47 protein-coding genes, 1 pseudogene and 1 riboswitch are annotated in these 50,924 nt (G+C 38.4%); of the genes and pseudogenes, 40 read left to right on the forward strand and 8 right to left on the reverse strand.

Annotation, left to right across the window (positions count from 1 at the left end; genetic code table 11):
• Positions 1 to 792 precede the first annotated feature (792 nt).
• From C406_RS0116175 to purD, 15 genes and pseudogenes are all read left to right on the forward strand, one after another.
• A complete protein-coding gene (locus C406_RS0116175) occupies positions 793 to 1,200 on the forward strand; it encodes a DUF3221 domain-containing protein (RefSeq protein ID WP_017381700.1) in 408 nt (135 codons plus the stop codon).
• Positions 1,201 to 1,552: 352 nt separating this feature from the next.
• Positions 1,553 to 2,074, forward strand: a pseudogene (locus C406_RS19705) (DUF2179 domain-containing protein).
• Positions 2,071 to 2,259 carry an NETI motif-containing protein gene (locus C406_RS0116185; protein WP_017381701.1) on the forward strand — a complete coding sequence of 63 codons (189 nt, stop codon included), beginning with the start codon at positions 2,071 to 2,073 and terminating at the stop codon, positions 2,257 to 2,259. Before C406_RS19705 ends, C406_RS0116185 begins: the two are co-directional and overlap by 4 nt.
• 95 nt (positions 2,260 to 2,354) lie before the next feature.
• Positions 2,355 to 2,455, forward strand: a riboswitch (purine riboswitch).
• A 217-nt stretch (positions 2,456 to 2,672) separates the two neighbouring features.
• Positions 2,673 to 3,161: a 5-(carboxyamino)imidazole ribonucleotide mutase gene (gene purE / locus C406_RS0116190; RefSeq protein WP_017381702.1), complete on the forward strand. Its 489-nt coding sequence runs from the start codon at positions 2,673 to 2,675 to the stop codon at positions 3,159 to 3,161.
• Entirely contained in the window at positions 3,158 to 4,282 is a 1,125-nt protein-coding gene (gene purK, locus C406_RS0116195; RefSeq protein WP_017381703.1) for a 5-(carboxyamino)imidazole ribonucleotide synthase, read from the forward strand. The genes purE and purK overlap by 4 nt, the downstream gene beginning before the upstream one ends.
• A 12-nt stretch (positions 4,283 to 4,294) precedes the next feature.
• A complete protein-coding gene (gene purB, locus C406_RS0116200) occupies positions 4,295 to 5,590 on the forward strand; it encodes an adenylosuccinate lyase (RefSeq protein WP_017381704.1) in 1,296 nt (431 codons plus the stop codon).
• A 14-nt stretch (positions 5,591 to 5,604) separates the two neighbouring features.
• Complete coding sequence (gene purC, locus C406_RS0116205; RefSeq protein ID WP_017381705.1) at positions 5,605 to 6,321, forward strand: phosphoribosylaminoimidazolesuccinocarboxamide synthase; 717 nt, start codon at positions 5,605 to 5,607, stop codon at positions 6,319 to 6,321.
• Positions 6,318 to 6,572 carry a phosphoribosylformylglycinamidine synthase subunit PurS gene (gene purS / locus C406_RS0116210; protein WP_017381706.1) on the forward strand — a complete coding sequence of 85 codons (255 nt, stop codon included), beginning with the start codon at positions 6,318 to 6,320 and terminating at the stop codon, positions 6,570 to 6,572. The genes purC and purS overlap by 4 nt, the downstream gene beginning before the upstream one ends.
• Positions 6,569 to 7,255 carry a phosphoribosylformylglycinamidine synthase subunit PurQ gene (gene purQ / locus C406_RS0116215; RefSeq protein WP_017381707.1) on the forward strand — a complete coding sequence of 229 codons (687 nt, stop codon included), beginning with the start codon at positions 6,569 to 6,571 and terminating at the stop codon, positions 7,253 to 7,255. The genes purS and purQ overlap by 4 nt, the downstream gene beginning before the upstream one ends.
• Positions 7,239 to 9,470, forward strand: coding sequence for a phosphoribosylformylglycinamidine synthase subunit PurL (gene purL, locus C406_RS0116220; RefSeq protein WP_017381708.1), 2,232 nt, complete (start codon positions 7,239 to 7,241; stop codon positions 9,468 to 9,470). Before purQ ends, purL begins: the two co-directional genes overlap by 17 nt.
• Entirely contained in the window at positions 9,446 to 10,867 is a 1,422-nt protein-coding gene (gene purF / locus C406_RS0116225) for an amidophosphoribosyltransferase (RefSeq protein WP_017381709.1), read from the forward strand. The genes purL and purF overlap by 25 nt, the downstream gene beginning before the upstream one ends.
• Before the next feature lie 13 nt (positions 10,868 to 10,880).
• On the forward strand, positions 10,881 to 11,942 hold the full coding sequence (gene purM, locus C406_RS0116230) for a phosphoribosylformylglycinamidine cyclo-ligase (RefSeq protein ID WP_017381710.1): 1,062 nt from the start codon (positions 10,881 to 10,883) through the stop codon (positions 11,940 to 11,942).
• Positions 11,935 to 12,522, forward strand: coding sequence for a phosphoribosylglycinamide formyltransferase (gene purN / locus C406_RS0116235; protein ID WP_017381711.1), 588 nt, complete (start codon positions 11,935 to 11,937; stop codon positions 12,520 to 12,522). The genes purM and purN overlap by 8 nt, the downstream gene beginning before the upstream one ends.
• Before the next feature lie 258 nt (positions 12,523 to 12,780).
• On the forward strand, positions 12,781 to 14,316 hold the full coding sequence (purH, locus tag C406_RS0116240) for a bifunctional phosphoribosylaminoimidazolecarboxamide formyltransferase/IMP cyclohydrolase (RefSeq protein WP_017381712.1): 1,536 nt from the start codon (positions 12,781 to 12,783) through the stop codon (positions 14,314 to 14,316).
• A 28-nt stretch (positions 14,317 to 14,344) separates the two neighbouring features.
• On the forward strand, positions 14,345 to 15,601 hold the full coding sequence (purD, locus tag C406_RS0116245) for a phosphoribosylamine--glycine ligase (RefSeq protein ID WP_017381713.1): 1,257 nt from the start codon (positions 14,345 to 14,347) through the stop codon (positions 15,599 to 15,601).
• A gap of 175 nt (positions 15,602 to 15,776) precedes the next feature.
• On the opposite strand, the gene C406_RS0116250 is transcribed toward purD, so the two are convergent.
• On the reverse strand, positions 15,777 to 16,061 hold the full coding sequence (locus C406_RS0116250) for a YgaP family membrane protein (RefSeq protein ID WP_017381714.1): 285 nt from the start codon (positions 16,059 to 16,061) through the stop codon (positions 15,777 to 15,779).
• 103 nt (positions 16,062 to 16,164) lie between these two features.
• On the opposite strand from C406_RS0116250, the gene C406_RS0116255 reads away from it, so the two are divergent.
• From C406_RS0116255 to gatB, 10 genes are all read left to right on the forward strand, one after another.
• On the forward strand, positions 16,165 to 17,898 hold the full coding sequence (locus tag C406_RS0116255) for an adenine deaminase C-terminal domain-containing protein (protein WP_017381715.1): 1,734 nt from the start codon (positions 16,165 to 16,167) through the stop codon (positions 17,896 to 17,898).
• A gap of 13 nt (positions 17,899 to 17,911) precedes the next feature.
• Positions 17,912 to 18,964, forward strand: a complete 1,053-nt coding sequence (locus C406_RS0116260) for a DUF3048 domain-containing protein (protein WP_017381716.1) — start codon at positions 17,912 to 17,914, stop codon at positions 18,962 to 18,964.
• A gap of 37 nt (positions 18,965 to 19,001) precedes the next feature.
• Entirely contained in the window at positions 19,002 to 19,322 is a 321-nt protein-coding gene (locus C406_RS0116265; RefSeq protein ID WP_017381717.1) for a YerC/YecD family TrpR-related protein, read from the forward strand.
• Between the two features lie 160 nt (positions 19,323 to 19,482).
• A complete protein-coding gene (locus C406_RS0116270) occupies positions 19,483 to 20,175 on the forward strand; it encodes a heptaprenylglyceryl phosphate synthase (protein WP_017381718.1) in 693 nt (230 codons plus the stop codon).
• Positions 20,176 to 20,234: 59 nt separating this feature from the next.
• A complete protein-coding gene (gene pcrA, locus C406_RS0116275) occupies positions 20,235 to 22,466 on the forward strand; it encodes a DNA helicase PcrA (protein WP_017381719.1) in 2,232 nt (743 codons plus the stop codon).
• 108 nt (positions 22,467 to 22,574) lie between these two features.
• On the forward strand, positions 22,575 to 24,581 hold the full coding sequence (ligA, locus tag C406_RS0116280) for an NAD-dependent DNA ligase LigA (protein ID WP_017381720.1): 2,007 nt from the start codon (positions 22,575 to 22,577) through the stop codon (positions 24,579 to 24,581).
• A 16-nt stretch (positions 24,582 to 24,597) separates the two neighbouring features.
• Entirely contained in the window at positions 24,598 to 25,740 is a 1,143-nt protein-coding gene (locus C406_RS0116285; protein WP_017381721.1) for a CamS family sex pheromone protein, read from the forward strand.
• 88 nt (positions 25,741 to 25,828) lie between these two features.
• Positions 25,829 to 26,119 carry an Asp-tRNA(Asn)/Glu-tRNA(Gln) amidotransferase subunit GatC gene (gatC, locus tag C406_RS0116290; protein ID WP_017381722.1) on the forward strand — a complete coding sequence of 97 codons (291 nt, stop codon included), beginning with the start codon at positions 25,829 to 25,831 and terminating at the stop codon, positions 26,117 to 26,119.
• 25 nt (positions 26,120 to 26,144) lie between these two features.
• Positions 26,145 to 27,614 (forward strand): Asp-tRNA(Asn)/Glu-tRNA(Gln) amidotransferase subunit GatA, encoded by a 1,470-nt coding sequence (gatA, locus tag C406_RS0116295; RefSeq protein ID WP_017381723.1) that lies wholly within the window; start codon positions 26,145 to 26,147, stop codon positions 27,612 to 27,614.
• Positions 27,611 to 29,041, forward strand: coding sequence for an Asp-tRNA(Asn)/Glu-tRNA(Gln) amidotransferase subunit GatB (gatB, locus tag C406_RS0116300; RefSeq protein ID WP_017381724.1), 1,431 nt, complete (start codon positions 27,611 to 27,613; stop codon positions 29,039 to 29,041). The genes gatA and gatB overlap by 4 nt, the downstream gene beginning before the upstream one ends.
• A gap of 917 nt (positions 29,042 to 29,958) precedes the next feature.
• On the opposite strand, the gene C406_RS0116310 is transcribed toward gatB, so the two are convergent.
• Positions 29,959 to 31,287 (reverse strand): TrkH family potassium uptake protein, encoded by a 1,329-nt coding sequence (locus C406_RS0116310; RefSeq protein WP_017381726.1) that lies wholly within the window; start codon positions 31,285 to 31,287, stop codon positions 29,959 to 29,961.
• Positions 31,288 to 31,417: 130 nt separating this feature from the next.
• On the opposite strand from C406_RS0116310, the gene C406_RS0116315 reads away from it, so the two are divergent.
• Together C406_RS0116315 and C406_RS0116320 are read left to right on the forward strand one after the other, a co-directional pair.
• Positions 31,418 to 31,987 carry a thioredoxin family protein gene (locus C406_RS0116315; protein ID WP_017381727.1) on the forward strand — a complete coding sequence of 190 codons (570 nt, stop codon included), beginning with the start codon at positions 31,418 to 31,420 and terminating at the stop codon, positions 31,985 to 31,987.
• A 218-nt stretch (positions 31,988 to 32,205) separates the two neighbouring features.
• A complete protein-coding gene (locus tag C406_RS0116320) occupies positions 32,206 to 33,120 on the forward strand; it encodes a diacylglycerol kinase (RefSeq protein ID WP_017381728.1) in 915 nt (304 codons plus the stop codon).
• Between the two features lie 115 nt (positions 33,121 to 33,235).
• Here C406_RS0116320 and C406_RS0116325 read toward each other — a convergent pair whose 3' ends face one another.
• Positions 33,236 to 33,664 (reverse strand): NUDIX hydrolase, encoded by a 429-nt coding sequence (locus C406_RS0116325; protein WP_017381729.1) that lies wholly within the window; start codon positions 33,662 to 33,664, stop codon positions 33,236 to 33,238.
• 152 nt (positions 33,665 to 33,816) lie between these two features.
• On the opposite strand from C406_RS0116325, the gene C406_RS21295 reads away from it, so the two are divergent.
• The 4 genes from C406_RS21295 to cydS are packed head-to-tail and all read left to right on the forward strand — an operon-like array spanning position 33,817 to position 36,443.
• Positions 33,817 to 33,939, forward strand: a complete 123-nt coding sequence (locus C406_RS21295; protein WP_017381730.1) for a hypothetical protein — start codon at positions 33,817 to 33,819, stop codon at positions 33,937 to 33,939.
• 15 nt (positions 33,940 to 33,954) lie between these two features.
• Complete coding sequence (locus tag C406_RS0116335) at positions 33,955 to 35,301, forward strand: cytochrome ubiquinol oxidase subunit I (RefSeq protein ID WP_017381731.1); 1,347 nt, start codon at positions 33,955 to 33,957, stop codon at positions 35,299 to 35,301.
• A complete protein-coding gene (locus tag C406_RS0116340) occupies positions 35,298 to 36,323 on the forward strand; it encodes a cytochrome d ubiquinol oxidase subunit II (RefSeq protein WP_017381732.1) in 1,026 nt (341 codons plus the stop codon). The genes C406_RS0116335 and C406_RS0116340 overlap by 4 nt, the downstream gene beginning before the upstream one ends.
• Before the next feature lie 12 nt (positions 36,324 to 36,335).
• Positions 36,336 to 36,443: a cytochrome bd oxidase small subunit CydS gene (gene cydS, locus C406_RS21425; protein ID WP_017381733.1), complete on the forward strand. Its 108-nt coding sequence runs from the start codon at positions 36,336 to 36,338 to the stop codon at positions 36,441 to 36,443.
• 132 nt (positions 36,444 to 36,575) lie between these two features.
• On the opposite strand, the gene C406_RS0116350 is transcribed toward cydS, so the two are convergent.
• Positions 36,576 to 37,118, reverse strand: a complete 543-nt coding sequence (locus C406_RS0116350) for a flavoprotein (RefSeq protein ID WP_017381734.1) — start codon at positions 37,116 to 37,118, stop codon at positions 36,576 to 36,578.
• Between the two features lie 322 nt (positions 37,119 to 37,440).
• Here C406_RS0116350 and C406_RS0116355 point away from each other — a divergent pair, with 322 nt between their 5' ends.
• The 7 genes from C406_RS0116355 (at position 37,441) to C406_RS0116385 (ending at position 44,613) form a co-directional block, all read left to right on the forward strand.
• Complete coding sequence (locus tag C406_RS0116355; protein WP_017381735.1) at positions 37,441 to 38,706, forward strand: MFS transporter; 1,266 nt, start codon at positions 37,441 to 37,443, stop codon at positions 38,704 to 38,706.
• 715 nt (positions 38,707 to 39,421) lie between these two features.
• Positions 39,422 to 40,015: a YdeI/OmpD-associated family protein gene (locus C406_RS0116360; RefSeq protein WP_017381736.1), complete on the forward strand. Its 594-nt coding sequence runs from the start codon at positions 39,422 to 39,424 to the stop codon at positions 40,013 to 40,015.
• Positions 40,016 to 40,293: 278 nt separating this feature from the next.
• Positions 40,294 to 40,773, forward strand: coding sequence for a DUF2975 domain-containing protein (locus C406_RS0116365; protein WP_017381737.1), 480 nt, complete (start codon positions 40,294 to 40,296; stop codon positions 40,771 to 40,773).
• Between the two features lie 10 nt (positions 40,774 to 40,783).
• Entirely contained in the window at positions 40,784 to 41,005 is a 222-nt protein-coding gene (locus C406_RS0116370) for a helix-turn-helix domain-containing protein (RefSeq protein ID WP_017381738.1), read from the forward strand.
• 72 nt (positions 41,006 to 41,077) lie between these two features.
• The gene (locus tag C406_RS0116375; protein ID WP_017381739.1) at positions 41,078 to 42,550 is read left to right on the forward strand and encodes a DUF4153 domain-containing protein; all 1,473 of its coding nucleotides are present in this window, start codon (positions 41,078 to 41,080) and stop codon (positions 42,548 to 42,550) included.
• A 389-nt stretch (positions 42,551 to 42,939) separates the two neighbouring features.
• On the forward strand, positions 42,940 to 43,887 hold the full coding sequence (locus tag C406_RS0116380) for an AEC family transporter (protein ID WP_237740585.1): 948 nt from the start codon (positions 42,940 to 42,942) through the stop codon (positions 43,885 to 43,887).
• Positions 43,888 to 43,920: 33 nt separating this feature from the next.
• Entirely contained in the window at positions 43,921 to 44,613 is a 693-nt protein-coding gene (locus C406_RS0116385) for an aspartate/glutamate racemase family protein (protein ID WP_017381741.1), read from the forward strand.
• A gap of 226 nt (positions 44,614 to 44,839) precedes the next feature.
• On the opposite strand, the gene C406_RS0116390 is transcribed toward C406_RS0116385, so the two are convergent.
• From C406_RS0116390 to C406_RS0116400, 3 genes are all read right to left on the reverse strand, one after another.
• A complete protein-coding gene (locus C406_RS0116390) occupies positions 44,840 to 46,189 on the reverse strand; it encodes a TrkH family potassium uptake protein (RefSeq protein ID WP_017381742.1) in 1,350 nt (449 codons plus the stop codon).
• Between the two features lie 270 nt (positions 46,190 to 46,459).
• Positions 46,460 to 47,209 (reverse strand): esterase family protein, encoded by a 750-nt coding sequence (locus tag C406_RS0116395; protein WP_017381743.1) that lies wholly within the window; start codon positions 47,207 to 47,209, stop codon positions 46,460 to 46,462.
• Position 47,210: 1 nt separating this feature from the next.
• Positions 47,211 to 48,383 carry an ATP-grasp domain-containing protein gene (locus C406_RS0116400; protein WP_017381744.1) on the reverse strand — a complete coding sequence of 391 codons (1,173 nt, stop codon included), beginning with the start codon at positions 48,381 to 48,383 and terminating at the stop codon, positions 47,211 to 47,213.
• 531 nt (positions 48,384 to 48,914) lie between these two features.
• Here C406_RS0116400 and C406_RS0116405 point away from each other — a divergent pair.
• A complete protein-coding gene (locus C406_RS0116405; protein ID WP_017381745.1) occupies positions 48,915 to 49,427 on the forward strand; it encodes a hypothetical protein in 513 nt (170 codons plus the stop codon).
• A gap of 348 nt (positions 49,428 to 49,775) precedes the next feature.
• Positions 49,776 to 50,369, forward strand: a complete 594-nt coding sequence (locus tag C406_RS0116410) for a hypothetical protein (protein ID WP_017381746.1) — start codon at positions 49,776 to 49,778, stop codon at positions 50,367 to 50,369.
• A 312-nt stretch (positions 50,370 to 50,681) separates the two neighbouring features.
• Here the strand turns inward: C406_RS0116410 and C406_RS21130 are convergent.
• On the reverse strand, positions 50,682 to 50,924 hold a 243-nt coding region (locus C406_RS21130; RefSeq protein ID WP_237740587.1), incomplete at its 5' end, for a hypothetical protein.

The raw sequence follows: 50,924 nt of genomic DNA on the forward strand, positions 1-50,924 counted from the left end.
AAAAGGGTATCGGTTTTTTTGTGATTTTATTTCGAGTGTTAATAGAAGATGAGCGAGAAATGAGACCTGGAGCCTATAGCTTGCGGAAAGACCTGGTGTGTGACGAAAATCATTAGATTTATACAACAGTTGTCTCACAGGAATAACAACACTTTCCGGTAAGCAGCGAAGCGAAAATCAACCAGTTATTCCTCTTCGATTGATCCAGCGCAAAGGTTTTGTATGGATAAAATTGGGCGAAACGGAATAAAATCCGGTTCTAGCCGATTAAACGAGTCGCGAAGCCGAATAAATCTTAGGTGAAGCCGATTATAACCTTCCCAAAGCCGAATAAACCACTATCCAAGCCGATTAAATCTTTTTCAACTACTTAATAGGTAGGAATATCAATCTTCCACACACTTGAAGTTAAGCTCAGCCCGATATCAATATCTTACTCTACTCTCCCGCAGAAGAGAGTAGGACGTCGCTAGGCAACTGTAAGACAGGTACCTATAAAAGGGCACCGGTTTCTTTATCCAAGCTTTAATAGAAGATGAGCAAGATAGCAAGTCGAGGAAACAAAAGGATGAGACTCGGAGCGTATAGCAATAGTGAAAGACATGAAATTGCCGAAAATCATTAAATTTATATTACCTGGTGTCTCAACTAACAAGTCACCTTAACATTACTTTCTGATATTATCGTTCCCTAATTAGCACCGTAGCTCCTCGATTGATCTATCGAGAATGTTTTATATGTAACTTTCCATTCATTTATCCGACTAATTAAAAAATGAGAGGCGGAATCTAAATGATGAAAAAAGCGATCATTTTATTAATATTATTAGCTCTTGTAGGATGTGGAAATGGTAATAAGATCTCCGAATCAACCAATAATTCGGATCCTTCTGCATCTGAAGATAGTCAGTTTGTTGAATATGGTGTCGCTGGTCATATTGTTAAGATAACAGCTAGTGAAGATGAAGTGATTATGGGAACTATTAAAATTGATGGTCCAGAAAATAATGGTGCTAAGTATAAAGAAGCTGTGGTTACCGTAACACCTGATACTAAAATCTATATTAATGACCTCACTGATTTTGATAATTTAGAAGTTGGAATGTATATCAATGTCTTTTTTGAAGGTCCTGTTAAAGAGTCGCACCCTGTTCAAGCAACTGCTAAACAAATTAACATCATTCCAGATGATCCAAAATGAATGCTAAGTATCTTCCGTTAACACAAATTCATGCTCTGTCATTTCGTCAATTCCATGGAAAAGTCTAAATCGGACACATATGAAAAAGCCACCTCGACTATGTCTTTGAGTTGGCTTTTTCTGTGTGACGACACCCTGCTAGTAAAGTGTTCAATCGTATATAAAATTCGCGAATATCCATAGAATTTCTATGAAACTTAGGGATATTTTCTGTTTTCTAAACAGCAAATCTCATGACGAATATTACATAATTCAATCAAAATCCCTTGTATTCTTGCAGCTTCTCTAATAAGATTAGGACTAAATGTTTTAGAATGAAGGGAAGATTGTGGTGGGAATAGATACACTATTAATGGTTTTAATTATAGTTAGTATAAATATTGTTATGTAACATTCTTTACTGTACGTATGATATTGACGTTAAAAGGGTAACGTTATGTTGCTGCATTTATTAGTATGTTTAAAGTGGTTATTTATGTTGTAAGTCTTGGCTTGGTTCTCGATAACTTAAATGAGATTCAAAATCTAATGCCCTATGCTATCGGTTATGGAACGGGTGTTTTTATTGGTACTAAGATTGAAGAGAAAATGGCACTTAGTTATATTACAGTGAAATGTGATCACAACTAAAGAAAGTAGATCATTGCCTCGCATATTGCGCGATAAAGGATATGGTGTTACAGACTGGGATGCGAATGGTCTCGAGGGCTTGCGAAAAGCAAAGCAAATTTTGATTCCTCGTAAGTATGAGCTGAAGTTATATGCAACAATTAAAGAGTTAGATCCAATGGCTTTCATTATTGCGTATGAGCCGAAGACGATTCATGGCGAATTCTGGGTTAAAACTGTTAGGAAAGGAAAGCTCTTTAAATGAAGAAAAAAACACTGTGGTTTGAAGTTGAAGAGAATGAAACGATTGATGATTGTTTGAAACGCATGAAGACGCAAGGCTATATGCCGACAGGGCGAAGAGAAAAACCAGTTTTTCAAGAAGTGAATGGTGAATATCAACCTATTCGTCAAATCATCCAGTTTAAAGGTACGGACATCTCTGAATAACCAAAAAATGGTCTAAAAACCGAACAATATGGTTTTCTTAAAAATTATTGTTCGCATTTTGCATTGACTCATAGAGATCATCTTGTTAAAATATGAATATAGAAACATCTAATCCCCATATATGCTAAAGAATTGGCTTTAGCGTCTCTACCAGGTCACCGTAAATGACCGGACTATGCGGGAAAGCAACTTTTGGATGAATGAAGGATGTGAATCTGTGCATGTATATGTCAGCGACTCATAGCCCAATTTCTTTAATGTCCTCAAGTAAACTGCTTTTCATGCATAGTGAGCAGTTTATTTGGGGATTTTTATGTTGTAGAGGTAGTTCGAAAAAGTTTCATAAAAAAAGCTGAGTTCCATGGATCTTTTTATGAATCTTTTTGAACACACAATTAAAGGAGAGATTTTCAGTGAATGAAAAAGTAGGCGTCATCATGGGAAGCTCAAGTGATTGGGAAACAATGAAAAATACATGTGACATTTTAGATGAACTGCAAGTCCCTTATGAGAAAAAAGTTGTGTCTGCACATCGAACTCCAGATTTAATGTTTGAATATGCTTCTTCAGCACGTACGCGAGGCATTCAAGTAATAATTGCAGGTGCTGGTGGTGCGGCCCATTTACCAGGAATGGTCGCTTCAAAAACTACTTTGCCAGTTATCGGAGTTCCTATTCAATCAAAAGCTTTAAATGGAATAGATTCATTACTATCTATCGTTCAAATGCCAAGTGGTGTTCCCGTTGCAACAGTGGCAATTGGAAAAGCTGGTGCAACAAATGCAGGATTGCTTGCTGCTCAAATGTTAGCTATGACGGATCAAACCCTTGCGCTCAATTTAGATCAACGCAGACAAGACACAAAAGCAAAAGTACTTGAAAGCAATGGTGATTTACTATGACAAAAACCATTTATCCAGGACAAACAATCGGGATTATTGGTGGTGGTCAATTAGGACGTATGATGGCTTTAGCTGCTAAAGAAGCCGGATTTAAAATAGCTGTACTTGACCCGACAATGGAGTCTCCATGTGGACAAGTAGCAGATATACAAATTATCGCATCTTTTAATGATGACAGTGCTTTAGAAGAACTTGCAGAAGTGAGCGATGTTATTACGTATGAATTTGAAAATATCGACTACAAGGGCTTAAAACGTCTAACTGAATTCGCCTATGTCCCACAAGGTGCTGAACTTGTTCGTATTACACAAAATCGTATTACTGAGAAAGCTGAAATTCGAAAAGCGGGTGTCTTAATTGCGAACTATGTTGTCGCTACAAGTTCTGTAGAACTTAGAGCAACTATTGAGGAAATTGGGTTTCCTTGTATCGTTAAGACGGCATTTGGTGGTTACGATGGCAAAGGACAGGTCAAGTTAAACTCAAAAGAGGAGTTAAAACTAGCCACACCATTATTTGAACACGGTGCGTGTATTGCAGAAGCATTTGTTCCTTTTACAAAAGAAATTTCAGTTATCGTTCAGCGTAACGGAAACGGGGAAACATATTGTTTACCTGTTGGAGAGAATATTCATAAAGACCATATATTACATCAAACAATTGTGCCTGCGAGAGTATCTGAAACGATTATTACACAAGCTACCAAAGCAGCTGAACAAATTGCTGATCATTTACAACTAGTTGGAACTTTGGCAGTTGAAATGTTTGTTTTAGAAAATGACACAATTGTCATTAACGAGTTAGCTCCGCGTCCTCATAATTCAGGACACTATTCAATAGAAGGAACTACAATTTCTCAGTTTCATCAACATGTGAGAGCGATATGTGGATGGCCACTTCGCAAACCAACTCTACACCAACCGACAGTAATGGTGAATGTACTCGGAGAACATGTTGTTCCTTTATCAAATGCTATTTCTAAATACCCGGATTGGTCGATTCACTTATACGGGAAAGAAGAAGCGAAAACGAAACGTAAAATGGGGCATGTCACCATTTTGACGAATGATATAAATAAAACATTACAAGAAATCGAGCATTCTGGCATTTGGTCAGAATAGAAGGAGCAATTTATGATAGAACGTTATACACGCCCAGAAATGGGAGCCATTTGGACAGAACAAAACAAATACCAAGCATGGTTAGAAGTAGAAATTTTAGCATGTGAAGCTTGGGCTGAACTTGGTGATATTCCTAAAGAAGACGTAGCGAAGATTCGCGCGAATGCTTCATTTGATGTCAGTCGTATTTTAGAAATTGAAGAAGAAACACGTCACGATGTTGTAGCATTTACACGTGCTGTATCTGAAACACTTGGCGAAGAACGCAAATGGGTGCATTATGGCCTTACTTCTACTGACGTCGTTGATACGGCTCTTTCATATATCATCAAACAAGCAAATGAAATCCTTCGTAAAGACTTAAATAATTTTATTGAAATTTTAGCGACTAAAGCAAAAGAACATAAATTCACAGTAATGATGGGTCGTACACATGGTGTACACGCTGAGCCAACTACTTTTGGATTAAAGCTAGCATTGTGGCATGAAGAAATGAAGCGCAACTTGGAACGTTTTGAAGCAGCTGCTATGTCAATTGAAACAGGCAAAATGTCTGGTGCAGTTGGAACATATGCAAATATTGATCCTTTTGTAGAAAAATATGTATGTGATAACTTAGGAATTGCTGCATCACCTATTTCAACACAAACACTTCAACGTGACCGTCATGCACAATACATGAGCACGCTTGCGTTAATCGCAACGTCTGTAGAGAAATTCGCGACAGAAGTTCGTGGCTTACAAAAGTCAGAAACACGTGAAGTGGAAGAATCATTTGCTAAAGGTCAAAAAGGATCTTCGGCTATGCCTCATAAACGTAATCCAATTGGTTCGGAAAATATGGTGGGTCTTGCACGATTAATTCGTGGCTACATGTTAACTGCTTATGAAAATGTGCCATTATGGCATGAACGTGATATTTCACATTCATCTGCAGAACGTGTGATTTTACCAGACGCGACGATCGCTTTAAATTATATGTTGAACCGTTTCGGCAATATTATTAAAAACTTAACGGTGTTCCCTGAAAATATGAAACGCAATATGGATAGCACACTTGGCTTGATTTACTCACAACGAGTCCTTCTTGGATTAATTGACAAAGGATTAGCTCGTGAGGAAGCTTACGATACTGTTCAACCTTGCGCAATGGAAGCATGGGAAAACCAAATCGCCTTCCGTGGTGTAGTTGAAAAGAGTGAGAAAATCACATCATACTTATCCAAAGAAGAATTAGATGATTGCTTTGACTATAATTATCATATCCAACATGTAGACATGATTTTTGGACGTCTCGGACTAAACTAATCGGGGGAATACACGTGGAAAAAGGTCAACTTTTGTATGAAGGTAAAGCGAAACGATTATACACAACAAACAAAGAGGATATTCTCTTTGTGGAATATAAAGACAGTGCCACTGCTTTTAACGGCGAAAAGAAAGCCGAGATAGTTGGAAAAGGTACGTTAAATAACCGAATCACTACTTTATTGTTCGAAAAACTTAAAGCGGAGGGAATTGACTCTCATTTCGTTGAACAATTATCTGATCATGAACAGTTGGTGAAAAAAGTCGACATTATTCCGATTGAAGTTGTTGTTCGTCAAATTGCTGCAGGTAGTTTGGCTAAGCGTCTTGGACTTGAAGAAGGTGTAGAACTTGCAAGACCAATCGTTGAATTTTACTACAAAGACGATGAACTTGGAGATCCGCTGATTACTGAAGAACATATTGAACTTTTAAACATTGCTACACCAGTTGAAGTGAAAGCTCTTTATGAAAAAGGCTTACAAGTCAATGAAGTGTTAACTCGATTTTTCAAAGAAGTCGGCGTGATCTTGGTAGACTTTAAATTAGAATTTGGCCGTGATGAAAATGGTAATGTGTTGCTTGCAGATGAAATTTCACCGGATACATGCCGCTTATGGGACGAAAAAACAAAACAAAAGTTAGATAAAGACGTGTTTCGCAGAGATTTAGGACAATTAAAAGACGCATACGAAATCATACTATCCCGTCTAGGAGGACTCACAAAATGAAAAAAGTAAAAATCTATGTAACTCTTCGCGAAAGCGTATTAGACCCACAAGGCTCAGCAGTCATGGGGGCACTTCATACAATGGGTTATGACGAAATAGCAGATGTACGCATCGGAAAATACTTGGAACTTCAAGTGGATGACTCTGAACGACCATTAGACGAGCTTGTAAAAGAAATGTGTGAAAAACTACTTACCAACACAGTAATTGAAGATTATCGATACGATGTTGAGGAGGCTGTCCGAAAATGAAGTTTGCAGTCCTCGTATTCCCAGGATCGAACTGTGATTTAGATATGTATCATGCAATTAAAGACGAGCTTGGTGAAGAAGCTGAGTACGTGTGGCATGATACGAAAGATTTAAGTGGTTATGATGGTATTTTATTGCCAGGTGGATTCTCTTACGGAGATTACTTACGTTGTGGAGCAATTGCTCAATTTTCAAACGTAATGAGCGAAGTGAAAAAAGCTGCAGATGCTGGCAAACCTGTACTAGGAATTTGTAATGGTTTTCAAATTTTAACAGAAGCGGGCCTTCTTCCAGGAGCTCTACTTCGTAATAAAAACTTGAAATTCATGTGTCGCACAGTTAAATTAACAGTTGAAAATAACGACACTATGTTTACAAATGCGTATGCAAATGGTCAAGTGATCGATGTCCCAATCGCACATGGCGAAGGGAACTATACATGTGATGCAGAAACTCTTGCTTCATTAAAAGCGAACAATCAAATTGTGTTTACGTATACAAACGATAATCCAAACGGCAGTGTAGAAGATATTGCAGGGATTGTTAACGAACGAGGCAATGTCTTAGGCATGATGCCTCATCCAGAGCGTGCCGTTCATGAATTGATTGGTGGCACGGATGGTTTAGCACTATTCAAATCTATGGTTAAACAGTGGAGGGAATCTCATGTCAGTCATGCTTGAACCAAATCCTCAGCAGATTAAAGAACAAAAATTATACGCTCAAATGGGCATGTCAGATAGCGAGTTTGAAATGGTTGAAAAGATTTTAGGACGTCAGCCAAACTATACAGAAACAGGTTTATTTTCAGTTATGTGGTCAGAGCATTGTTCATATAAAAACTCGAAACCTGTATTAAGTAAATTTCCAACGACAGGTCCACGTGTTTTACAAGGTCCTGGTGAAGGTGCAGGAATTGTTGATATTGGAGACGGACAAGCTGTTGTTTTCAAAATGGAATCACATAATCACCCATCAGCTATCGAACCTTATCAAGGTGCGGCAACAGGTGTGGGTGGGATTATTCGTGACGTTTTCTCAATGGGAGCACGTCCAATTGCTATGCTAAATTCACTACGTTTTGGTGAATTAACAACTCCCCGCGTGCGTTATTTATTTGAAGAAGTAGTAGCTGGTATCGCAGGATACGGTAACTGTATCGGTATTCCTACTGTAGGTGGAGAAATCCAATTTGATGATTGTTATGCTGGAAATCCATTAGTAAACGCTATGTGTGTTGGCTTAATTAATCATGAAGACATCCAAAAAGGGATCGCTTCTGGTGTGGGCAACACAGTGATGTATGTTGGGGCAAAAACAGGACGTGATGGTATACACGGTGCAACATTTGCTTCTGAAGAATTGAGTGAAGCGTCTGAAGAAAAACGCCCTGCCGTTCAAGTTGGAGATCCATTCATGGAGAAACTGTTACTTGAAGCGTGTTTGGAACTCGTGAAATTAGATTCTTTAGTTGGTATTCAAGATATGGGTGCAGCAGGATTAACTTCTTCTGCAGCGGAAATGGCATCAAAAGCAGGTTTCGGTATTGAAATGAATTTAGATGCAGTTCCTCAACGTGAAACAGGGATGACAGCTTACGAAATGATGTTATCTGAATCTCAAGAACGTATGTTAATTGTCGTGAAAAAAGGGCATGAAGCAGAAATCGAAGTGCTATTTGAGAAGTATGATTTAGACGCAGTTGCTGTTGGTGTTGTAACTGATGATAAAATGCTTCGTTTACTTCATAAAGGTGAAGTTGTAGCTAATGTTCCTGCAGATGCGTTGGCAGAAGAAGCGCCAGTTTATTATAAACCTTCTAGTGTTCCTGCTTATTACACACAATATCAAGCGATGGAAAATGTTGAACCACAAGTCACTAATTATAAAGAAACATTAATTAACTTATTAAAACAACCAACCATTGCTTCAAAAGAATGGGTTTACGATCAATACGATTATCAAGTGCGTACAAGCACAGTCGTTGCACCAGGTTCAGACGCTGCGGTAGTTCGCGTTCGTGGGACGAATAAAGGGTTAGCGATGACGACAGACTGTAATTCTCGCTATATTTATTTGGATCCAGAAACTGGCGGCAAAATTGCGGTAGCAGAGGCTGCACGTAATGTTGTTTGTTCAGGAGCTAAACCACTGGCAATTACCGATTGTTTAAACTTCGGGAATCCGGAAAACCCAGAGATTTTCTGGCAATTAGAAAAGTCAGCTGACGGTATGGCTGCGGCGTGTCTTGCTCTTGAATCACCAGTTATCGGTGGGAATGTTTCTCTTTACAACGAACGCAGCGGAGTCGCTGTCTATCCAACACCGACAATTGGTTTAGTTGGATTAGTTGAAGACTTGTCACATGTTACGACGCAAGATGTGAAAGAAGCAGGTGACTTTGTCTACCTAATCGGAGAAACGATGACTGAATTTGGTGGTAGTGAGTTGCAAAAAATGGTAGAAGGTCGCATTTTTGGTAAAGCACCTACCATTAACTTAGATGTAGAAGTAGCTCGTCAAGACGCACTTTTACTAGCTATTCAATCAGGCAAAGTAGCATCTGCACATGATATTTCTGAAGGTGGATTTGCGGTTGCGTTAGCAGAGAAAACATTTGGTAGTCAAAATCTTGGTGTAGACGTAACGATAACTGGTTCGGCTATTACTGCTTTATTCAGCGAATCACAATCACGTTTCATCGTAACTGTAAAAGAAGCACATGCAGTAGCTTTCGAAGAAATCGTAAAAGACGCTGTGAAAATAGGAACGGTAACATCTGATAAGTCCGTCATTATACGAAATGAGAATGGCGAAGAGTGGGTTTCAGGTTCTGTAGAAGAATTTAAGGCTGCTTGGAAAGGAGCAATTCCATGCTTGCTGAACTCAGAGGGTTAAACGAAGAGTGTGGCGTCTTTGGAATTTGGGGAGACCCGAATGCAGCACAAATCACCTATTATGGACTACATGCTTTGCAACATCGTGGGCAAGAGGGAGCGGGGATCGTCGTTACTGACGGTCAATCGCTTCAAGCAGTAAAAGGTGAAGGTCTTGTGAGTGAAGTATTTAGTACTGGAAAGCTTGACCATTTGAAGGGCAGTGGTGCAATAGGCCATGTCCGTTATGCAACAGCAGGCGGCAGAGGGATTGAAAATGTTCAACCGCTTTTGTTCCGCTCTTCAACGGGTAGTTTAGCAATTGCACACAACGGTAATTTAGTTAATGCAAATTCCTTAAGAAGACATTTAGAGCGTCAAGGTAGTATTTTTCAATCCTCTTCAGATACGGAAGTATTAGCTCATTTAATTAAAAAAAGTGGCTACGCTACATTTGAACAGCGTGCTAAAAATGCACTTTCACTTCTTAAAGGTGCATTTGCAGTCGTCATGATGACTGAAGATGAAATGACCGTTGCACTTGACCCGAATGGATTACGTCCACTGTCACTTGGGAAGTTAGGGGATGCATGGGTTGTAGCATCTGAAACATGTGCGTTTGATCTCATTGGTGCGGAATATATTCGTTCGATTGAGCCTGGTGAATTCCTGATAATAAACGATGAAGGAATGAGAGCAGAGCGTTTTGCTTTTCCACAGAAACGTGCAATTTGTACGATGGAATACGTCTATTTCTCACGTCCCGATTCAGATATTGACGGCATCAATATTCATATGGCACGAAAACGTTTAGGCAAAGAGCTTGCTAAAGAATTGGAAATTGATGCGGATGTTGTGACTGGAGTTCCAGACTCTAGTATTTCTGCTGCCATTGGATTCTCTGAAGCAACAGGTATTCCTTATGAATTAGGATTAATTAAGAACCGTTACGTCGGACGAACGTTTATCCAGCCTTCTCAAGACTTACGTGAACGCGGAGTGAAGATGAAATTGTCTCCCGTACGTCAAGTAGTAAATGGCAAACGAGTTGTGATGGTGGATGATTCAATCGTTCGTGGGACAACGTCTAGACGTATTGTCACTTTGTTAAAAGAAGCAGGAGCGACAGAAGTACATGTTGTCATCAGTTCTCCACCTATTAAAAACCCATGTTTTTACGGTATTGATATTAGTTCGAGCGAAGAACTTATTGCGTCAAACAAAAGCGTAGAAGAGATGCGGGTATTAATTGGAGCAGATTCATTAACTTTCCTATCAGTTGAAGGAATGGTGCGCGCAATTGGTCGTACGGATGAAGGACCTGATGCAGGGCATTGTTTGGCTTGCTTTACAAATAATTATCCAACAGAAATTTATCCAGATACTGTTTTACCTCATAAAAAAGAATTATCACGCTAGGGAGGCGACATGAATGTCAAAGGCATATGAACAAGCTGGTGTAAATATTGAAGCAGGTTACGAAGCTGTAAAGCGAATGAAGTCTCATGTGGATCGCACAGCACGTAAAGGCATAATGGGTGCATTTGGCGGTTTTGGTGGCATGTTTGATTTGTCGTCGCTCAATTATAAAGAACCTGTATTAATTTCTGGTACAGACGGAGTTGGAACAAAATTAAAATTAGCGTTTATGACAGATCAACATGATACGATTGGCATCGATTGTGTTGCAATGTGCGTGAATGACATCGTAGCTCAAGGAGCAGAACCATTATTTTTCCTTGATTACTTAGCAGTTGGACAAGCTCAACCTGAAAAGATTGAGCAAATTGTCAAAGGCGTAGCTGATGGTTGTGTACAAGCAGGTGCTGCACTTATTGGCGGAGAAACAGCTGAAATGCCAGGTCTATATGAAGTAGATGAATATGATGTTGCAGGTTTTGCTGTAGGAGTTGCTGAAAAGTCGAATATTGTAACAGGAGAGCATATTCAAACAGGTGATGTACTTGTTGGACTTGCTTCTAGTGGAATTCATTCAAATGGCTTCTCTCTTGTACGTAAAATCGTGTTTGCCGATCAAGGTTATGAAATTGATTCCTTAGTTGCGGGATACGAACATTTGGGGCATATCGGTAAAGCATTACTAGAACCAACTAAAATTTATGCAAAACCAGTTTTAGCTATTCATGAAAAGCTTACCGTTCATGGCATGGCTCACGTAACAGGCGGAGGTTTTTTCGAAAACTTGCCTCGTATGATGCCAGCTGACTTAGGTGTAGAAATTGATTTGGGCTCTTGGCCTGTCTTACCAGTATTTTCAATGTTGAAAGAAAAAGGGTCTTTAACAGACCGTGATTTATATAGTGTCTTTAATATGGGTATTGGTTTTGTCATTGCACTTCCTGAAGAACAAGCAAAACAAGCCATTCAAGTAGCTGTTGAAAACGGTGAAAATGCTTACGTTATTGGTCGAGTTATTGAGGGTGAAGGTGTTCACTTCAAAGGCTCTCATGACGGGACTTTAGTCAATGAATAATAAGCCAAAGGTGGCGATTTTTGCTTCTGGAAGTGGAAGTAATTTTCAAGTCATCATGGATGCATCAAGAGCAGGAGATTTACATGCCGATATCGTGGCAGTTGTGACGGATAAACCGCATGCATTTGTGGTGGAACGTGCGACTGCAGCAGGTGTTTCTGTAGTAGCATTCAGTCCAAAAGATTTTTCTTCAAAAGTGGATTATGAGACGGCCATTTTGCAAGAGTTACAACAGCTTGAAGTGGAATGGTTAGTGTTAGCTGGATACATGCGCTTAATTGGAGAAACCATACTGGATGCATTTCCACATAAAATCGTTAACATTCATCCTTCGCTTTTACCATCATTTCCTGGTAAAGACGCCATTGGTCAGGCTATAGAACATGGCGTAAAGATAACGGGTGTGACCGTACATTATGTAGATGCTGGCATGGACACAGGGAAAATCTTATCGCAACAAGCCGTTGAAGTTGTTAACGGTGACCCTGAAAAAACAGAACAACGTATTCACGCAGTTGAACATGAACTCTATACAAAAACATTACAGCAATTATGGAGGCCCACAGGAAGTGAGTCATGAAGGCGCCGCGACAAGATTTCTTAGCACTGTATTTTGCGACGAGTAACCGCAGGAGCAGGACATCGCGCTCTTAGCCTTCGCTCCTTACATACCAGCTTTTGACTTCTATCTATAGAAAATAAAAATAATAAGCCAAATCCTCGAACAAGGATTGGTTATGTCTAGCTCCTCAGGCCAAGGCCGCACCTTCGTTTCACAACGTCGGAGTTGGTCCCACTTGGCCTGATCCGCTTTTCTAATTATAAGGAGGACTTTTTCGTGAAAAAACGTGCGCTCATAAGTGTGTCAGACAAATCAGGAATTCTTGAATTCGCAAAAGAGTTAGAGACATTAGGATATGAAATTTTATCAACAGGTGGAACAAAAGCTTATTTATCAGAAAATGGTGTGGCTATTACTCCTGTCGATGAAGTAACAGGTTTTCCTGAAATATTAGGTGGACGTGTCAAAACATTGAACCCTATGATTCATGGTGGACTTCTTGCTAAGCACGATGATGCTAATCATCAAGCACAAATGAACGAACATGGCATAAAGCCAATCGACGTTGTCTGTGTGAATTTGTATCCATTCCGTGAAACTATTTCAAAACCGGATGTTACAGCTGACACTGCGATTGAAAATATCGATATTGGTGGACCTGCTATGTTGCGCGCATCTGCGAAAAATCATGCGTATGTTACAGTCATTATAGATGCAGCAGACTATCCAGCGGTTGTAGAAGAATTAAAAGCGGATGGCAAAACAACTTTAGATACACGAAGACGTTTAGCTGCAAAAGTATTCCGTCATACGGCTTCTTACGATGCTTATATTTCTAATTATTTAACAGAATTAGTTGGAGAAGAATTTCCGGAGCAGGTTACATTTACATATGAATTAAAACAACCACTGCGTTATGGAGAAAATCCACATCAAAAAGCAGCTTTCTATCAACGTTCACTTGGATCGGATTTCTCGATTGCTTCTGCACAGCAACTGCACGGTAAAGAACTTTCTTACAACAACATTCAAGATGCTAATGCTGCCATTCAAATCATCAAAGAATTTGAACTTCCAGCAGCAGTAGCTGTTAAACATATGAACCCATGTGGCGTAGGAATTGGTGAAACGATTGCTGAAGCTTTCGGGAAAGCTTATGAAGCGGATAGCATGTCTATTTTTGGAGGCATCGTTGCCTTAAATCGTGAAGTTGACGCTCAAACAGCGGAACAACTTTCAGGTATTTTCTTAGAAATTATTTTAGCTCCTGCATTTTCAGATGAAGCATTAGCCATATTAACGAAGAAGAAAAATATTCGATTATTGACGATTCCTTTTGAACAAAACAAAAAAGATAAATGGAACACTGTGTCAATTGAAGGTGGCTTGTTGATGCAACAACCAGACGCATATGGATTGGCAGATGCAGAAGTGCGTGTTGTCACAGAGCGTCAACCAACAGATGAAGAATGGGCGGCACTTAAACTCGGATGGAGCGTTGTTAAACACGTGAAATCCAATGCGATTGTTGTCACAGATGCACATATGACTTTAGGCGTTGGTGCTGGTCAAATGAACCGCGTTGGAGCAGCGAAGATTGCTTTAGAGCAAGCAGCAGATAAAGCACAAGGAGCATCTCTTGCATCAGACGCCTTTTTCCCAATGAATGATACAGTTGAAACGGCTGCAAAAGCAGGTATTACGGCAATTATTCAACCAGGTGGATCGGTAAAAGATGAAGATTCTATTCAAAAAGCAAATGAGTATGGTATTGCGATGGTGTTTACAGGAGTTCGTCACTTCAAACACTAAAAGTTACACATTTTGAGGAGGAATTTTGATGAAAGTACTTGTGATTGGTAGTGGTGGTCGTGAACATGCCATTGTACGTCAATTTAAAAACTCTCCATCTGTAACTGAAGTATTTGTTGCTCCTGGAAATGATGGGATGAAGCAAGATGCAACCTGCGTAGCCATCGATTCATTAGAATTTGAAATGTTAACTGCGTTTGTTCATGAAAATGCTATTGATTTAACATTTGTTGGACCTGAACAACCTCTTGCTGAGGGCATTGTAGATTATTTTGAATCCCAAGGTTTACGTATTTTCGGACCTACGAAAGCAGCAGCTCAAATCGAAGGCAGTAAATCGTTTGCTAAAGAATTGATGAAAAAATACAATATCCCAACAGCTGCATATGAAACATTTACAGATGTAAATGAAGCGAAAGACTATGTTCGAAAAATGGGTGCGCCAATTGTGGTTAAAGCAGATGGTCTTGCTGCTGGTAAAGGTGTTGTCGTTGCGATGACTCTTGAGGAAGCTATCTTCACTGTAGAAGACATGATTGGTAACCAAAAGTTTGGTGAGTCTTCTTCACGTGTAGTCATTGAAGCTTTCTTAGATGGAGAAGAATTCTCGTATATGTCCTTCGTGCATAATGGTCAAATTTATCCGATGGTCATTTCTCAAGATCACAAACGTGCATATGATGGTGACAGAGGCCCGAATACGGGTGGTATGGGAGCTTATTCACCCGTTCCTCATTTACCGGAATCAGTTATTCAACAAGCATACGATTCAATTGTCGTGCCAACTGTTGAAGCCATGGCTGCTGAAGGAACCCCTTTTACCGGAATCTTATATGCAGGTGTCATTTTAACTGCTGAAGGTCCAAAAGTAATTGAATTCAATGCGCGATTTGGCGATCCTGAAACGCAAGTTGTATTGCCACGAATGACTTCTGATTTTGGTGAGTTTATGACAGCACTTCTCGATGAAAAGCCTTTTGAATTGAATTGGTCAAATGATGAAATATTAGGCGTCGTGATTGCAGCAGATGGCTACCCTGTGAAAGTAGAAAAGGGTGCAATTTTACCTGATTTATCGAAGCTTAATGGGGATTTGCAAGTGTTCCATGCGGGGACGAAAGAAGTAGATGGTCAATTTGTTGCCAATGGTGGCCGAGTGATTTTGGTAACTGCGAAAGCGACTTCTTTACAACAAGCTCGGCAACAAGTTTACGCAGCATTATCTGACCTTGAGTGGGATGGCTTCTTCTATCGCTGTGATATCGGATGGCGTGCGTTAAAATAACTACAAAAGGACTGTCGCCAAATAATTTGGGACAGTCTTTTTGTGAATATTTGGTTGAAGTCGATTAAATCTCTTGTGAAGCGGAATAAACCGTGGTCGAAGCCGATTAAATGGCAACTGAAGCGGAATAAAACTTTTACAAAGCCGAAACCGCAAATGCCACAACTAATCTTTGTTACGATGTAACCGACATGCCATCACTAGCAAAGGCTTTCATTAACTTCTCTACTTCAGGTCCTGCAGTATGACCCATCATACCTTGTTTCTGCATGATGGCTTTTAAAGGACAAAATTTCACGGTTCCTTCTGCTGCTTTCATAGCACCAAAGGCAATCAACATGCGACCTTTAGGACAATTTGGATTTCGGGAGAGCTTAGCAGTACCATAAGCGAGCATACTAAGACCGAGCGTAAGTCTTGCTAGCGCGTTGCGAGTACTTATATTTTGTGATTGTGTCATTCCAATTTTCCTCCTTTCTACATTTCCAATAGTTTTCTTTAAAGTCTGAAGTTGTTATGCTAGTATAAAAAATAAAACAGTACGTGAAAGGAGAATGGATGACATGCAACACACGTCGTGGAAAATTAGTGAAATTCGTCATCAATTAAGTATGATTGATGGAAAAGCGAGTCCTGACAAAATTATTATAAACGCAAAATACTTACATAGCGTGTTGAAAAAATGGGTTGAAGGAAATATTTGGATTTCTAAAGACCGCATTGTTTATGCAGGTTCAGAAATGCCAGCAATGACGACTGACGCAGAAATAATTGATGCAGGGGGACAGGTTATTGTACCAGGCTACATTGAACCTCATGTTCATCCATTCCAACTTTATCATCCCCAATCATTCGCAGATTATGCAGCTCAATTAGGAACTACTACTTTTCTATCAGACAATCTAATCCTCTTTTTATTTCTTGAAAATGAGAAAGCGTTTCCAATTCTTGATGAACTAAATGAACTGCCATTTTCATTCTATTGGTGGGCAAGATTTGATTCACAAACAGAGCTAGAAAATGAAGATGATTTATTTACGACAAAGTCAATTGGTGAATGGTTAGATAGACCTGAAGTTCTTTTGGGCGGAGAGTTGACTGGTTGGCCACGCTTATTAGCTGGTGACGATCAAATGTTATACTGGTTACAATCGGCTAAAATGAAAGGCAAAAAACTGGAAGGTCATTTTCCGGGTGCATCAGAAAAAACGTTGGCTCGTATGCGTTTGCTTGGAGCTGATGGAGATCATGAAGCGATGACAGTTGAGGAAGTCGAACGTCGTTTGTTGCATGGCTATGCCGTGACGTTAAGGCATTCGTCTATTCGTCCAGATTTACCACATTTATTAAAAGATATTGTGGATAAAGGACTAGATGTATTTGACCATTTAATGATGACTACGGATGGTTCAACACCCTCGTTCCATATTGATGGTGTAATGGATAAATGTATTCAAATAGCATTAGATGCTGGAGTAGAGCCAATAGATGCTTACCATATGGCTTCTTATAATGTGGCACGCTATTACAATATGACAAGCTTACATGGTCTTATTGCCACAGGGAGATTTGCGACGTTAAACTTTTTGGAAAATGAACATAAACCTGTCCCAGTTAGCGTACTATCTAAAGGTGTATGGTTAAAAAAAGACGGGATACAAGTTCACAAGTTACCGAAAATAGATTGGTCTGCTCTTGGTGAATTAGAATTACCTTTCGAATTGCATGATGGCGATTTTGAATTCTCTATGCCATTTGGAATTGAAATGGTAAACGATGTGATTACCAAACCATACAGCGTTTCGATTTATACAGGAGAAACTACATTAAGTACAGAGCATGATGAGAGTTATTTAATGCTCATTGATCGCAAAGGAAAGTGGCGAGTAAACACGATGATCAAAGGCTTTGCGACCTCTGTGATGGGTTTTGCAACTTCTTATTCTAATACAGGGGATATTATCCTTATAGGAAAAAATCGTCAAGATATGCTCATAGCATTCAATGAAATGAAACGCATGAAAGGCGGCATTGTGCTTGTTGAGCAAGGTGAAGTAGTTTCACATATTCCGCTGGCAATAGGCGGAAGCTTGTCTAATGAAACAATAGAAGATTTAATCGTACAAGAATTAGCCTTAAAGAAAGCATTAAAAGAGCGAGGGTATATACACGGAGATGCAATCTATACATTGTTATTTTTGCAGTCTACTCATCTACCGTATGTACGAATTACACAACGTGGCATTTTTGATGTAATGAAAAAGTCCGTTTTGTTCCCTTCATTCATGAGATCTTAGGGGGAGCCTAAAAATGAAAAAGTGGATGTTTATGATTATCTTAGTCCTACTAGTTTCTGGTTGTTCTAAAGATAAAGAAGAAATAGTCGAAGCAGATGAACCAACTTTAGCAGAAAAAGAAGAAAGTTTACTAGAAGAAACAGCTGAAAAGGAAGAGGTTTCCTTGCCTTATGTCTCACCTTTTTCTGGAGAACGTTCTGAAGATGAATTTACAAATCGACCAGTGATTGTAACCATCAACAACCATCCGAAAGCCAGACCTCAATCGGGCATTGCGAGTGCTGATATTGTTTATGAAATGGTAGCTGAAGGAAACATTACAAGATTACTTGCTTTGTACCAAAGTGAACTACCTGAAAATATTGGACCTGTAAGAAGTGCGAGGGATTACTTTATTAATATAGCTTCAGGACTCGACGCATTTTACGTAGCACATGGCTATAGTCCTGAAGCAAAACAGATGTTAAAAAACGGTGTCGTGGATAACATTAATGGCATGCAGTACGATGGAACGCTCTTTAAACGTTCAAGTGAAAAAGTAGCACCACATAATTCATACATTACAGGTGAACATGTAATCGACGGTATTGAAAAAATAGGGGCTCGGACAGAAAATGAAAAACCCCCTGTGCTTTCGTTTTATGAGTCTGTGCAGGACGTACCCGCTGGTGAACTTGCGACAGTGATTGATGTCCGCTATGGTAATAGTGAAGACTTTCACCATGTGTATTCATATGATACAATTACTCAACAATACAATCGTTCATCTGGTGGGACTGTAACAGTTGATCACGAGTCTTTGGAAGACGTTCTCTTAACTAATGTTATGTTCTTTGAAGTTGATCATCAAACGATTGATAAAGCAGGACGTCAACAACTCGATTTAACCTCAGGAGGGAAAGGCTATTTATTCCAAGCTGGTTACATGAGAGAAATTGAATGGCAACAAGTAGATGGAGTTCTCACTCCAATGGAAAACGGTAAACCTGCTAAACTCGTTCCGGGGAAGTCTTGGATTCATTTAGTTAAAACTGGTATAGACCAAACGGTTACTTTCACACCCTAGTCACTATAAAAGCAAGCTGAAAAAGGAGGTCAATACCATGCAGGTAGATAAAATTCGTGGTCACCAAACAGATCAGCTGTTCAAAGCTATTTTAGAATTAAAAGATATGGAAGAGTGCTATAGATTTATTGATGATTTATGTACCATTAGCGAAATTCAATCGCTATCACAGCGTTTTGAAGTTGCACATATGTTACGGATGAAGAAAACGTATGAAGTGATTAAAAATGAAACTGGTGCTAGTACAGCAACTATTTCACGCGTGCGTCGTTGTTTCGATTATGGGAACGATACGTATGATGAAATGCTTGGCAGGTTATATCCAGATGAAAAACCTTTTCAATTTCCGAAGTACTGAACAGAGACCATCTCTGTTCAGTTTTTTTGTTATACTGATAAGTGAATGTACATTTTCGGATATCACAATTAGAAATTACATGATCTTGTACCATTGTGGTTGCAAGATGTGTTTTTCTGCTAATAGATTAGTGTAAAAGAATTACGTTAGGTGGGAGCACATGGAGTATTTAAAGTGGCGTCATGTTTTTAAACTAGATCCTGCAAAGGAAATTTCAGATGTAGCGCTAACGCGTGTGTGTCAATCTGGAACAGACGCCATTCTAGTTGGCGGAACAGATGGCGTGACCCATGACTTAGTGTTGGACTTATTAATAAGAGTCAGAAGATATAAAGTGCCGGTTGCACTGGAAATTTCTACGATAGAATGTATTACACCAGGATTTGATTTTTACTTTATTCCTACTGTGCTAAATAGTAAAAAAACTACTTGGGTTAAAGACATGCAAGTCGAAGCAATCAAAGAATTTGGTGACTTCATGAACTGGGATGAAATTGTACCAGAAGGCTACTGTATTTTAAATCCTGATTGTAAAGTAGCGCAGGTTACCGAGGCACAAACCAATTTATCTAAGGTTGAAGTGATTGCCCATGCAAGATTAGCGGAACACTATTTTAAACTGCCGATTTTTTATGTGGAATATAGCGGTATGTATGGCGATCCCAACATAGTAAGAGCAGCAAAAAATGTGTTAAAGAAGACTCGTTTATTCTATGGTGGAGGTATAACCTCAGTGAAACAAGCGGCTGAAATGGCAAGGATTGCCGACACAGTTGTGGTAGGAAATCATCTCTATGATAATTTAAATGAAGCATTAGAAACAGTGAAAGCTGTGCATGACGTGTCACTTTGACAATTGGCTGAAGCAGTTTATAATAAAAGAACTAGCGTTCGTAAAAAGGATGGTGCACTATGGAAGTTGTTGTAAAGAACTTATTAAAAGGGATGAATCCCGAACAAGAAAGAGCCGTAAAAGCAACTGAAGGACCTCTTCTTATCATGGCTGGAGCGGGTTCAGGTAAAACGCGTGTATTAACGCATAGAATCGCTTATTTAGTCGTAGAAAAAGACGTATATCCTTCTAAAATATTAGCCATTACATTTACTAATAAAGCGGCAAAAGAAATGCGTAATCGTATAGATGGAATACTTGGTAATGGTACAGGAAATAGTATGTGGGTATCGACATTCCACTCGATGTGCGTGCGTATTTTACGCCGTGACATTGATAAACTTGGTTATTCAAAAAGCTTCTCTATTTTAGATACATCGGAGCAGTTAACCGTGATTAAACGTATTTTAAAAGACCAAAATATTGATCCGAAAAAATATGATCCACGTTCGATGTTAAATGTTATTAGCTCTGCAAAAAATGAGTGCATAGACGCCGAAACATTTGCGGGTCAAGCAAATCAATTTAATCCGTTCGAGAAGACAGCATCAGAAGTTTACACAGCGTATAATAAACGTCTTCGTAAAAATCAATCCCTCGACTTTGATGATTTAATCATGACAACTTTAACTCTCTTCAAACGTGTCCCAGAGGTCTTGGAGTTTTATCAAAATAAATTTCACTATATTCATGTCGATGAGTACCAAGATACGAATAAAGCCCAATATGAAGTGGTACAAATGTTAGCGAAGAAATTTAATAACCTATGTGTAGTTGGTGACTCGGATCAATCAATTTATCGCTGGCGTGGAGCAGACATTCAAAATATCATGTCTTTTGAAAAAGATTATCCAAAGGCACAAGTCATTATGCTTGAGCAAAACTATCGCTCAACCAAGCATATTTTAAAGGCAGCCAATGACGTTATTGGAAATAACACGGGGCGTTTTCCAAAAGAATTGCGAACTGATAATGGTCCCGGCGAACAGATAAATCTCTATAAAGCATATGACGAACAGCAGGAATCACAATTTGTTGTCAAAACGATTCAAGAATTGATGCAAAAAGACAATCGTCGTTTCGATGACTTTGCAGTTTTATATCGTACCAACGCACAGTCTCGAGTGATGGAGGAAGTATTGCTTAAATCAAATATGTCCTACACCATTGTTGGCGGTACGAAGTTCTATGACCGCAAAGAGATTAAAGACTTACTATGTTATTTACGATTAATTGCCAACAATGAAGATGACTTAGCGCTCGCACGTGTCATAAACGAACCGAAGCGAAACATTGGGGCCACCTCCTTTGAACGAATGGCAAGATTTGCACTTGAACAAGATCGTTCAATTTTTGATGCACTTCAAGAAGTCGACTTCATGGGCTTGCCTGCTAGAGCTGCAAACGAAGCAGCTAAATTCCACCAAATGATGGATGGATTCAGTAAGATGCAGGAGTTTCTTTCTGTCACAGAGCTCGTTGAACAAGTGTTAGATAAAAGCGGGTATCGTACCATGCTGCGCAACGAAAAGACCATTGAATCAGAAAGTCGTATGGAAAATATTGAAGAGTTTTTATCTGTAACCAAAGCGTTTGAAGAACGCAGCGAAGATAAAACACTCGTTTCATTCTTAACTGATTTAGCGCTAATTTCAGATTTAGATAAGTTAGATAATGATGAAGATGTATCTAAAGGGAAAGTGGTCCTGATGACGATGCACGCTGCCAAAGGACTTGAGTTTCCAGTGGTGTTCATTATTGGTGTAGAGGAGAACGTCTTTCCACACTCACGTTCAATCGGCGACAATGACGAAATGGAAGAAGAGCGTCGTCTTATGTACGTAGGAATTACACGTGCTGAAGAACGTTTATATATAACATGTGCACAAACGCGAACATTGTTTGGTCGTAGTGGCTATAACAACCCTTCCCGATTTATCGCGGAGATTTCAGAAGATATAGTAGAACAAGTCACCTTGAAAAAGTCTGCTGGTACTGGAAAAAGTAAAACTACCCGTCGAGCTGTTACTAGCACAACACGACCAGCTGTTGAACGACCTGAATATAAAACTTCAGGCGGTGACAAGCTTGGATGGACAACCGGTGATAAAGCCGTTCATAAAAAATGGGGCGTAGGTACAGTTGTAAGTGTACGTGGCGAAGGTGAAAACACAGAAATCGATATTGCTTTCCCAAGTCCAATCGGTATTAAACGATTATTAGCTAAGTTTGCACCAGTTGAAAAAGGTTGACGCTAGGTAGTTTAAAAAGTCCGTTCAAAATAGCTGTTGCAGTTGTTGCTTCTTATAATGCCACTTTTAAACCTGTTATTAAAGATGATCGAGTGGAGGAAAGATTCAATGGATAGAGTACAATTAGAACAACGTGTAAAAGAACTCAATCAACTATTACACGATACAGGCTATGCCTATTATGTGCTAGATCAACCGCTCGTACCTGACGCGGTTTACGACCAATATTTACAGGAACTCATGGCAATTGAAAGTGAATTTCCTGATTTAATTTATCCGGATTCTCCAACTCAACGTGTGGGGGGAAAGATTCTTCAAGGATTTCATAAAGTATCACACACATATCCGATGCTTAGTTTATCAAATGCATTTGGTCGAGGCGATTTAGACGATTTTGACAGACGTATTCGAGCAAATATTGGAGATGATTTTTCCTATATTTGTGAATTAAAAATAGATGGTTTGGCCATTTCACTTAGTTATGAAGATGGTGTCTTTGTTCGCGGGGCAACTCGTGGAGATGGTCGTATTGGGGAAGATATTACGGAGAATTTAAAAACGATTCGTTCGATTCCCTTACGTTTAAAAAAACCCATCACGCTTGAAGTTCGTGGAGAAGCCTATATGCCCAAAAAATCATTTAACTCTTTAAATGATTTTCGTGTGGCAAACGAAGAAGAGAAATTTGCCAATCCACGAAATGCAGCAGCTGGATCATTGCGTCAACTTGACCCGAAAATCGCTGCCAGTCGAAACCTTGCCATTTTTGTTTATGGAATTGGTGGAGACGGAGAAGCATATCAACTAGATGGTCACGCACAAGCTCTCGATTATTTAGATGACTTAGGATTTCAAACGAATAAGGAACGACAGTCATGCCACTCCATAGACGAGGTACAAGCGTATATAGAAAAGTGGACAGCCGATCGACCAAATTTACCATATGAAATCGATGGAATTGTCATTAAAATAAATCGTTATGTTCACCAACAAGATCTAGGATTTACAGCGAAAAGTCCAAGATGGGCAACGGCGTATAAATTCCCAGCTGAAGAAGTCGTTACGACACTGCTCAATATTGAATTAACAGTAGGTCGTACAGGTGCTTTAACGCCTACTGCGATACTACAACCGGTGCAAGTGGCAGGAACGACAGTGGGACGTGCTTCCTTACATAATGAAGATGTGATTCGTGAAAAAGACGTTCGCATTGGAGACACGGTCATCATTCGTAAAGCTGGCGACATTATCCCTGAAGTTGTGGCAGTGGTACTTGGAGAACGTAAAGAGGATTCGACTGCGTATAAAATGCCCACTCATTGTCCTGTTTGTGAAAGTGAACTTGTTCGAATCGAAGGGGAAGTGGCTCTTCGTTGTGTGAACCCCCAATGTCCTGCCCAAATTACTGAAGGACTGATACATTTTGTGTCACGCAATGCGATGAATATCGAAGGACTCGGTGAAAAAGTGGTGGAGCAGTTGTTTCGCGAAGGACTTATTCATGACGTCTCAGATATGTTTACGCTAACGAAAGATCAATTGATTCAACTGGATCGTATGGGTGATAAATCAGCCACTAATCTAATCACTGCAATTGAAGCATCAAAACAAAATTCAATGGAACGTGTGTTATTTGGATTAGGAATACGCCATGTTGGGGAGAAAGCGGCTAAAATTTTGGCTGAAGAATTCGAAGATATGAAGACACTTGCGCAAGCAACGCCAGAACAACTCGTTGCGGTTCATGAAATCGGTGACAAAATGGCGGATTCGGTTATTAGCTATTTTGACAATGAAAAAGTGAAAGATTTAATCGAACGACTTGATAATCTTGGAGTGAACTTGTCCTACACAGGAAAAAAAGTGGATCTATCCAACTTAGATCATGTGTTAACTGGTAAAACAGTGGTGTTAACCGGAAAATTGGAACAATTGACACGACAAGAAGCAAAAGAGAAAATAGAACAGGTAGGCGGAACCGTCTCTGGTAGTGTCAGTAAAAAAACAGACATTGTCATCGCTGGTGAAGATGCAGGTTCAAAACTAGATAAAGCCAATACTTTAGGCATTCCAGTATGGGATGAAAATCGCCTGATTGAAGAATTAAACCAGTGAAGGAGCCCTTCCGATAATGAAACGATTTAGCTGGATTCCAGCCATGATTTCTATAGCGTTACTTTCAGGATGTATGCCAAACGCAGATAAAGATACGGAAGTCATCACTGAAACAGAAAAGACCAAAGAGGCGTCTGCAATTATTCCGAGTGTGCAAATATCTGAACAATATTACCGTACGCTTTTACCTTATGAACAAAGTGCCAGTAGAGGTTTAGTCGTCTCCAAAATATTTACAAAATATGATTTAAAAGAAGTTGAAAACGGTTTACTTCGTTTATCTCAACGAACGTTTTCACCAGACGATTACTTTTTTCAAGAAGGTCAAACTCTTGATAGTAATAGACTAAATCAATGGTTAGCAAGAAGTTCACAAACGGAATCCGGCTTAAATCCTCCTCGACCAAAGGAAGGCAATATGACAGCTGAATTAGCCAAAACAGCACCTGTGTATTTGGCACATATTGTGGAACAAAACTATTTAGTTAAAACAAAAGATAATAAAATCCAACTCGCTGGTATTTCCATCGGACTTGCCATGAACTCTAACTACTATTATCAAAAAGAAGATTTTGGTGCAACATACGAAGAGTCAATTCCACAAGCTAAAATCAAAGAAAATGGTAGAAAGATGGCAAATGAAATTGTTAAACGTATGCGTGCAATGGAAGGTCTGGAGAACATCCCTATTACAGTGGGTATATTTAAACAAGAGAGTCGTAACTCGATTGTTCCAGGCAGTTATTTTGAGTACGGAGTCGCAGCTAAAGGAAAAGCAGCTTTAGATGGTTGGACAAGCTTGAATGAAGAATATGTACTATTCCCTCAACCCATAACTGAGGAAAAATATCGTGATGTCGGCCAATCATTTAATAACTTTAAACAAGATATAGAAAAGTATTTTTCGAACTATACAAGTGTTGTTGGAACTGGATTCTATCAAGATGATAGTATAAAAAAAATGACGATTGAAATACCGATTCAATTTTATGGAGCGGCTGAACTAGTAGGTTTCACCCAATATATGACCGGACTAGTGATGGACCATTTCCCAGCTTCCATGCATGTAGAAGTAAATGTCACTTCGATTAACGGAGCGGAAGCATTGGTCATTAAAAAAGCCGATGAAACTGAACCGTATGTTCACATTTACGACTAGTCAAAAGGTAGGAATAGCTTAAATGCTGTTTCTATGCGAAAAAAATGATATGATATTGGGTATGATTGTGAATTCGGAGGTGTGAAAAATGGCGAATATAACAAAAGAAGAAGTAAAACATGTAGCCCATTTAGCTCGTCTTGCCATTACAGATGAAGATGCTGAAATGTTTGCAGGTCAACTTGAGGCAATTACTAATTTTGCTGAGCAATTAAATGAACTAGACACAACAAATGTAGTACCAACAACACATGTCTTACCATTAGTAAATGTCATGCGTGAAGATAAGTCAGTCCCAGGACTAGACCGTGACAAAATGATGAAAAATGTTCGTGAGCAAGAAGCGGGCCAAGTAAAAGTACCATCAATCTTAGACTGAATTTTGAAGTAAGGAGGGACTCCACATGACATTATTTAACCACTCAGCTAGTGAACTTCAAGCAAAGATACATAACAAAGAACTCTCAATTGCTGATTTGACAGCTGAAGCGTATAACCGTATTGAATCTTTAGACGGCGACGTTAAAGCCTTTTTAGCATTAAATAAAGAACAAGCAAGTGCGCAAGCAAAAGAAATGGACCAAGTACCTGTTTCTGAACGTGGACCTTTATTTGGTTTACCGATTGGCGTAAAAGACAATATCGTAACAGAAGGTTTAGAAACAACAAGTGGTTCTAAAATCTTGCAAGGATTCAACCCAATTTATGACGCAACAGTTGTTCGCAAACTACGCGAAGCTGGTATGATCACGATTGGTAAATTAAACATGGATGAATTCGCAATGGGTTCATCTACTGAAAACTCTGCTTACCAAATCACACGCAACCCGTGGGATTTAGAACGAGTTCCAGGTGGTTCATCAGGTGGCTCTGCAGCTTCAGTCGCTGCAGGTGAAGTACCGTTTTCTTTAGGATCAGATACAGGCGGTTCAATTCGTCAGCCTGCCGCATTCTGTGGTGTTGTTGGAATGAAACCAACTTACGGACGTGTATCTCGTTTTGGACTAATAGCTTTCGCATCATCTCTTGACCAAATTGGGCCAATTACGCGTAACGTAAGAGACAATGCTCTATTACTTGAAGCAATTTCAGGTGTCGATGAAAACGATACAACTTCTGCAAATGTAGATGTACCAAGCTTTGTAGAGTCATTAACTGGTGATATTAAAGGACTTCGTATAGGTGTTCCTGCAGAATATTTAGGAGAGGGTGTTAGCGAAGATGTGAAGCAATCTGTGTTAGAAGCGTTAAAAGTGTTAGAATCACTTGGCGCAACATGGGAAGAAGTTTCACTTCCGCACTCTAAATTCGGCTTAGCAACTTATTACTTACTTTCTTCATCTGAAGCATCATCTAACTTGGCTCGTTTTGACGGAATTCGTTATGGTTTCCGCGCAGAAAACGTTGATTCGTTAATTGATTTATATAAAGAAACACGTGCTCAAGGTTTCGGTAACGAAGTAAAACGTCGTATCATGCTTGGAACATTCGCACTTAGCGCAGGTTCTTATGATGCGTATTACAAAAAAGCGCAACAAGTTCGTACATTGATCAAACAAGATTTTGATCAAGTATTCGAAAAATACGATGTCATTATTGGACCAACTACGCCAACACCAGCATTTAAAGTGGGCGAGAAAAACGCTGATCCATTAACAATGTATGCAAATGATATTTTAACAATCCCTGTAAACTTAGCAGGTGTTCCAGGAATTTCGATTCCATGTGGTTTCTCTGAAGGTTTACCACTTGGTCTGCAAATTATCGGGAAACACTTTGACGAAGCAACGATTTATCGTGTTGCACATGCCTACGAGCAAGCAACGAGCTTCCATAAAGAAACTCCTCAAATTTGGGAGGGAGCACAATCATGAACTTTGAAACAGTTATTGGTTTAGAAATTCACGTAGAATTGAAAACAGAATCAAAAATGTTTTCACCATCACCAAACCATTTTGGTGCAGAACCAAATACCAATACACATGTAATCGACCTTGGATATCCAGGTGTATTACCTGTTGTTAATAAACGTGCAATTGATTTCGGTATGAAAGCCGCAATGGCCTTGAACTGTGAAATCTCGACACACTCAAAATTCGATCGCAAAAATTACTTCTATCCAGATAATCCAAAAGCATACCAAATCTCTCAATTCGATCAACCAATCGGTGAAAATGGATGGGTTGAAATTGAAGTTGACGGCTATAAAAAACGCATCGGAATTACTCGTTTGCATTTAGAAGAAGATGCTGGTAAATTGTCGCACACGGATAAAGGATATTCGCTAGTCGACTATAACCGTCAAGGTACGCCATTAATTGAAATCGTGTCGGAACCTGACATTCGCACACCAGCAGAAGCCTATGCGTACTTGGAAAAAGTGAAATCAATTATCCAGTACACAGGCGTTTCTGATTGTAAAATGGAAGAAGGCTCACTTCGCTGTGATGCTAATATTTCACTACGTCCTTACGGTCAAGAACAATTCGGTACAAAAGCAGAATTGAAAAACTTAAATTCATTTAGCTATGTACGTCGTGGCTTAGAACATGAAGAAGTGCGCCAAGCACAAGTCTTACTTTCTGGTGGAGAAATCTTACAAGAAACTCGTCGTTTTGACGATGCGACAGGCAAGACATTGCTCATGCGTGTGAAAGAAGGATCAGATGATTACCGTTACTTCCCAGAACCAGACTTAGTCGACTTAGTTATTGACCAAGAATGGATGGATCGTATCCGTTCAAGTATTCCTGAATTACCAGATGCTCGTAAAATACGCTACGTTGAAGAATTAGGCTTGCCGTCTTATGATGCAATGGTCTTAACGTTGACGAAAGAAATGTCTGATTTCTTCGAAGAAACGATTGCTTTAGGAGCTGATACGAAGCTTGCATCGAACTGGATGATGGGTGAAGTATCTGCATACTTAAATGTCGATCAAAAAGAGTTACATGATACGAAGCTAACGCCTGTAGGATTAGCAGGAATCATCAATTTAATCAGCGATGGTACGATTTCATCTAAAATAGCGAAAAAAGTTTTCAAAGAGCTTGCTGATAATGGTGGAACTGCTGAACAAGTCGTTAAAGATAAAGGCTTAGTTCAAATTTCAGATGAAGGTGCACTTCGTGACATTGTTACTAAAACACTTGATGCGAACGCACAATCAATTGAAGACTATAAAAATGGTAAAGATCGTGCAATTGGCTTCCTAGTCGGTCAAATCATGAAAGCTACAAAAGGACAAGCCAACCCACCGCTTGTTAATAAAATCTTACTTGATGAAATTTCAAAACGATAGATTGAAGCAAGCGACTCCAGATTATTGGGGTCGCTTTTTTTTGCCATTGTGCCCTAATTACGTTTCCGTGTCACTTTGGGGGGAACCCACAGCGCCATTACAACAAGAATTGAAGGGACGAGGGAAGCGATTAATACTGCGTCGACTGATTTTTTCGGGTCGCTTTAAACTGCACCATAACCTAGAAAATAAAAAGCCAAGGATTGTGACAGACAGAGTCACATTCCTTGGCTTTTTCCCATCAGGGAATCTTGGGGAGGGTATGCATCCGTGGCTTCCCTACAAACTTAACGCACACAGGGTTTGAAATTGGATTATTAGAGAATGGTCACTAATTTCATCGAAAACAGGTTGATGAAGACGCAATTTCGTCAACTTTCTGCTTGTTTGCAATCCTGAAAAACTACAAAGATGGATATTGCACACTGTAACGTGCTCGTTTCTTCAAAACGAGATGGCGAGCGACAGCTCAGTTGTAATTTTTGGCTGTCACGTTGTAAATACGGAAGATGACGTTGTAAAAAAAGACACTCACGTTGTAAAAATCACGGTTCACGTTGTAATAGTTAAATTATGGGAGTTTATGAACCCCCGTGATAATGTGAAATTCATTCATATGAAAAATTGCAGGTAGCATAAATAAAACACAAAACTATAATAAGAGGCCGCAACTGTATCTTCGGACGCGTACTTACTAAAAAGAGTCTATTCTCCCAATTACCAAACTCAAAACACTATGTGCATGTAGTTTCCAGGCGAGCGACGGATAAACAACCGCCGCAGGAATGCCTATACGAAAAAATTCGGTTGAAGTGACATGCCACTTCAACCGAATTTTTTGAGGTTATATTGCAGCTGGCTTGTGATCCAAAGCGACCTGGAAACTCTACTCACACAGAATGGTAAATCCATTTCCATCATCCTGTAAATATTTGATCATATGGATAGCGATAATGAACTTTTTTCAGCTTCATGAGTAAGAAGAATAGAGTAAGTGGACCAATTCTTCCTACAAACATGACCATACTAAGCAATACTTCGCCTAAGTCACTTAGTTGATTAGTAATTCCCATAGACAATCCGACAGTTCCAAAGGCGGAAACGACTTCAAAAGCGAGCGGCAAGAATGGGATTTTTTCCGTAACTGTTAGCATAAAGATAAAGGCAATTACAAGCAGTAAACTAATGGTAGTAATTGCGAGTGAGCGAATCACTGTATCAATACGAATGGAGCGACCGAACAAATCTGGTTCACCACGTTGGCGCAAGAATGCAATTGTGGCAAGTATGACAACAATAAACGTAGTTAATTTAATTCCTGATGCAGTAGATGCACTACCTCCACCAATAAACATCAGTAACATGGTAAATAGGAGAGTAGGATCTTCCATTACACCAATATTTAATGTGTTAAATCCAGCTGTACGAGGTGACACTCCCTGAAAATAGGAGGCCATAATTTTTTCATATAAGGGCATATTACCTAGCGTAGCAGGATTTCCGTATTCCAGTAAGAAAATAGTGAGGGCAGCTATAACATTAATCACAATAGTTCCGGTAATCATCATTTTTGTGTGAAGGGACCATTGGCGAAACGTCTTCTTTTGATAAATATCAATGACGACTGTAAATCCAAGTCCACCTAGTATGAACAATGCTGATAATACTATATTTACGATTGGATCGGCAGAGAAGCCGATTAAGTTATCAGGAAATAAGGAGAAGCCTGCGTTATTAAAAGCAGAAACCACATGAAAGACACTTAAATATAATGCATCTGTAAAACCGAATCTTGGCAACCAATGCAGTGTCATGATGACTATCGCAATGGCTTCAACCGTTAAAACAAAGGTTAAAATTAACTTTACTAAATTTACGATGCCACCAACTGAGTTTTGATTGAAAGATTCTTGCAAATAAACACGATGTTGAAGGCCAATTTTCTTTCCAAGCACAATCAGTAGGGCAACTGCAAATGTCATTAACCCGATACCACCACATTGTATGAGAAACAGTAAGACAAGTTGGCCAAATATAGTTAACGTAGTTCCTGGATCAAATACACTTAACCCAGTCACCGTTGTGGCGGAAGTGGCAACGAAAAGGGCATCTGTCCACGAAATAGGAGTTGTCGTTGCAAAAGGAAGCTTTAAACATAGGGTCCCCACAACGATTAAAAATAAAAAACTTCCTGCAATCAATAGAGGAGGTGAAACAGTAAAGCGCTTCTTTTTGATCCTATTCATACATACACTTCCTAGTTCAAAGAATCCAAAATAATAGATAACTCTATGCTTCATTAATTAGCTTGTCAACTAGAAATTTGATTCATCACAATGAACCAAGTAAACTGATAGGCAAGGAGGAGATACTACAATGAAAACTGAACAACAATACTTTGATGAAGCCATTTCTATACAACAGTATATGGAGAAAATGGACGCTCATAAAGACAATAGTTTTAGTATTTATGAACATTTCCAAGTTCCTCAGGACGATGAATTTATTGCTTTATTAAAAGAAAAATCACCAAAAATTTTAGGGATTACAGAAGATTGGTGCGGCGATGCCATGTTGAATAACCCGATTTTGCGACGCATTGCGGAAGCGGCAGAAATCGATGTAAAAGTTGTGTATCGAGACCAAAACTTAGAGTTAATAGACCAATACTTAATAAACGGAGGCCGCTCAATTCCTATCTATTTATTGATAAATGAAGATGGAAAAGTCATATCAAAGTGGGGACCACGTGCACCGAAGTTACAAGAATATGTGATGGGGCTTCGTGAAAATCTCCCTGCAGCTGATGATTCGAATTTTAATGACGAAAAAAAATTATTTATCGAGAAGGTTACAGCTGAGTATATAGCTACCCCAGAATACTGGTTATGGGTGTATGAAGACATTCGCAAAGAGTTTAATGCAGCTCTGCAAAAACAGTCATAATTGTCCAAGTGCATGCATTAATATATAATAGAGTAAATGGAGCCGGCAAACATTGCATGGCTTCTTTTATTGAGTTATAAACTAGTGAGATTTGCAAAGGCACTAATGACGGGGAATTGTGTGAATTGCCCTTTCCGATTTTCTTGTAATCATGGAACTTTATGTTGCGCTTATAGTCCTAGTAATTAATGAATATGTAATGCAGGAAGGAAATGTGTATGAAACGTGCACGTATTATTTATAACCCAACATCTGGTCGGGAATTATTTAGAAAGCATCTACCAGAAGTATTAGAAAGATTAGAGAAAGCAGGCTACGAAACATCTTGTCACGCAACGACCTGTGAAGGAGATGCGGTTGAGGCAGCTAAATATGCAGTGAACCGCGGATTTGATCTTGTCATAGCGGCAGGTGGAGATGGTACGCTAAATGAAGTCGTTGCAGGTATCAGTACATTTGAAAATCGTCCAAAGGTTGGATTAATTCCAATGGGGACCACAAATGATTTTGCTCGTGCACTACGTATCCCGCGGGACATAGAAAAAGCGGTTGATATTATAATAGCTGACGAAACGATTCCGGTAGATGTCGGTCGAGTAAATGATCGATACTTCATTAACATTGCCGGTGGTGGAAAAATGACTGAGCTCACCTATGATGTTCCAAGTAAATTGAAAACGGTGCTCGGTCAACTAGCCTACTATATAAAAGGCATCGAAATGATCCCTTCTATACGGGCTAGTCGTCTTCGCATTGAGTATGACGGAGATGTGTTTGAAGACGATGCCATGATGTTTTTAATCGGACTTACGAATTCTGTAGGAGGATTTGAAAAACTTGCCCCTGATTCGAGTATTAATGATGGGAAATTCACCTTACTCATTTTGAGAAAATGTCATATTGGGGAATTTATTCGATTAGCAACACTTGCGATTGGTGGCAATCATTTAGACGATCCACTGGTAGTTTATAAAAAAGCGAGTCACATTAAAGTGACATCTGAATCACATGTTCAGTTGAATTTGGATGGCGAATATGGAGGCAATGTGCCTGCTGTTTTTGAAAACTTACATCGTCATATCGAAATGTTTGTACCGATGAAAGATATTCGTGAACAAGATCGCCCAAATTAATAGGAAAGAGCGTTTCCCAGAATGACCGGGAAGCGCTCTTTTTGAATTTAACAAATTGTGAAAAAGACAGCAAAATCCCTCCAATACTTAAAATAGTTTAAGTAATTCTAATTTGTCACTGTAGAAATTCAAGTGCTCCATCCTGTGCACCTGCAAGCTTTGGTAATGTATCAATAGGTTCAAAGTGAAACTGGAATGTCATGCCGTTATCTTTTCCATCACTTATGACTTCATGCTCCCAGTTTTCTTGGTTCCCTGCATAGCCCAATTGAAAGAAATTACGTTCATAAACAATATCCTTTCCATATGGATAATAATTGTATTTATGAAGTTTTCCCATAAATGAAAGCTCATCTCGTGCGATGCCAGTTTCTTCGGTAATCTCACGATACAGCGCGTCAATTAATAGTTCGTCTTCTTCAATTGTGCCTCCAGGAACTTGCAATCCAGCTTCGGGTTCATTTTTTTGCTCAAAGACGAGTAATTCTAAATTCGGTTCCTGCCCTTTTGTAATGTACGCTAGTACCTTTTGCTTTTTTTCCATTTTAATCACCTCACTTTTTTTAGTATGAGTTACTTATAATACTAATTATTCGGAAACTTCGCAATATATTTTTTTTAAAGCTTTCACATTTCTATCACAAGTCCGTGACAAAATGGATGCATCCCGTTATTTTGAATGAAGGAAAATGAGGTATGATAACAAGTAAGGATGGTGACGTCATGTATAAGAAACAAGAGAAGAGATTGATGTGGCTTATATTTATCGTAGTAGCTATTCTGATGTTATCAATACTTGTTCGGATTTTCGTAAGTTAATAGGAGGTTAGTCAAGTGGACAATGAACAGGCGGTATTCTATAGTCGTGTATTAACTGAATTGACACTATCGTTTCATATTATTTATGCCACGATTGGCGTAGGTATACCACTGATGATTATGATTGCCCAGTGGGTGGGAATTAAGAAAAATGATGAACACTATATATTACTAGCAAGACGTTGGGCACGTGGATTCGTCATCACGGTAGCTGTAGGGGTAGTAACCGGAACCGCCATTGGTCTTCAATTGGCGTTATTGTGGCCAAACTTTATGGAACTGGCAGGTAATGTGATTGCCTTGCCTTTATTTATGGAAACATTTGCGTTTTTCTTTGAAGCCATTTTCTTAGGTATTTATTTATATACTTGGGATCGCTTTGACAATCAGAAAAAGCATTTATTACTACTTATCCCAGTGGCTGTTGGGGCCTCTTTTTCGGCTGTATTTATTACGATAGTAAATGCCTTTATGAATGCACCACAAGGATTTGATTTGGTAGATGGGGAATTAATCAATATTAACCCACTGCTTGCTATGTTTAACCCAGCAATGCCAACAAAAGTAGCTCATGTCGTGTCAACAGCATACATGACGTCTGCATTCGTGTTAGCGTCAATTGCTGCTTTCCGTTTATTAAAAGGCTCAAATCATGTGTATCATAAAAAAGCATTATTCTTAACGATGAAAGTCGGATTAGTATTCGCCATATCAACAGCAATTATCGGAGACTTCTCAGGGAAGTACTTAGCAGAATACCAACCCGAAAAATTAGCTGCAGCTGAGTGGCATTTTGAAACGGAAGAGAATGCTCCATTGATCATGTACGGTGTTTTAGAAGATGGCGAAGTGAAGTATGCTATTAAAATTCCTTACGCACTTAGCATATTGGCACATGGTAATCCGTTTGCAGAAGTTAAGGGACTCGATCAATTTCCTGAAGATGAAGTGCCACCATTATATATTCATTACTTATTCGATATTATGGTGACCATTGGTATGTGGTTAGCATTTCTATCTGCGTTATTTGTTTTTGCAACATGGCGTAAATGGTCATTTATACAAACTAAATGGTTCCGTTGGTTACTTGTTGCAGGTGGACCTTTGGCGATAATTGCGATTGAAGCGGGATGGTGGTTCGCGGAAGTCGGTCGTCAACCATGGGTATTACGAGGCATCATGCGCACTGAAGATGCGGCAACTACGAGTGGTCAAGTTGATATCATGCTCGCGCTATTCGCTGGACTTTACTTGATTCTTGGAGTCGGCAGTATAGTTGTTCTTAGACGCATGTTCAAAAGGAATCCAGTGGAACAAGAAATTGAAGATCGACGTAAAGAAAAAGGCGGTGACATTCATTGACACTCGAAATTATCGGAATTTCCGTCTTATGGATGTTTTTGTTCGGTTATGTCATCGTAGCATCTATTGACTTTGGTGCTGGATTTTTCAATGCATACAACATATTAACCAGAAGAGAACATATTTTAACCAATGTTATTCAACGCTACTTATCGCCTGTTTGGGAAGTAACTAATGTATTTCTTGTGTTCTTCTTTGTTGGCGTAATCGGGTTCTTCCCGAAAACAGCGTTCTATTATGGGACAACACTATTAGTACCAGTAAGTATCGCGATTATCTTACTGGCAATACGAGGTTCGTATTACGCATTTGCTATGTATGGCTCATACGGGCACAAAGGATACACCTTCATGTATGGGATGGCCGGTTTATTCATCCCAGCATCGCTGTCTATCGTATTGACGATTTCTGAAGGTGGTTTTATATCGATGGTTAATGACTATCCCGTATTAGATTACTGGGAACTATTAACAAGTCCTTTAACCTGGAGTATTTTTGTGCTCAGTATAACCGCGTTGCTGTACATTTCAGCCGTATTTTTAACGTGGTATGCAAATAAAGCAGGAGACACTTCAGCCACTGAATTACTACGTAAATACGCGCTAATCTGGGCGTTACCAACGATGGTTACAGCAGGCGGGATCATTTTCGAATTACGAAGTCATAATCCTGAACACTATGCACGAATTCTCGATTTATGGTGGGTATTCGGACTGTCATTCTTACTGTTTATAGGTACAGTGTGGTTCATCTTGAAACGTGAAAAATATGGTCTTGCATTCGGATTGTTAGTGGGTCAATTTGCTTTAGCCTTTTTCGGTTACGGAGTCTCACATTATCCATACTTGTTGTATCCGTATTTAACGATTTACGATAGTTTCACGAATGAAGCGATGGCGATTGCTTTGATTACGGCGTTTATTGCAGGGCTAGGTCTATTGCTACCATCGTTGTATTTATTGTTAAGACTGTTTCTATTCAATAAAGATTATGTTCGTGGAAATAAGGATCATCATACGTAAGGAGGCATTTACATGACCAGTTTTTTAATATTTTACGCACCATTTATTGTGTTAATTGGTGCACTTATTACGGCATTTTGGTTCGCTTCTAAAGATGGACCTGTCAGGGAAAAAGAATAACAAAAAACGCTTGGATATGATTCATTATCCAAGCGTTTTTTTGATAAGGTAAGAAACTTCTATGTCATGACTATTCCGGTTCGCTATAGACAGCAGACCCCTAAGCTAACCTACCATGGAGCAGTTAAACTATCATACATACTCTGCAATAAAACGGCAAACTTCCCTTGGTGTTGGTATTGAACCTCCTGTGATGATGGAGGTGCCGCTATGATTTGGATTTGGTGAAGGATATACAATAAATCCATCCTCACGTAGAATTTCAACATTACGTTGGACATTATTCTTTTTCCACATGCCTAAGTACATACTAGGGAATAAAATAGTAGGTGTATCAGCAGCAAGTATTGTTGCCGAAACAATATCCTGTGCAAAACCATGGGCTGTTTTAGCAAGTGTATTTGCTGAAGCGGGTAGAATAATGATAACGTCTGACCAGTGTGTTAGCTCAACATGGGGCATTTTAAATTCTCCTTTTTCAGATAAATCCACAAAAACTTTGCCATCTATACTATGAATTAGTGTACTTGCTGGAATAAAGGTTTGTGCAGATGGTGTCATCATAATATGCATTCGACAGTTAAAATGGTTTTGTATCTCTGTTATGTAAGGATAAATATTCAATAAATTAATTGAACCTGTTAAACCTAGTAATATATTTGTGGGACGTGACAAGATTAATTCACCTCAAGTTATTAGTTGATTTCTTAATAAGAATAATGGTTTTGCATGTTCTGTTACATCAATTCTTCTAGCATAGAATGACTAGTCTAAGTATTTATTTTAGCACAAATCTAAGAGTATCTTGAAAAATCAGGAGAAAATTAAAATCATTCGAACAAATGAAGCTCTTGTGTTGCGAGTTAAACACGTGAAGGCTTCTTTTCTTTGGAGAAATTTATGATTCAGTCAATCTACAGTCAATATCTTTCCAACCACAATTGTTTGAAGAATTGCGTATACTATTAAAATCATAGAATTAATGGGAGTAGTGATATTGGATAAGCACGATAGCAAGTATCGATGGGTCGTTTTTGCGACAGTATTGACTGCTTACTTATTAATTGTAAGTCAAAGAACAGCACCAGGATTAATTTCCTATCAGTTAATGAAAGATTTTAGTGTGACGGCTTCAACTATTGGATTACTGACAAGTATTCAATTTTTTGCGTATGCCAGTTTACAAATTCCTATTGGGATATTGTCAGACCGTTTTGGCCCCAATATTTTTCTGATTGGGGGGACATTATTGACAGGGGTGGGCACTTTAATTTACAGTATTGCCCCGAGTGAGTCATTTTTATTTCTTGCCAGATTATTGGTCGGTGTAGGAGACGCTACGATTTGGGTTAATTTAGTTTTGATTTTGAGCATGTGGTTTAAGGTAAATGAATATATAGGTTTGCTTGGTATAGCGGGAATGACAGGGAGTTTTGGGTTCTTGCTGGCTTCTGTTCCTTTTTCGGTTTGGATTTCTTTAACTGGCTGGAGAGTGCCATTTTTTACAATGGGGATAATATTATGTCTTTGGGCAGCTCTTCTATATTTTGTACTAGTTAAAAGGCCGAAACAAATGGATAAAGGTCATCCCATAAATAAACCTATTGAGAAAATAGAACTAAAACGAGAGAACCCAGTCGTAATTCTACGTCGAGTTTTTTCGGATCCACATGCATGGGCCACCTTCTTTTGTCACTTTGGGGTTGTGGGTACGTATATAGGATTTATCGGTTCATGGGCTGTTCCATATGGGATGGATATGTATGACATGACAAGATCACATGCTAGTCAGCTCATTATGATTGGTCTTATTGGGGCAATCATCGGGGCTCCTCTAACCAGTTGGATTTCAATTCGAATAGGCTCAATTAAACGTTCCTATATTATGGTTCATGTGATTGTGTTGGGTAGTTGGGCAGCATTTCTTTTATTTAGTGGGAAGCCGCCTTACTCTGTACTCGTGGTGCTTTTCTTTTTGATTGGTTATGGAAGTGGCGCCAGTGCTTTAACATTTGTGATTGTACGTAAGTCCTTTAATCAAAATGAAGTTGGCGTGGTTTCTGGATTTGCAAATACCGGGGGATTTTTGAGTGCTGTGCTGCTGCCAAGTATTTTCGGGAAAGTATTAGATCATTTTCATATGGTGGATATTAGTGTTGGCTATAATTTTGGTTTCATAATACCTGTTGTATTCTCCATAATTGGCTTAACCGGAGCTCTTTTCTTAATGGAACATCGCCTACCAAAGATTCAGTTGGAGTAAGAATCTCGTCTCGTAAGAAGAGCGTTTGAGTGACTCGAATTGAGCCTTTTTTAGGTCAATTGAATCGTTAGGCTGAAGCATGTTTTTACCGTGCCTAACGCGCTGTGGCTTGATATGGAGTGTGACGCCTTCCACACTCCACATCAAGGCTAATAGTTAATTCGTAGAGTTCCCTTATTAAAGTAAAAAACTTTCCGAGTATCATTGAGTACGTTATAAACTAAATAAATTCACTGTATATTATGTTTCCATAAAGTTAGAAGTATCGTTACATATGTTGAATATAGTAATAAATCATACTGTGTATAAAGGGAGGCTAGTGGACGAGCCTTATAAGTTATCTTAAACTTGGGTAGATGGTCCGATAAACACTACAGTTACATGGACATTGAAGCAAGAGGATGGAATAAGACTTGTTTAGTTAGATTAGCTAACGAATAGGAAACAGTAAGCAGCTTAGTATTGTACTGAGCCGTTTGCTTTGAAAAACTAAATTTTTTGAATTAAGAGGATATTAATATGAAAATATAAATTAACTGTTTAGTTGCCTTCTCACCAGAAAATTATGCAAGCTTGCCAAGTTGATCATGGAAAATGATTCAAGGTTGATGAATAATTTAAGTAAAGCCAAAACACGGCAAAAATAGTTGGGGAAATTGAGAATGATCATTCTTGACTGTCAGCTGATCGAAAAATTTAAGAGGGGTGTTCCTTGATGACAAATAGTAAAATGAATCCTAAGGTTGATGAATATTTAAGTAAATCCAAAAAGTGGAAGGAAGAATATGAGAAGTTGAGAGATATCGCTCTTGACTGTGAGCTGACAGAAGAATTTAAGTGGATGCATCCTTGTTACACATTTGATAAAAAAAACATCGTTTTAATACATGGATTTAAAGAATATTGTGCGCTTCTGTTTCACAAAGGTGCCTTGTTACAGGATGCCCATGGGATTCTAATCCAACAAACGGAGAATGTACAGGCGGCGCGCCAGATTCGGTTTACCAATGTTCAAGAAATAGTTGAAATGGAAACCATCTTGAAAGCCTATATTTATGAAGCCATTGAAGTTGAAAAAGCCGGTTTGGAAGTGAATTTTAAAAAGAATACAGAATTCATAATTCCTGTAGAACTTCATAGTAAATTCGATGAAATCCATGACTTGAAAACAGCTTTTGAAGCATTGACGCCGGGACGGCAAAGAGCATACATTCTATATTTTAATCAACCCAAACAATCCAAAACTCGAGAGTCAAGGATTGAAAAATATGTGCAGCAAATTCTTAATGGTAAGGGATTAAAAGATTAGTAACGATGAGAAAATAAATGAATCAAACTTTAAGATATTACCTCACTTTGCGTTCATTCGAATTCCTTTTTGATCGCAGGTAACACACAATTAAATAATTTAAAATGGAAAAAAACAAGAGCATTTCTTTGTAATGAGGAATGCTTTTTATCTTTGTCAAAAATTAAAAGCATATTTCTATAACAATAAACATACAGTTAATAACAATACTTATTTATCGTAATTCGATAAATTTTGTGTTAAAATCAAATTTAAATTAAATAAGTGAGGTGCTTTATATGAAACGGGAAACACTCTTTTTAAAGGTAGTTATTTTTCTTATGGCAATTCCGGTTCTGGCTGTGTGTATATTTGTTGTGCCTCCGCTTACAACTTTTGCGGGAGAATTAATTCCTAAGATTCCTTATTTGCAGTATGTCTTTTTATTCGCCTTGTATTTAACGGCGATAGCGTATTTTGTGGCATTGTATCAGGCGTTAAGGCTTTTAAGTTATATTGACAGGAACATCGCTTTCTCAGAATTATCGGTTAAGGCTTTGAAGAATATAAAATACTGTGCCCTCATAATCAGTGGATTGTATGTATTATGCATGCCAATCATAATGTTCATGGCGGAAGTAGACGACGCCCCAGGTCTCGGAGCACTTGGATTGATCATTACGTTTGCTTCATTTGTGATGGCAGTCTTTGCTGCTGTTCTTCAAAAGCTACTAAAAAATGCTATCGATATAAAATCAGAAAACGATTTAACGGTCTGAGGTGAAAACAATGGCGATTATAATCAATATTGATGTAATGATAGCTAAAAGAAAAATGAGCGTAACCGAACTTTCAGAGAGGGTTGGAATCACAATGGCTAATCTTTCTATATTGAAAAATGGAAAGGCCAAAGCGATTAGATTATCCACTTTAGAGGCAATTTGCAAAGCTTTAGACTGTCAGCCTGGGGATATTTTAGAATACAAAAGTGACGAAGATACTCAAGGATAAAGAGAGAATAGCTACCCGGTAGTTGAAGAACTACATTGTATATAAATAAACACAGTAAGAGGTGGTTGATAGATGGATACAGAAATTAAGAAAAATGAATGGCTGTTTATGCTCAGTTGTCTTGGGCTTGGGATACTTGCTGAAATCAGCTTTTTTCATGCCTGGATAGGAGTCTCGTATCTGGTTTTTCTCACAGGGTTCTATCTGGTAGTGTTTGTGCGGTTTAGACAGGGATTCAACCATCGGAAGATTGGTCTCTTAGTAATGGGGTGTATATGGCTCCTAGCAGCGAGTTATGTATTGTATGACAATACGCTTTTCTACCTGCTGAATATCGCGGTAATCCCGTTTCTTTTACTGTTCCATGTGGTACTGATTACAAGCCCTGGCAACCTGAAATGGGGCAAGCCCGCATTTGTGGGCCGAATGGCTGCTAAGATTTGGCAGGGTATCGCCTACAGTATGCAATTCAGTGGCAGAGTATTTAAGCTGGTGTTCAGAAATATGGATGAATCCACTACTCAGACAGTGAAACGGGTGCTGATTGGTCTTCTTATCGGTCTCCCACTCCTAGGGATAATTACAGGTCTTTTAATGTCGGCGGATGCCGTCTTTGAAGAGATAGTACTCAGTATGCCACAGTTTATATTTGAGCTAAACTTGGAAATTATATTTCGGACATTAGCTGTTCTGGTATTCACTTCTCTGTTTTTTGGGATTTTGCAGGTGTTGCAGATTAATAGGCGGACACCCATTCAGGAAAAGAATGATGAGGAGAATGGCACGATTAGCTGGAATGGGATAACTGCAGTGACAATCCTAATTCTGCTTAATGCGGTGTACACTCTTTTTACAGCCATCCAGTTCACCTACTTTTTCAGCGATGGGCTCCAGGAAGGCTATACCTACGCTGAATATGCGAGGCGCGGGTTCTTTGAACTGATAATCGTCACACTGATCAACTGGACGATACTGATTTGTTGTCTGAAGCTTGTGCGTGAACAGGGAGCAAAAATGAAGCTGGTGCTTCAGCTGATGTATTCTCTGCTGGTTATCGTCAGCGGAGTGATGCTGGTGTCCGCCTATCAGCGGTTGAGTATGTATGAAGCTGCATATGGATTTACCATGGAACGGATTCTGGCTCATGCATTTATGATTTTCCTAATTGTGATTTTTACCTACACACTCATCCGGGTTTGGTTTGAGCGACTTGTGCTTTTGCATTTCTATATGATCGCAGGGCTGGTGTTCTATACAGCGCTAAATGTCATGCATATTGAACAGATAATTGTGGATGAGAATCTGGAGCGTTACGAGCGAACCGGCAAGATTGATATTCATTACCTCGACGCTCTTTCCTACACGGGTGTTGAGGGATTGATTGAACTGTACAAAATGAATCCGAATTATCCGGAGCTCGAAAATATGTTATATGGTCGCCAGCAGATGATGAGGGATAATCCACTGGACGACTGGCAATCTTTTAATTTTACTAAGAAGGAGGTCCGCGAGCAGTTGATCGGTCTGGACCTAGAACAATACTGAGGTGGGTGAAGTCGGATGTATAAAGGTAGTCCGGACCACGTGGCAATTATCATAGTTAATGGCTAACCCATCTAGTTTGAAAAGTGGGAAGGAGAAAGAGATTCGATTATCAACTTTAGAGGTGATTTGTAAGGATTCATCATAGAAGTTGTTAATGATATCTAGTCATAGAGCCCAAATTCGCATATGAATTTGGGTTCTTTTTATCTGTTTAACTTTGATTTTGTACCACTCAACTGAACGGATGGTTTTGTAGAACCTATCGTTATATCAAAGAATTGGCTCCTTTCTTTTGATTAAAAATAAACAGGACATCCAGATAAAATAGAGAATATAACAATTAGATAGAGAAAATGGTTGTGGGTTTCTTTAATGAAACGTCTATCCATATGAATGGAGTAATGCACTTGTTATTTATAGGTATTGTCTTTTTGAATGTAATTGTACCCATACTGATTCTTTTACTCATTGGCGCAAGTTTACAGAGGAAATTTAACTTTGATTTGAAAGCTATGTCAAATTTAATTACGTATTGTTTCATGCCAGCAGCGGTTTTTATGAATATTTATGAAACAGATATCGATTTTGGAGTACTCCTGGAAATCATCGGGTATTTACTCATTTTCAGTTTTTGTTTAATGATTGTCAGCTCATTCATTAGTAAAATTCTTAAACTCGACAAAGGGGAAGCGGGAATTTTTAATAATAGTGTAGTGTTGATGAACTCAGGAAACTATGGAATTCCAGTAAGCCAATTAATTTTTCAAGCGAATCCTTTAGGGGTATCAATTCAAATTATTATGGTGGTCTTTCAAAATATCATTACGTATACATATGGTTTATATAACTTGATCTCTGCCACAAAATCCGGACTCGATATATTGAGGGCACTCATGTTACTTCCCATCATTCATGCAATGATACTCGGTGGGTTATTAAATGCATTTCATATTAATATTCCTAAATTTATTTGGATTCCGATCAATCAACTTTCCAATGCATTTATCGCCATTGCACTCATTTTATTAGGCGCACAACTCGCGAAAATCCAATTTAGAACGATGTTGAACAAGTTGATTATTGTCAGTAGTATCGGAAGATTATTGATCAGTCCAGGTATCGCGCTAATTCTGATCTATATCATGGGGCTAGATGGAGTAGTTGCTCAGTCTCTATTTATTGCAAGTTCATTTCCCACTTCAAGGAATAGTGCAACCCTGGCCATGGAGTATGATGTGTATCCAGAAGTAGCAGCTCAAACCGTCCTCTTTACAACGGTGTTAAGCAGTTTAACGGTAACAATTGTTGTGTATATATCATCAATTTTATTTGTTTAACTAGAATAAGAGTTTAATAAATGGAGGGTTATTGTGAAAACGATTGGACTAATAGGTGGTATGAGTTTTGAATCTTCAGTGGAATATTATCGGTTAATCAATGAAGAAGTGAAGAACAAATTGGGTGGATTACATTCAGCAAAATGTATTTTATATAGTGTCGACTTTTATGAAATCCAACGTTACCAAGCTGAAGGTGATTGGGAAAGTGCGGGTAATTTGTTAGGAGATGTTGCGCAGACTTTGGAAAAAGCGGGAGCGGAATTTGTCATAATATGCACAAATACAATGCACAAGGTTGTTGAACATATTGAGAGAAAAATCACCATACCTATTTTACATATTGCTGATGCAACAGCAAATCAAATTAAAAAAACAGGGATAAGTAAAGTAGGGTTATTAGGCACTAAATATACGATGGAACAAGATTTTTATAAATCCCGCATAGAGTCTAATGGCATTAAGGTATTGGTGCCAAATACCGAGGAAAGAGTGGGGGTAAATCGAGTCATTTTTGAAGAATTAGTTTTAGGCGAAATTTTGCAATCATCAAGAGATTATTACAAAGAGGTAATCCAACGTTTAATTGATAATGGAGCTGAAGGTATCATATTGGGATGTACAGAGATCGGATTATTAATAAAACAAGAGGATTCACAAGTCCCAATATTTGATACAGCAGTCATCCATGCCGTTACAGCAGTTAATAAGGCATTGGAGAGATAATCTCAACACTAGCATTACACGTGCCTACGCAATAAAATGAAGAGTGAAAATTAACCAAACTCTAATTTTAATAAGTCTCCCATTATTGTATAAACATACAGCGGTCTAAATATAGAAGTTGAACTGGTTTACGAACAGCAAAAACGCTTGGATCTAATAATGATCCAAGCGTTTTCTATAAAAGGACAATGAAAGGGTTGAATCATACAACTGAAGTAAACGGCTATTATCCGACAATGATACGTTCCTTTGGATAATGGTAATTAGCTTGTTGAGTTTTCCGGTTAAACAAGAAAATAAAAGATAAAATTCCTATTCTTCCAATGAACATAAGTGAAATGATGACTATTTTGCCAACCGTCCCAAGTTCGGGAGTAATTCCCATAGATAAACCAGTGGTACCAAATGCAGAGGTTACCTCAAACATTATTTCGAGTAAAGTAAATTGTTCAAATTCTGAGAGGATGACCACAGCTGCAAAACAAAGGCTAACAGCAAGCATGCTTACAATGAAGGATTTCCTAATATCATCTTCATGTATTTCACGTTTAAATACTTTTATACTTTTGTGTCCTCTTGCAAATGAGTATATAAACAGTAAGTTTAAAGCAAACGTGGTTGTTCGAATTCCCCCACCAACAGAACTTGGTGAAGCACCAATAAACATTAATAAACAGATAACCAATAAGGTAGCATCAGAAAACTGACTAATCTCCATGGTTGCCAACCCGCCATTCCTGGTTGTGGTTGATTGAAAGAACGAATAGAAAAGGGACTCATGCCAACTTTTGTCAGCAAAAAAATGATTTGCTTCAAATGCCCAAATGATGACTGTTCCTACTAACATTAAAGAGAAAAAAGTCAGAGTTGTTAGCTTCGTGTACAAGGAAAAGTGAATACTATTTTTCGTATTTCTATTCAGAATAAAATCCTTTACTTCAATAAGGACAGGGAATCCAATGGCCCCCAATGTTAATAATATAATCGTAATGAATTGAACGAAATAGTCATTAGCAAATGGTTCAAGAGAGCTACCTGTAATATCAAATCCTGCATTTGTTGTTGCACTAACAGAGGCAAATAAACCTTGATAGTAGGCTTCTTGCCATGTAGGGAAATAGCTTAGAAAATGTGTGCCTAGAATAATTGTGCCGATGAACTCTATTACAAGGATGATAACTAATATATGTCTCATGAGTTTGACTACACCAGCTAATTGAGATTGGTTTTGGTCTGTCATTATTAATTGGCGCTCTTTTAACCCAATTCTCTTTCCAATTACGACCCATATAAATGTACCCAGGGTCATGATCCCAATTCCACCGAACTGAAGGATAAATAATAGAAAGAATACTCCTGTTGTACTAAATGTATCTACTGTTGATACAACCGTAAGACCTGTTACACTTACAGCACTAACTACAGTGAATACCAAATCCAAAAAAGTCCAACTGACGCCAGGTTTCAGTGCAATAGGTAAGCTAAGTAAAATAGTTGAAAATAATACAGCAAATATATAAAAAGAAACAATAATCTTTGCAGGGTGAAACCTAATTTTTCTTAAAAAATTGGGCACGAGACATGGCTCCTTTTAGCTATCAAGTTATACATATAAATGAGTGTCAAACTTTGGGAAAGTTTAAAAGATCATATTCTTGGAATTATAACGCAGATAGATGAGGAAAGGAATATTACTTGAGTAGGATTATACTAGTAAAACAAGAAAGCTACTCTGTAAAGGGTAGCTTTCTTGTTTTATTATGGAAGCACCAGTTACATCTTCAAACCAAATCCCAATATCCATTGCTTATTTATCGGATGAACAACTACTATTACTGTAAATGACTTACATCCATTCACTTATATAAAAGCGAAATTGTTTTCTCCACCAATCCCAGTCGTGATGTGAATCATGTCCCCAAAAATCGATGCGTGCTGGAATCGATTTTTTTTCCAACAGATTCTTTAATTGATGGGTTTCATTAATCATTTCCTCTTCGTAAGCACCCTGCCCAACACAAATGACCAGTCGACTTTGTCTATAAGATTGCAAATAATTCTCATCATGCAAATCATTCAAATAGGAAAGGGTGGAGTGGAAGTAAACGTCATCATCCATATGATTACCAAAAAAGTAACTCGTCGAAAAGACACCGCTGAGTGCGAGCAATCCATCAAAAGCAAAGGGATGGCGAAAGAAAAAATTCGCACTATGGAATGCGCCCATGGAACAGCCGGTTATCCATATCTTTTGATCGTCTCCATGATTGCTCATCTTACTTTTGTGTAAAATAGATGGCACAAGTTCCTGGGCTATGTATTGATCATATTGCTTATGACGCGTCATGCGAGCATTGACACTCGGATGTTGAGAGAAAAATGTTTCTTCATCAATCCCGTCACAGGCCCAGACTTGAATGCGGCCCTCCTCGATGAAGTCTCTCAACTCTTCAATCATTCCGTTGTCTTCATATTGAAAAAAGCGCCCGCCAGATGACGGGAATGTTAATATCGGTTTTCCTTTATGACCATAAACTTTGTATTCCATGTCTCTATTTAATGAATGACTCCATTCCTTATGATAGGAGATATGCATGTTAATTCCTCATTTCCTCTTGAACATAAGAGACGATTGATTGTACCTTTTCTAACGTATCTGCTCGAAATTGAAAAGCGTAATTGCCCATTGCCTGGCTAAAAACATCTTCAATTCGATTATGGTTAACAAGGTAAGGTGAAAAGATAGACAGTATGTCTTCATGGCTGTGGACATAGTGCTTATGATCTTTCCGGCTTGCATAGGCGGTAAAGTATTTTCCTTCTTTAGGCGTGTCCACATGGTTATGGACAACCATATTGGCCCATTCTTTATAAACATCGCTATCATACGTAAAGTTAATGGCATCTGGCATCCAAGCGCCAGGAGGTCTCATATTTACTTCAAGTGCGTAGAGCTTGCCATTTTTTTGGGACTCAAATAATTCAATGTGAAAAAATCGTTCTTTTATGTCAAAAGCACGCAAAATACTCTGTCCTGCTAGTTTAACTTTTGTAGGTACTTCTTTTAAACAATAGTAGTGCAAATGGTCATTCGTATTAACGACCTTCATAATACTTTGATCAAATAAGTGAGTGGCAGCTAATTGTACAACGCCATCACGGTCAATTAAGCCATCATAAGTTAAAACATTACCTTCAATGAATTCTTCCGCAATAAAATTGACTTCTGCAGGCTTGTGCTCAAAAAATCGGTTTAATTCCTGGTCATTATTTATCTTAGAAGTCATGCTTGCACCTGCACCCAAATCCGGTTTGATCACGATTGGATAACCAACGGTTTTAATAAAATTAACTGATTTTGTATAATTAATATCCTTTACACTGCGAATCATTGAGACATCGCATTTTTCAAAAAACTTTTTCATCTTGGATTTGTGTATGACATCGTATACCAAATCCAATTTTGTACCGTATATATTGAAATCGGTTCGAATTTTTGCTTCCAGTTCTAACCAATGGTCGTTAAGAGACTCAAAACGATCTATTTTTCCAAACTTATGAGTGAAGTAACCAACCGATTTCAGAACTTCATCGTAGTCTTCCAAATTTCTAATTTGAATGTAATCTGTTAAAGCTTCCTTTAGCTTATCGCTTAGCGCCTCATAAGGTGTATCCCCAATTCCCAGGACGTTTGCACCGCTATTTTTTAAATTGATACAAAAATAGGTACTATTTTGAGGAAAGTGTGGTGAGAAAAAAATTATGTTCACTATAGTTCCTCCTAGAAATTGTTTTATATATAAATGTACTGTATGAATATTCAGTAATCAAGTAGTTTTTATTTTTTATGGCTTTATTAAAGTAAGAAGTGTAAATAATGAGTCTGGATATTTATGTTAAAATGAATGTAAGATTGTGAAGATTTCACTAAAACTAACGTGTCATGTTAATTGAATAACTAATTCTTTCAAAATACCATCACATTATCTAACTAAAAATTTTTTTAGGGGATATTTATTCATCAAAATGGAAAAGCGAACTCTCCAAAAACCAGTCAAATCAAACATGTATAATTCGTGAATAAAAGATGAATCGTTGAATAGAAAAAGAAGTGAGAGTCCGTAAAGGTTGGTTCGTAGGGGCGAACTTCCTAGAAGTAGTGTTATGTCAACCTACGGTGCATTCCATATACAAGCACGTGCATCGAGGGAAAGGCTGTTGTATCTTACTTAAAGAAGAATGTTGATTAATTTTTTAACTTCCATGAAAATTACTACTACATTGTTAAGGGGGATTATTTTATGTTTGGAATAAAAAATTACAGTCCGGAAATTTATACTAGCCCATCCAATATCGTAAAAGACCATAGAAACAACCTTGAAGGTCTGATAGGTAAAAATATAAAAGAAATTTGGGTGGCTTGGGAACAAACCAGCAATGAATGGTTTAAAGATTGTCCAGTGATTATATGTTTTGAAGATTGTCAGGTAGAGTTATGTGCTTATAAATCCAATGAATACGCTGTTTCATTTAATCAAATCCGTGTTTCTCAGGGCCTTGATTGGTATGGTACAGATTTAAAACTTAGTTGGGAAAAGAACAAGGTAGAAGAACTTAACTTCGCTATTGGTAAACGGGTGAATGGGATCGAAATTATTGAAAGATGTGAGGAGAACGAAGCGCATTATTTTTATTTAGATGGCATTGGATTTCAATTAAATGACGGCTATTTTGCCATATGCAATGGATTGGATGAGAACTTAATAGTCAAGAAAAGAGAAGAAGGACCAAATTACAAGCAGACAATTATCTGAGATTGTGATTGTCTCTTCAATTCTGGACTAAAGGTGATTACTTCCTAGTCCGGGTGTTATGTCAACCTACTGAGGTTTTACGGACGGAACATCCATTTGTTTGTTCAACTCCCATATACTTTAGTTGAAGAACAGGAGATCGTCAGAGACGGTCTTTTTTGTTTGCCTAAAACCCAAGACAGATTGGTTATTTATTATAGAGAGGAAAAGCGAATCAACCAAAAACCATAGGGAATATTATTGTAATTAAAGGATGTTAAGCTAAAATAAGGTAAAGTAAAATAGAAAGCAGTGCTTAAATGCATTCGCCAAACTTGTTTAATTTTTGGCTTCATTAAAGGGAGTTGGTTGAATAATCGTAATATAACTAAAGGGCAGGATAATTTAATTAGAACTTTGGATATAACAATAAAATTTGGAGTAAGAGAATTTTTTCGAAAGGGTGGTTTTGTGAAAAAGGTGATTGGACTTGTAATTATCGTAGGGGTTATAAGTTTACTAAGTGCATTCTATATTCCAGGCTTCACAGATAAAAACCAATCAAGAAATGCTGTCGAAGGTGTTTTAGATAATGTGATAGAACAAAATTATGATGAAGCTTTTAAAAGTGTTTATATTTATGATAGAGCTTCTGATTTGGAACCAACAATATCTTTTAATGACGCAAAAACCAAATGGATAAATCGGGTGAAAGATTTAAAAGAAAAGGGAACTTATGTTGTTGGATATAGCAATTTGCGTGTTAAGTTAGATGATACGTATCCAGTAGGAACAGTTGACTTAGTAATAATAGAGAATGGCGAAAAAACAGTGAAAAAAAATGTTGATTTGTGGTTTGCCAAAAGGGAAGGTAATTGGAAATTAGGCAATTTGTATATCAATGCTGATGCAGAAGAAATATTGGGAGTTTTAAGTGGGAATTTCAACTCCCATGAAAATTAAATTAGCTAACATTCGGCTGCCTTTACATGGTGGCTTTTTCTAATGTCCTATATTTTAATCGTGTGTCTAAACTTAGTGTCGTATAGGTTACTGAACTTAGATTGTTGAACGAGTTCTTGAACATTAATGAATGAGTTAACCCTTAGATGTCACTTTAGATGTTATTTTGCACCTATTTCAAGTGCTATTTTGCATATAAATTGAGAACCCCCAGCAATCCTGTTAAGACAAGGTTGTTGGGGGTTCTTATATATCTTTGGCAACTTCCGATAAGCCGTCATATGTTAACCGTTTTTTATTCTAGGCGAGTATTTATACTTCTTTTCTGCTTGTCATCTTAGACACTGCAATTATTAGATATAAAAAAATTGCTAATAAACCACTACTAAAGAGTGTGATAATTAAAGTCTTCGTTTGCAGATCATTATAATAATTTGTTGGATATGGTAACAAAATCGCTGGGTATAAAATACCCACCACAGATGAATACATAAGAACCCCTATACCAGACCAAATCCAATTTGCTTCAATGTGAACTGAGCCCTTATTAACGGA

Source organism: Paenisporosarcina sp. TG-14, from assembly GCF_000297555.1.
GTDB lineage: Bacteria > Bacillota > Bacilli > Bacillales_A > Planococcaceae > Paenisporosarcina > Paenisporosarcina antarctica.

What these genes read in the sequence shown, in the direction of transcription:
- C406_RS0116175 (WP_017381700.1), top strand. Translation starts at nt 793, where the DNA reads ATGATGAAAAAAGCGATCATTTTATTAATATTATTAGCTCTTGTAGGA.
- C406_RS0116185 (WP_017381701.1), top strand. Translation starts at nt 2,071, where the DNA reads ATGAAGAAAAAAACACTGTGGTTTGAAGTTGAAGAGAATGAAACGATT.
- purK (WP_017381703.1), top strand. Translation starts at nt 3,158, where the DNA reads ATGACAAAAACCATTTATCCAGGACAAACAATCGGGATTATTGGTGGT.
- purB (WP_017381704.1), top strand. Translation starts at nt 4,295, where the DNA reads ATGATAGAACGTTATACACGCCCAGAAATGGGAGCCATTTGGACAGAA.
- purS (WP_017381706.1), top strand. Translation starts at nt 6,318, where the DNA reads ATGAAAAAAGTAAAAATCTATGTAACTCTTCGCGAAAGCGTATTAGAC.
- purQ (WP_017381707.1), top strand. Translation starts at nt 6,569, where the DNA reads ATGAAGTTTGCAGTCCTCGTATTCCCAGGATCGAACTGTGATTTAGAT.
- purL (WP_017381708.1), top strand. Translation starts at nt 7,239, where the DNA reads ATGTCAGTCATGCTTGAACCAAATCCTCAGCAGATTAAAGAACAAAAA.
- purF (WP_017381709.1), top strand. Translation starts at nt 9,446, where the DNA reads ATGCTTGCTGAACTCAGAGGGTTAAACGAAGAGTGTGGCGTCTTTGGA.
- purM (WP_017381710.1), top strand. Translation starts at nt 10,881, where the DNA reads ATGTCAAAGGCATATGAACAAGCTGGTGTAAATATTGAAGCAGGTTAC.
- purN (WP_017381711.1), top strand. Translation starts at nt 11,935, where the DNA reads ATGAATAATAAGCCAAAGGTGGCGATTTTTGCTTCTGGAAGTGGAAGT.
- purD (WP_017381713.1), top strand. Translation starts at nt 14,345, where the DNA reads ATGAAAGTACTTGTGATTGGTAGTGGTGGTCGTGAACATGCCATTGTA.
- C406_RS0116250 (WP_017381714.1), bottom strand. Translation starts at nt 16,061, where the DNA reads ATGACACAATCACAAAATATAAGTACTCGCAACGCGCTAGCAAGACTT.
- C406_RS0116255 (WP_017381715.1), top strand. Translation starts at nt 16,165, where the DNA reads ATGCAACACACGTCGTGGAAAATTAGTGAAATTCGTCATCAATTAAGT.
- C406_RS0116260 (WP_017381716.1), top strand. Translation starts at nt 17,912, where the DNA reads ATGAAAAAGTGGATGTTTATGATTATCTTAGTCCTACTAGTTTCTGGT.
- C406_RS0116265 (WP_017381717.1), top strand. Translation starts at nt 19,002, where the DNA reads ATGCAGGTAGATAAAATTCGTGGTCACCAAACAGATCAGCTGTTCAAA.
- C406_RS0116270 (WP_017381718.1), top strand. Translation starts at nt 19,483, where the DNA reads ATGGAGTATTTAAAGTGGCGTCATGTTTTTAAACTAGATCCTGCAAAG.
- pcrA (WP_017381719.1), top strand. Translation starts at nt 20,235, where the DNA reads ATGGAAGTTGTTGTAAAGAACTTATTAAAAGGGATGAATCCCGAACAA.
- ligA (WP_017381720.1), top strand. Translation starts at nt 22,575, where the DNA reads ATGGATAGAGTACAATTAGAACAACGTGTAAAAGAACTCAATCAACTA.
- C406_RS0116285 (WP_017381721.1), top strand. Translation starts at nt 24,598, where the DNA reads ATGAAACGATTTAGCTGGATTCCAGCCATGATTTCTATAGCGTTACTT.
- gatC (WP_017381722.1), top strand. Translation starts at nt 25,829, where the DNA reads ATGGCGAATATAACAAAAGAAGAAGTAAAACATGTAGCCCATTTAGCT.
- gatA (WP_017381723.1), top strand. Translation starts at nt 26,145, where the DNA reads ATGACATTATTTAACCACTCAGCTAGTGAACTTCAAGCAAAGATACAT.
- gatB (WP_017381724.1), top strand. Translation starts at nt 27,611, where the DNA reads ATGAACTTTGAAACAGTTATTGGTTTAGAAATTCACGTAGAATTGAAA.
- C406_RS0116310 (WP_017381726.1), bottom strand. Translation starts at nt 31,287, where the DNA reads ATGAATAGGATCAAAAAGAAGCGCTTTACTGTTTCACCTCCTCTATTG.
- C406_RS0116315 (WP_017381727.1), top strand. Translation starts at nt 31,418, where the DNA reads ATGAAAACTGAACAACAATACTTTGATGAAGCCATTTCTATACAACAG.
- C406_RS0116320 (WP_017381728.1), top strand. Translation starts at nt 32,206, where the DNA reads ATGAAACGTGCACGTATTATTTATAACCCAACATCTGGTCGGGAATTA.
- C406_RS0116325 (WP_017381729.1), bottom strand. Translation starts at nt 33,664, where the DNA reads ATGGAAAAAAAGCAAAAGGTACTAGCGTACATTACAAAAGGGCAGGAA.
- C406_RS21295 (WP_017381730.1), top strand. Translation starts at nt 33,817, where the DNA reads ATGATAACAAGTAAGGATGGTGACGTCATGTATAAGAAACAAGAGAAG.
- cydS (WP_017381733.1), top strand. Translation starts at nt 36,336, where the DNA reads ATGACCAGTTTTTTAATATTTTACGCACCATTTATTGTGTTAATTGGT.
- C406_RS0116360 (WP_017381736.1), top strand. Translation starts at nt 39,422, where the DNA reads ATGACAAATAGTAAAATGAATCCTAAGGTTGATGAATATTTAAGTAAA.
- C406_RS0116365 (WP_017381737.1), top strand. Translation starts at nt 40,294, where the DNA reads ATGAAACGGGAAACACTCTTTTTAAAGGTAGTTATTTTTCTTATGGCA.
- C406_RS0116370 (WP_017381738.1), top strand. Translation starts at nt 40,784, where the DNA reads ATGGCGATTATAATCAATATTGATGTAATGATAGCTAAAAGAAAAATG.
- C406_RS0116375 (WP_017381739.1), top strand. Translation starts at nt 41,078, where the DNA reads ATGGATACAGAAATTAAGAAAAATGAATGGCTGTTTATGCTCAGTTGT.
- C406_RS0116380 (WP_237740585.1), top strand. Translation starts at nt 42,940, where the DNA reads ATGAATGGAGTAATGCACTTGTTATTTATAGGTATTGTCTTTTTGAAT.
- C406_RS0116395 (WP_017381743.1), bottom strand. Translation starts at nt 47,209, where the DNA reads ATGCATATCTCCTATCATAAGGAATGGAGTCATTCATTAAATAGAGAC.
- C406_RS0116405 (WP_017381745.1), top strand. Translation starts at nt 48,915, where the DNA reads ATGTTTGGAATAAAAAATTACAGTCCGGAAATTTATACTAGCCCATCC.